Source organism: Hymenobacter ruricola, from assembly GCF_015694525.1.
Taxonomy (GTDB): domain Bacteria; phylum Bacteroidota; class Bacteroidia; order Cytophagales; family Hymenobacteraceae; genus Hymenobacter; species Hymenobacter ruricola.
In genome coordinates, this window is record NZ_JADQDM010000002.1 from 855,777 (window position 1) to 911,789 (window position 56,013).

Sequence of the window (56,013 nt, forward strand, 5' to 3'; positions counted from 1 at the left end):
TGTCGACCTGCGCTCCGACACCGTGACGCGGCCCACGCCGGCCATGCTGGAAGCCATGTTTGCCGCCCCGGTGGGCGATGATGTGTACGACGAGGACCCTTCCGTGCGCCGCCTGGAGGAAATGGCTGCCGCCCGCTTCGGCCTCGAAGCCGGCCTGTTTTGCCCTTCGGGCACTATGACCAACCAAATTGCCATCAAGGCCCACACCGAGCCGCTGAGCGAGGTGATTTGCGAGCAAACGTCGCACATCTACCTGTGGGAGGTGGGCGGCATCGCGTTTCACTCGGGCGCGAGCGTGGCGCTGCTGCCGGGGCAGCGCGGCCGCGTGACGGCCGCGCAGGTGGAAGCCGCCATTCGGCCCGAAAACCTGCACTACCCCACCACCCAGCTGATTTCGCTGGAAAACACCCACAACCGCGGCGGCGGCAGCTGCTACGCCCTGGAAGACCTGCAGGCCATCAGCGAGGTGGCGCAGCGGCACGGCATTGCGCGGCACCTGGATGGGGCGCGCATTTTTAACGCGCTGGTGGCCACGGGACAGCGCAGCGAGGACTACGGGCCGCTGTTCGACTCGATTTCGGTGTGCTTATCGAAGGGCTTGGGCACGGGCGTGGGCTCGGTGCTGCTGGGCTCGGCGGCGTTTATTAAGAAGTGCAAGCGCATCCGCAAGGTGATGGGCGGCGGGTGGCGGCAGGCCGGCTACCTGGCCGCGGCGGGCATTTACGCCTTGGAAAACCACGTGGCGCGGCTGGCCGACGACCACCGCCGCGCCGCCCGCCTGGCCGAGGTGCTACGCGCCCAAGCCTACGTGGCCGAGGTGCTGAGCCCGGAAACCAACCTCGTCATTTTCCGGCTGCACGACCACCAGCCGGCCGCCGATTTCCTGGCTACGCTGGAGCAGCGGGGCATCCGGGCCAGCAGCTTCGGGCCGCAGTGGATTCGCTTCGTGACGCACCTGGACGTAGACGATGCCATGCTGGGGCGCGTAGAGGAGGCGCTGGGCGCGATGTAGAGCGCCATTTCGAGCGCAGCCGAGACATCTCGCTTGCTTTGAGTAATAATCCAAATCGCAAGGAGAGCATTACTGCCCCGAGCGAGATGTCTCGGCTGCGCTCCACATGACGTTCAATTTCTCTTCCCCACTGACTGATGGATTTATACAATGCTTTGGCGCTGCTGCTGGTTACCGCCGCCGGCTTTGCCTACGTCAACCACCGCTTTCTGCGCATGCCGCCGGCCATTGGGCTGATGGTGCTGGGGCTGGCGGCGTCGCTGCTGCTGGTGCTGCTGGCGAAGTTCGACGTGCAACCGGTGCTGGACCTGGCCCGCATCGTTAGCAAGCTGGATTTCAGCCGCATTGTGATGCAGGTGATGCTGGGGTTTCTGCTGTTTGCCGGGGCCATTCACGTGGACGCGGGGCGGCTGGGCAAGCTGCGCTGGCCGGTGGGCGCGCTGGCGCTGGTGGGCACGCCGGTGAGCACCCTTCTGGTGGCCACGGCCATGTTTTTTCTGCTGCCGCTGTTCGACCTGCCCACGCCGTTTATCTACTGCCTGCTGTTTGGCGCGCTCATTTCGCCGACGGACCCCATTGCCGTGCTCAGCATCCTGACCAAGGCCAACATCTCAAAATCGCTGGAAACCAAGATTGTGGGCGAGTCTTTGTTTAATGACGGGGTGGGCGTGGTGCTGTTTGTGGTGACGCTGGAAGTGGCCACGCTGGGCCCGCAGGACTTCACGTTTTCGCACGCGCTGGCCGTGTTTGCCCGCGAAACGCTGGGCGGGCTGGCCCTGGGCACGGCCCTGGGCCTGGGCACGGCCTGGCTGCTGCGCACCATCGACAACTACCAAGTGGAAGTGCTGCTGACGCTGGCCGTGGTGGCCGGCGGCACGGCGCTGGCCACGCGCCTGCACACCTCGGGCCCGCTGGCCATGGTGATGGCGGGCTTGCTGGTGGGCCATTTCAGCCGCAGCGGCGGGGTGATGTCCGACGAGTCGCAGGACTACGTGGACAAGTTCTGGGAGCTGGTGGACGAGGTGCTGAACGCGCTGCTGTTTGTGCTGATGGGCCTGGAAGTGCTGGTGCTCGACATTCCCGGGCGCACGGTGCTGGTGGGGCTGGCGGCCATTGTGGTGGTGCTGCTGGCGCGCTGGGTGGCCGTGTCGGTGCCGCTGGTGTTTCTGCGGCTGCTGCCCACGTTTCAGCCCTCGGACCACGGCGTGGCGGTGCTCACCTGGGGCGGGCTGCGCGGCGGCCTCTCGGTGGCGCTGGCGCTGAGCTTGCCGCCCACCATGCCGCGCGAGCTACTCGTGGGCATCACCTATGTCATTGTGGTGTTTTCCATTGTGGGGCAAGGGCTTACCATTGGCCCGCTGGTGCGCTGGCTGGGCGTGGGGCGCCCGGCGGCTGAGTAGTGGCCTGCGGTGGCCGCACCGCGGCGAATTGCACGCGCGCAGCGGCACCCAAACCCGGCGTTCTCACGTTCTTCTTTTTATGAACCTGTTCATCATCGGCGACGTCCACGGGTGCTTGCACACCTTGCAGGAACTGCTCACGCGCTGGGACCCGGCCACGGAGCACCTCATCCAGGTGGGCGACCTGGTGGACCGCGGCACCTACATTCCCGAAACGGTGGAGTTGGCCCGCGGCCTCAACGAGCAATACCCGGCCTCGACCACCTTCCTCATGGGCAACCACGAGGATGCGCTGCTGCACCATTTTGGGCCAGAGGGGCCCTACACGGGCTGGCTGAAATGGGGTGGCCGCAGCACCGTGGACCAATACCAGGCCCGCCCCGAGCTGCTGGCCCGGCACCTGCCGTGGCTGGCAGAGCGCCCGCTTTTCTGGGAGAATGAGCACGTGCTGGTGAGCCACGCCGGCATCACCGAGTCGGCCTTCGCTTACGACCCCGACAGCTCCGACGGGCTACTGTGGGCCCGCACGCCGCTCAAGCGCCTGCCGCAGTTGCAAGTGGTGGGCCACACGCCCACGGAAAAAAACGAGCCCCGGTCCGACAAGCAAACCAACAGCTTATACCTCGACACGGGCGCCGTGTTTGGCGGCAACCTGACGGGCGTGCGCCTCTCCCCCACCGGCCAGCCCCTCGAAATCATCATGATTCCGGTGCACCTCGAAGACCTGCTGGAATAACCCCGACTTTCCTATATCACGCCTTAATTCATGCTCAATCAAGCTGCCATCGAGCACCTGACGGCCGCCGACCCTCTTCTCGGCGGCGTGATTGCGGCGGGCCGCGCCATTCCACCGCGCCCGCACGAAGACCTGTACCTGGCCCTGCTGCGCGCCATCGTCAGCCAGCAGATTTCGACCAAGGCGGCCGCCGCCATCTGGAAGCGGTTCCAATCCCTGTTTCCGCCCGAGGGCTACCCCGAGCCGCGCGAAGTGCTGGCCCTGACCGAAGACGAGCTGCGCGCCGTGGGCCTTTCGCGCCAGAAAGCCGGCTACCTCAAGGCCATTGCCGAGTACAACGAACGGGGCCTGCTCGACTACGAACACCTCACCAGCCTCTCGGAAGAGGCGTTTACCCAGCACCTCACCGCCATCCGGGGCGTGGGCCGCTGGACGGCGCAGATGCTGCAAATGTTTGCCCTCGACCAGCCCGATGTGTTTTCCGAAGGCGACCTGGGCGTGCAAAACGCCATGCGCCGCCTCTACGGCCTGGAAGAAACCGGCCGCGCCCTGCAAAAGCGCATGCTGGTGATTGCCGAAGCGTGGCGGCCTTACCGCACGCTGGCCTGCAAGTACCTGTGGCAGAGCCTGGATAACGGCACGCAGATTCCGCCGTCGGTGTAGGTAGGGTGTAGATAGTAGGACTAAACAAACCGGCTGTCATCCTGAGCGCAGCGAAGGACCTTCTCATGGTAGCAATAGTTGGATTATTGCTCGTCGTTCATCGGCGAGAAGGTCCTTCGCTGCGCTCAGGATGACAGCCGATTTGCTACCCCTTCCCTCTTCACACCAACACCTTCTCGCCCATTTTAAACACCTCCTCCCGCACAAACAGCTCGCCTTCCTGCCGCAGAATGGCGAGGTTGTCGATGATGATTTTGAGGTTGTAGGTTTCCTGGTTGAGGTAGGCCAGCACGGGGCCGAGCAGGTCGGGGGTGGTGTCGTGCAGGGCCAGCGAGATGTGCGGCAGCCAGCAGTCAGGGCCGCTGAACTTGTCGGTGCGCAGGCAGAGCGGCGCGGTGGCTTCGCGGATGCGGCGGTGCAGGGCATTCAGCGCGTCGGAACGCAGCACGGGGATGTAGATGACCGGCCGCTCGCCCGGAAACACGCCCAGGCCGGTGGTGAAGGCCGGAAACGGCGCGGTGGTGGTGGCCACTTCGGCCAGCACCTGCTTCAGGGCACTGAGCTTTTTGACGCCGGCCAACTGGTAGGTCAGGTGCGGGTCGAGGGTGGCCTGCACGTCGTCGAGGCCAAATTTTTCTTCCAGGCTTTTGATGATGGCGTTGATGCGCTGCACGTGCGGCGCGCTAAGCAGGGAGGTGATGGCAAGCATGACGGGGGGTACGGAAGAAACGGCCGGCGCGCCGAAAGCCGCGGCCGAAAGAAACGAAGCGGCGGGCATTACGGCTTCCGGGCGGCCATTTGCTGGTTGAACTGTTCGCTTTGCCCGCGCGGAATGCTGAGCGACGGAAATGCCTCGCCCCGGATATTTTTGGCCAGCTGCACCAGCTGGCCGGCGTGGTAGGCGTAGTGGGCCACCTGGCGCTGCACGGCGGCCAGCACCGTGTGCGCCTCGCCCCGAATGGTGACGGTGCGCAGCAAATCGGCGGGCCGCAGGTCATCGAGCAGCTCAAACAGCACCTGCCAGGCAGCTTCCCACTCAGCTTTCAGCGGGCCGATGGCTTCCGCGGAATCGGGCTCCTCAAACTCGCGGTCGCGCTGGCGGGTGGGCTTTTCGCCGTCGGAAGTGAAGAAATCGGTGAAGCGCGAGCGCAGGTTGCCGGCCATGTGCTGCACGATGACGGCGGCGCTGTTAGCACCGGGCGCCGGCCGGTGCAGCCAGTCGGCGTCGGCGAGCTGGGCCAGGGCGCGGTCTGCCAACCCTTTGTACGACTGAAACTGTGGCGGCACGTGGCCAGCACGGCCGGGCCCAGGGCATCGGAAGCAAGTGAATCAGGCATGGGCCAAATGTACTAATTCCGGGCCCGGCTGTCTGCCCAGCGCGGCGCCTTTGGGCCGTGCCGGTCGGTGAAAAAGCGGCCTCCATCGACTTCGCGGCGTCACCCCCATCCTCGCCCCGCCTTTTCGCGTTACGATACCCTTTGCCCTTCTTCCGTGCCCGAACCCGTTGCTTCCGCGCCTTCTTCCGCCCTGCCCACGCCGCCACCGGCCACACCCGCTTCGCGGCTACCCAAGTGGCTGTGGTGGCTGCTGGGTCTGGCGGCGTTGCTGCTGATAGGCGCGCTCGTGGTGCAGCATTTTCTGGACCCGTGGCTGCGCCAAAAGCTGGAAAAGCAGGTGGCTACCCAAACGCACGGGCAGTACCACCTGCAAGTGGGCGCGCTCGAAACCAGCATCTGGCAGCGCGCCATCCGGCTGCGGCGCGTGCGCCTGCGCCCCGCCGCCCAGGTGGCCGACACGCTGCCCCGGGTGCGCCTCGACGCGGCGCGCCTGCACGTGACGGGCGTGGGCCTGCTGGCGCTGCTGCGCAAAGGCGTGGTGCCCATCGACAGCGTCGTGCTCGACTCGGCCACGGTGGAGGTGCTGGCCCTGGCCCGCCGCCCCACCCAAAACGCCGGCAAGCCCTTGCACGAGCGCCTGCCGCTGAAGTTGAAGGGCCTGGAAATCGGCTACTTCGGCCTGCTGCACACGCAGGGCGCTTACCTGCCCGGCGCGCAGCCGACCGCCCGGTTCCGCCGTGCCGACCTGAGCGCGCACGACCTGCACCTCACGCCCGCCGGCGCGGCCGACACCCAGCGCCTGGCCTACGCCGCCGACTGGCAGCTGCAGCTGCGGCAGGCCCAGGGCTTGACGCGGGGCCACCGGCTGCAATTGACCAGCCTTTTGGCCTCGACTGCCAACCAGCAAATTCAGCTTGACTCCGTTCGCATGCAGCCGGAAGGCAACGCGCCGGCCGGCAGCCCGCGGGTAAATCTGGCGTTGCCGCGCCTGCGCCTCACCGGGCTGAATGCGGCCGCGCTGCTGCACCGCCACACCTTCCGGGCCGATTCGCTGGTGTTGCAGGCCCCGCGGCTGACGCTGGTGCCGCCAACTGGGAAAGCTTCGGGCAGCGCTGATTTTGGCCAGTATGCGCGCCGCTTCGACCTGGCGCACCTGGCCGTGCGCAACGGCTCTTTGCACGTGAAGGACGCGGCCCTGCGTTCCGTTATTCGCAGGATTGACGTGGCCGGCACCGCCATTCACATTGATGCGAAAGGCCAGCCCGATGCGCGCCAGGTGCTTTTTGCCAAAGCCTGGACCCTGGGCCTGGGCCGCAGCGAAGCCACCGTGGCGGCGCACGCCGTGAGTTTGGGCCGGCTGAACTTGTCGACCGCGGCCGGCACGCTCGACCTGCGCGCGGTGCGCGTGCGGCCGCCCGGGCCGGGCCAAGGCAAGCCCGGCGCGGTGCGGGTCGACCTGACCATGCCCTCCCTGGCCCTGCGCGGATTTGATGCGGCCGCGGTGCAGCAGCAACGGCGGCTGCGGGCCAGCTCGCTGGTAATTGACGGGGCCCGGCTGAATTTTACGCCGCCCAAAACCCCGCCCCCGCCGGTGTGGAAATTGCTATCGAAAGCCGTGCGCCGCACCGACCTGGCGGAACTGCGCATCCGGCGCAGCTTTTTGCAGATTGGCGGCCTGCGCCACTCGCCCGAAATCAACGACATCGACCTCACGGGGCGCGGCATTCGCATCGACTCGCTGGCCGCGCTGGAACCCGCCCGCATTGCCTACGCGCGGAGCTGGAAAGCCAGCTCGGGCCTGATTGCGGCCCCCTTCGACCCGCCTTACTACCGCGCCAGCAGCCAGCGCGCGCGCCTCGATACCGACGCGCACCTGTTCCGGTTTGAAGGCCTGAGCCTGGTGCCCAAATACTCGGCCGTGGGCATGAACCTGCACAAGGGCTACCAGGTGCCGGCCGTGACGGCCCGGATTCCCTCGCTGACGTTCAGCGGGCTGGAGTTTGCCGGGCTGGTGCGGCGGGCCGACGTGCGGGTGGCCCGCGTGACGGTGGAGCGGCCCGAAGTGCGCATTGTGTCCGACGGCCGCGGCCCCATCAACCCCAACCGCTCCAAGATTTCGCCCGAAGAAATGCGGCACCTGCCCATGACAGTGGACGTGCGACGGCTCGACATCGTGGGCGGCAACCTGTTCACGAAGTACCGCAGCCCGCTCACGCCGCTGCCCGGCACCATGAGCATCAACCGCTTCACGGGCAGCTTTTTCAACCTCAGCAACGACCCGCGGCGCCAAACCGCGGCCACGCCGCTCACGGGCCGGGCCACCACCTACCTGCAAAACCGCTGCCGCCTCGACGCCCAGGTGTCGATGTACACGCTCGACCCGAAGGGGCAGCACCGCGTGTGGGGCACGTTTGGCGCGGGGCAATTTAACATTCTGAACTCCATGACGGTGCCCACGCGGCTGGTGCAGTTCAAGCAGGGCGACGTGCGCCGCATCCGGTTCGACCTGCAGGCCAACCGCCAGGGCAGCACCGGCACCATGTGGGCCGAATACTCCGGCCTGCAGCTGCAATTGCTGGGCTACAAGGACGAGGAGGTGAAAAAGCCCCTGCTGAAACGGGTGCTTTCCAAGGCCGCCAACGTCATCGTCATCCGCGACCAGAACCCGCGCAAGCGCGGCGAGCTGGTAACCGGCCAGATGATTTCGACCCGTGAGCCGCGCTTTTCGGTGTTCACGCTCTGGCGGCAGGGCGTGGTGAGCGGCCTGTTCGACAACGTGGGCGTGCCCCAGAAGCTGGCCCAGAAGCTGAGCGAAAGCAAGGACGAAGCCCCGCTGCCCAAATAATGGCCGAACAAAATCAGCCCGTCCTGCAGGAGAGCGTATGGTCGTGCTGAGCTTGTCGAAGCATCTCGCATGCCGGAGTAATTCTTTTCTTACGATTGGATTACTCTGGCACGCGAGATGTCTCGACAAGCTCGACATGACTGGTATTTTTCAATTGCTACAAAGGCGGAAGTGGTTTTAATAATTGCTAACTGCCTCTGCTGCTTAAAACTTCACCCGCGTAATGATGAACTTCTCCACCGGCGGCGTTTGCCCTGCTTGCAGCGCGTTCAGACTGGAACACAGCACGTAGCTGGCCACATCGGCGCCCGGGATTTGCCGGCGCACAGCCAGCGTGGTGGGATACAGCGGAGGCGCGCTATACGTGCCGGCCACGGCAGCATTGGCCCAGCCGTCGGCGGTGGTGAGCCGAAATACCCTGGCCTGGGCATTGCACACTACCTGCAGCTCGTTGCCCAACAGCAACAGGCCATCGGCACCTTGCAGGTTCTGGCTGCCCAGGTTTACGGTCGAAACCGCGGCGGGGCTCACCACCGGAATCTTGTAGAGAGTGCCCGTATTTGATTTGGCCACCAGCAGGTAGCCATCGGGGTGCCACACGATGCCGTTGAGGCCAAACATGCCGGCCGGCGCGCTAAACAAGGGGTTTTCGGCAAAAACCGACACCACCAGGTTGGGCGAAACTTTGTAGATGACCGGGGCAAAGCTGTCGGTAACGTAGGCGTTGCCGTCGGCGTCCAGGGCCACGTCGTTGGCGAAGTGGTTGGGGTAGTTGGCCGCCACGCCCACGCCGCCCAAGTCCACGACGCTGGGCGTTCCCTGGGCGTTGAGGAGGGAAAAAACGGCCAGGCGCGCCAGCTTGCCGCGGGTGGCGGCTGTGGTGCGGGCCGCGTTGTAGCCGGGGTCGGATACGGCGGCCAGCAGGCGGCTGCGGTTTTCGTCGATGCGCAGGCCGACGGTGGACACCAGCGCCGGGTTGTCGGCAAACACAGAGTAGGTGCCGTCGTCTTTCACCTGCCCGATGGCGCCCGCTGTTTCGGAGCTCACCAGAAAGCCGGCGTTGCCCGCAGATTCCACTCCTTCCGGGTAGAGCCCGGCCTGGCTGAAGGCCACCGTTTCGGGCAAAGGCGGCCCGAGGGGCCAGGTTTCGGTGGGCTCTTTCACACAGCCCGACAGCAGCAGGCCAAGCAGCACGGCTCCGAAACCAGGAGCGGCGGGGAAACAACGGAAACGGAATGCAGCCATGAAAACGCGGGCAAGGTGAATGACGAAACAAGAACAAGCGAAGTACGCCGCTGGAGGGCCATGGTTGTGCAATTTCTCCGGCGCCGGCTTTGTTCAGGGCCGGGCCGGGGGCATTTTTGGGCCGCAAGCCCGGCCATGCGCCGTACCTTTGCCTCCGAATACCTAGACGCAATGATTTCCATCTCCGACCTCGACTTCCACTTCGGCTCCCGCACGCTGTACGACAACGCCAGCCTGCACATCAAGCCCAAAGACAAAATCGGCCTCATCGGCCTCAACGGCACCGGCAAATCGACGCTGCTGCGCCTGTTGGTGGGCGAGTACAAGGCCGACGGCGGCTCCATTTCGATGGCCAAAGACGTGAGCCTGGGCTTTCTGAACCAGGACTTGCTGAGCTACGACACCCACGAGAGCATCCTGCACGTGGCCATGCAGGCCTTTGAGGAAGCGCTGGAATTGCAGAAGAAGATTGACGAAATCCTGGTGCAGTTCGAAACCGATTATTCCGATGAGTTGGTGGACAAGCTGGCCACCATGCAGGAGCGGTTTGAGGCCCTGGGCGGCTACACCATGCAGGCCCGCGCCGAGGAAATACTGGAAGGCCTGGGCTTCAGCACCGAAGACCTGACCAAGCCGCTGAAAAGCTTCTCGGGCGGCTGGCGCATGCGCGTGATGCTGGCCAAAATCCTGCTGCAGCAGCCCTCCCTCCTGCTGCTCGACGAACCCACCAACCACCTGGACCTGCCGTCCATCAAGTGGATTGAGAACTACCTGGCCGACTACGAGGGCGCCGTCATCATCGTGAGCCACGACCGCGCCTTCCTCGACCGCACCACCAACACCACCGTGGAAGTGCTGGGCGGCAAGCTGGTGCCCTACGCCGGCAACTACAGCTACTACCTCGAAGAAAAAGAGGAGCGCAACCTCATCCAGAAAGGCGCCTTTGAGAACCAGCAGGCCCAGATTCGGCAGGCCGAGCGTTTCATCGAGCGCTTCAAAGCCAAGGCCAGCAAGGCCAAGCAGGCCCAGAGCCGCGTGAAGGCCTTGGATAAATTGGAGCGCATTGAGGACGTGGCCCAGGACGCGGCCAAAATCAACATGAAGTTTACCTTCAAAGTCGAGCCCGGCCGCCACATCCTCCGCATGGAGCACGTGACGAAGAAGTACGACCAGAAGCTGATTTTCCGCGACACGAATGTGCACATCGAGCGCGGCGACAAAATCGCCCTTATCGGCGCCAACGGCAAAGGCAAGTCCACGCTCATGCGCCTGGTGGCGGGCACCGAGGCGCCTACCGCCGGCAAGCACCAGCTGGGCCACAACGTGATAATGTCGTTCTACGCCCAGCATCAGCTCGAAAGCCTCACGCTCGACAACGAGATTCTGCAGGAAATGAGCGAGGCCGGCTCGAAGCGCAACGACATGGAACTGCGCTCGGTGCTGGGCTCGTTCCTGTTTACGGGCGAGGAGGTGTTCAAGAAAATCAAGGTGCTGAGCGGCGGCGAGAAAAGCCGCGTGGCCCTGGCCAAAACCCTGATTTCGGAAGCTAACTTCCTGCTGCTTGACGAACCGACCAACCACTTGGACATGGTGTCGGTGAACATCCTGATTCAGGCCCTGGAGCAGTACGAAGGCACGTTCATCGTCATCAGCCACGACCGGTACTTCGTGGAAAACGTGGCCACCAAAATCTGGTTTATCGAAGACTTCCAGCTGAAAGAATACCCCGGCACCTACGCCGAGTACGAACTCTGGCAGGAAGACCGCGAGAAGGCCGCCAAGAAAGCCGGCCTGCCCAGCCCCTCGGCCCACAAGCCCCAGCCCAAAGAAGACCCCAGGCCCGCGCCCGCCGCCAATGGCCCCGACGCCAAAAAAGCCGCCAAGGAACTGGCCGAAGTGGAAGCCCGCATCACGGGCCTCGAAAAAGAGCTGGCCGTGTACGAAGCCCAGCTCGCCGATGCGGCCATCTACGCCAACGCGTCGCAGCTAAAGGACACCACCCTGAAGTTCGAGACCGTGAAAAAGGAGCTGGCCGCCCAAACCAAGCGCTGGGAAGAGCTGATGTAGGCGTTCATTTCGCCCCATCGGCTTTTCCGCAAAAGCGGGCCGCAGCTTACTCCGGGAGTAAGCCGCGGCCCGCTTTCTTGCGTGCCAGGCGTTGAGGCACCGGCCCATGCACGGCCGTGCGCGGGCCGGCAGGTTACTTTAAGTTCTTGCCAACGTCGGCAATAATGGACTCCGTTACCTTTAGGCTCATCAAATCGGTCACGTTCAGGCTGGCCAGGGCGTCGTAGAAAACCTGGGTTACGGCATAGCGGCCGCTGTCCTTGTTGCCCCGCGCGGCGCCGGCCAGCTCCTTGGCTTTGTTGAGCTTACTGACGTCAGTATCGTACTGGGGCAGGGCCTCTTTGATGGCTTTCACCGCGGTGGGCGTCCACCCCCAGGAAGTCACCTTGCGCCACGATTTCTGGAGCACCTTGTCGAGGGTGCCGGCCAGGGCGCTTTGCTGCATTCGGAGGGCATCGGCCCGCGCTTTCCCGCCGTCCCGGAAATTCCTAAACTCCTCGCCTGCGCTGCTCAATGCCGCCTCGGCCCTTTCGGCCAGCCCGCCGTGCTTGCTTGCGTTGATGATGGTAATGGCGTCCTGGCACAGGTCCGGGTGCTTTTTCCGCGTTTCCTCGTTCAGGTCGCTGCCTCGGTACACCATGGCCGGCCCCACTATGGCGTTCATCAGCCCGAAGTTCAAGGCGGCTATTTCCGATTTGTGACGCGCTTCATCCTTGTTGGCCTCAATTGCGGCCTTCAGTAGTTCGTACCGCTTCCGGGCGGCAAGGAATTCGCTCTTCAGCGCGTCCATGCGCTTGTTGAAGTCGAACTCGTTTCGCAGCTTGCCCACTTCGCCCCCCAGAAGCTTGCCCGCTTCACTGGCGGCTTCGTTCACCTTGGCCACCGCCTCCTGGTATTTCTTTCTCACCTGCCTGAAGGTCGAATACGCCTCGTACAGCGCCTGCATCTCTTCCTGCGACAATTCACTGAACCAGCTCACCGATTTCTCGTCCTTGTTCTCTTCTGCCTCTTCCCGGGGCTTGGGGCGTTCCCTTTCCCCTTTCGGCGCTTTTTCTGGCGCGGGCAGCACGCTGGCCAGCGCCCGGCCGCCCCGCACGGCCGCTCCGATGGTGCGGCCCGCCAGCCTGGAGCCTTCCATCACCATTTCCGCTTTTTCCTCGCCCGTCATGTTGGCCCACAGCTGCTTGAGGATGGCCCGCCGAACTTCCGCCGGGTAGTCCGTTTTTTCGCCTCCGATGGCCTTGGCGCCTTTTTCCTTGCCCATCTCGCCGTACTTCTGTTCCCAGTCTTCGCCCAGCAACCGCATGTTCTTCAGAATGGCCACAGCTTCCGCTTTCACGGCATCCATTCGGGCATCAAGCACCGGAACCAGGGCGTCATCTACGGCCCGTTGAACCGGCCCGGCCGCCGTGCGCCGCACCTTTAATTGCGTGGCCGGGCCCGGCCCGCCCAGGGCTTTGGCGCCCATCACGTCGGCTTCGCGTTCCAGGCCGGCGTCGTCGTTCACCGGCACCTGGCCCTTGAGCTGGCGGGTGGGCCGCACGCGGCCTTGCTTTTGCTGGGCCACGTGCCAGGCCTCGTGGGGCAGGTGCTGCTCCTGGCCCGGCGCCACGTGTATCTCGCTGCCCTGCGCGTAAGCGTGGGCTTGCAGTTCCGCCGGCTTGGCCGAATTGTAGTGCACCTGCACGTCGTCGAGCGAGTGGCCCGAGAGGTTTTCCACGCCGGCTTTCAGCTCGTCGGGCAGGCCCGTGGTGTTCTCGCTGGTTGGCGCTTCCTCCCGCTGCACCGGCGCGGCCGGGCTAGCGGCGCGGGCGCGGCCATCGAGGGCGCGCTGCAGGGTGGCGGCCTGCTGCATGCGCGGGCTGCCGTTGATGGCCTGCTGGGCCCGGCGCTGCACGGCGGCGGCGGGGCGCTGGTCGAGCAGCGACGCGGGGGCGTAGGGGCTGGCGGTTTGCTTGGCGGCCGGGCTTTTGGGGGCGGGGGCTTTGTCGGCGGCGCTCATGGGGCTTGTTGTGGGTAGGGAAAGCAACAACCGGCACCATGAGGCAAGACCGGGAGGCTAAGCGGCCGTAAGGTACACGCCGGTAGCATAGTTGCCATCACATGCATTCGACTGGTTCGCCGAATTATTGCGCTTGCAGCAGGCCCATGCTTACTATTCCACTGACGAGGCGGCGTTCAGGAAAACAAGTTGCTGGGCGGCGGGAAAAGTCTCGGGGCACGGCCAACCACGCTTTCAACATCCGTTGCCCTTGTTGTTTTACTTTAAGTCCAGCAGCGACGAGTGAATCCAGCCAATTGTTTTCACACAACGCCCGTCTTTCATCAGCTTGCTTTTTTCATTTGCCAAATACACTTTATTCCAGGCGCCAACGGTTTCGATTAACCCCACGATATACCCTGCTGGCAGGCTCGCTATTTCCGCCGAAGTCCGGGAGTGGTCGGCTCTAAACTTCGTATCGTTGGTGTTCACCGCGAACATATTGCCCACATTATCGGCCCGGCCCAACACGGCGGTTTTAAACTCCTTCCAAGGAAAAGCCGGGCCGGGGTCCGGCTTTCTGAGCGGGGCAATGTCGTCGTGGCCCAACACGGCAATTAATTTATAATGCGCCACCAGCACCTTGCTCAGGGCATAAAGCGCGGCCAGTTGCGGGGCGGGAAATTTAAACCAGTACTTATTGTCCGCCGCGTTCCAGAATTTGAGCTTGTGGGTTTTTGCGACTATATCGGCCGCTCTTTCGGCCGGATAGGTCTTGAATTTATCGTCGCTTACTCTTCTTCTGAAAGAACCATCCGCAAGCTTTTCGCAGAACCCGGGATTTACCAGCTCAATTCCGATGGAATGGTAATTAAAATTTTCTACCCCGTCCCACGTACTGCTTCCGGCATGGTTTGCTCGGCAATTGAACGGAATGAGCTGGGTAATGGCCCCGTTCTGGTCAATGACGATGTGCGCGGCTATTTTATCCGGATTATTAGTGGTGTCCTTAAACCAGTTGATGGCCTCACTGGCTTTGTCACCCGCGGTGTAATGAATAATTAAATAATCCGGGTCGATTACATTCCTGACGTTCTGCGACGGGGATTTTGTGATTTTCTCGCTCGTACTATCGGCCTTGAGCCAATGGTTGTCAATAATCATAACCGGAGGGGTTGAAGTGTGTGAGTTGCGTCAAGCCGCAAGGCAAGTTACCTTTTATAAATTTATTATATATTTATTTTATAATACACAAGAAAAAGGGTTCGTGGCTGGCACATTACCTGACCTGGCTTCAGGCCGGCCTACCCGCGCGCTGGGGAAGCCCCGCTCCAGCAGCCGACCAAGGCAAGCCTGCCGGCAGCTACTCGCATCATTTAACGGTGGTAATCTGCGCCTTGCACGCCGCCAACGCGGTGGCCGCATACGGGGGAGACCCCGGCCTCAAGTCGGTGCCGGCGTATTTCCAACCATACTTGATGTGCGCCTTGTTGACTTGCTTGGTTCCCCCGCGGAAGTGGATGTGTACCTCAATTGGCCCTACTCCGGCCCCGGGAATGCCCTGAATGACCGGGGGGCCGCTGAATATGAATATGCCCAGGGTAGATGGACCACTCATCCACGGCTTCTCGGGTTCGTACCTGTTCACTGCCGGCGTTTGGGTGGTCATCAGCAGTTGAAAATAACGCTGCTTCTCCGCCTCCTTGAGGTTAGCGACGAGGGCGGCCAGTCGGTCCTCGGTATCATTCAGCGTATTTTTTAGTACGGAGAGCGGCCGCTCATTGGTGAGGCGCGTTTTTTCCAGGTGATTGCTGTCTCTTTTCGCGCGGTTGGCTTCCAGGTTGTCGTTGTCTGCCTTCCACCGCGCATGCTCGCCTCTTCCCGCGCCCCACGCACTGGCCGGCTTCGCTGGGGCAGGCGCTTCGCCCGCAGCAATTGAAGCAGCTAACGTCGGCTCGTCCCGGGTGATTTCCGCTACCTTATCGTCGAGGTCGGCCAAGGGCGTCACCTCGTTGCCGCCTTTATCCTTCACTTCTACGGCCAGCGGTGCAATGCGGGCCGGAAAAGCAGCCAACCGCGTCTGACGGTCGGTAATGGTCCCCACTGCACTGTTCACATCGATAGGGCCAATCGTGTTCAAGTCCGCCAGTACCACTTGCAAGGCCGCATCGACTTCGCCAATTTCCCTGCGCTGAACCACCGCCTTCCGCTGCACCGGTCCCGTCGTCGCCGTTGCCCGCACTTTTAATTGCGTGGCCGGGCCCGCCCCGCCCAGGGCTTTGGCGCCCATCACATCGGCTTCCTTTTCCAGGCCGGCGTCGTCGTTCACCGGCACCTGGCCCTTGAGTTGGCGGGTGGGCCGCACCCGGCCCTGCTTTTGCTGGGCCACGTGCCAGGCCTCGTGCGGCAGGTGCTGCTCCTGGCCCGGGGCCACGTGTATCTCGCGGCCCTGCGCATACGCGTGGGCCTGCAGCTCGGCCGGCTTGGCCGAGTTGTAGTGCACCTGCACGTCATCCAGCGAGTGGCCCGAGAGGTTTTCCACCCCGGCTTTGAGCTCGTCGGGCAAGCCCGTATTGTTTTCCTGCACCGGGGCGGGGGCTTCCTCCCGCTGCACCGGCGCGGGGGTGGCGGCGGCCCGCAGTTGGGCCGCTTGCAGCATGCGCGGGCTCTGGGCCATCATCGCCTGCAGGGTGGCGGCCTGCTGCACGCGGGGCGACTGGTTGAGTTGGGCCTGCTGCTGCCGCTGGGCCACCGCCACGGGGCGGCTGTCGGTGAATTCGGCGGGGGCGTAGGTGCTGCTTTGCGGGGCGGCGTGGCCGGCGGCCGGAGCTTTGGGTTGCGCGGTTTTGGCGGCGGACTCAGACATGGGCTGGTAGGAGTGGTGGCGCGGCAATGACCGGCGCGCACGCGGGCAGAGGCTTGGGCAGGTAAGGTACTAAGTTTCTGTTTTATAAAAAGTAGTAGAAATATGCAACGGGCGCAGCAGCGGCCAGGGAGGCCTTTCCGTCGTTACTTTCGTGCCATGCGCCTCCTTCCCGCTCTCTCCTGCCTGCTGCTGGCCGCCGCCTGCGTGCCGCTGGGCACCCCCATCACCAGCACCGCACCCGGCACCCAGCAGCCGCCGGAATACTACGCCGACAAAACCCTGCGCTACCAGGACTACACCTACTCGCCCGACGTGCGCAGCGTGCAGTGCTACGTGGGCACCGGCCAGCCCAACGAGGTGTTTCAGCCGCCGGTGGTGCCGCTGGGCCAGAGCCAGTCCATCATGCTGGAGTTTGACGTGCTGGGCGAGCAGAGCCAGCGCCTCACCGCCAAAATCATTCACTGCGACGCCGACTGGCAGCCCTCCGTGCTCACCGACATGCAGTTTTTGAGCGAGATAAACGAGTTCCTCATCACCGACTACCGGGTGGGCACGGGCACCAAAGTGCCGTATTTCCACTACCGCCTGCGGGCGCCGGGCGTGCGCCTCAGCGGCAACTACCTGCTGGTGGTGCAAAACCCCGGCGGCGCGCCGGTGGTGTCGCGCCGGCTGCTGGTGTACGAAAACCAGGTGCAGGTGGGCCTCAAGCCCGGCATTGTGGTGGGCGGCCAGGAGCGCTACACCCTGCAGCAGTTGGACTTTGCCATCGGCTACGCCGGCGTGGACCTGGTGAACCCGGCGGCGGAGGTGAAAGTGGTGCTGCGCCAGAATTTCCGCTGGGACAACGCCAAGTACAACCTGCGCCCCACCTTCGTGCGCGACGCCGAGCGCCGGCTCGAATACCAGTACTTCGGGTTTGAAAACGCCTTTCCCGGCCTGAGCGAGTACCGCTACTTCGACACCCGCTCGGTGCAGAGTGTGGGCCTGGGCGTGCTGCACCTAGACCCGCGCGCCAACCCCACCGCCGTGGAGCTGCAGCCCGAAACCTCGCGCCAGAAGCTCGCCTACAACCAGTACCAGGACGCCAACGGCCAGCGCGTGTTCGAGAGCCGCGAGTACGGCAACGGCGCCACCAACGCCGACTACTTCGACGTGACCTTTCAGCTGAAAGCCGACCAGCCCGCGCCCGGCCCCGTGTACGCCTTCGGGGCGATGACGGACTGGCAGCTCAAGGACGAATTCCGGCTGACCTACGACGAGGCCAAGCAGCTTTACAGCGGCCACGCCCTGCTCAAGCAAGGCTACTACAACTACGATTTTGCGGTGGCCGCCGCCCGCGGCACCGCGCCCAACGAAGTGTATTTTGAAGGCACGCACCAGGAAACCGAAAACCAGTACGACCTGCTGGTGTACTACCGCCCGCCCGGCACCCGCGCCGACCTGCTCATCGGCTACCAAACCGTGGCCATGAACAGCCGGCAATAGCGCCCGACGGGGCGTTACTTGCTGCTAAGCTGCGCACTGGTTTTCAGGGTAATGGGCGACGTTTGCGGGCCGCCGCTGTAGCCGCCCCGGCCGCCTCCGCCGCGCATGCCCCCGCGCATGCCGCCTCCCATTCCGCCGCCGCGCATCCCGCCGCCACCCATTCCGCCGCGCATGCCGCCCCCGCCGCCCGGTGATGGCATGGTGAACTTGCCGCCGGCCAGCGTGATGCCCACCACGGCCGGGCGACCGGTGAGGGTGGGCAGCTTGCGGTAGAGCAGCCGCATGGGCACGGCCAGCTCATACAGCAGGTTTTCCTGCGCATCCAGGCTCATGGCAGCCTTCACGCCTAGCTGCGACTGGGTATCGGTGAGGGTGGGCTCGGGGCTGCCTTTGTAGTTGAGCAATTCCATTTCGCGCATCCCGGCCAGGGCCTGCGCCATGCGTTCGCGCCGGCCCTCCGAGCGCAGGGGCGCCGGGGCACCGGCCAAAGCTCCGTCGGGCCGGGGCGCGCCGTCTTCGGCGCCGGGCCGCCCGGCCAACGGCCCACCCAGCGGGAAATGCACCCCGAACTGGTGCTGATTGCGGCCCGTGGTGTCGAGCCATACCGTGAGGCCCAGGCGCACGATTTTGGCCTGCGTGGCGGGGTTGGCGGATTTGAGGCGCAGGTACACCTGCCGGCCGTCGTTCAGCACCTGGTACTGCAGCTTGCTGCCGGGGTCGTAGCGCAACGAGTCGGTCCAGTCGGTGGCCAGGCCGTCGATGACCGGCGGGGCGGGCGCAAACCGGCTGGCGCTGCGGGCCACCGGCGGCCGGCTGCACGCCCCGGCCAACAACACGGCGGGCAAAGCAGCCAGCCAGAAACGAGAAGTATTCATCAGGCCTGGAATAAGGAAGGGCGGAAAACCGGCCGCAATACTCCGGCTAATTATGTGTGCTTCGCATGAAAAAACGCCTTTTGGCCAAGCTGGCAGGGAAATGGCTATGCCCCTGGCAGGCCCACGCCTAACCTCGGCCGTGGCTAAGCGCAACCTTAGCCCCCGGGCGTTCCGTTGCAAGCCCATTCGTTGCCCTTCACCGGCCTTGGCCGCTTTATTTATTTCCATGAATACTTCTGTTTTTCGTAGCCTGCGCGCCGGCGCGCTGTTGTCGCTCCTGCTGCCCCTGGCCGGTTCTTCCAGCCTCACCGACTGGGCCACCCGCGTGCCGGCCGCCCCGGCCGTGCCGGCGGCCCGCCCCCTGCAGGGCGCCAAGCCCGACCCCGCCGTTATCGCCCAGTTCGGCCTCTACAACAGCTCCTCGCTGCAAAGCCTCATCAACGCCAAAGGCAAGCAGATGACGGCCGTATCGGACCGCCCCGGCGACTACGGCTTCACGGTGGTCGACTCGCCCATCATCAACGCCTTTGCCACGCCCGACGGCCACGTGTACTTCACGCGCGGCATCATGGCGTATTTCAACGACGAAGCCCAGTTTGCCGGCGTGCTCGGCCACGAGCTCGGCCACATCACCGCGCAGCACGGCAAAAAGCAGCAAACCCGCAGCACCATCGCCGGCATCGGCATGATACTGGGTTCCGTGCTGGCGCCGAAGGTGATGCAGTCGGTGGGCGGCGTGGCCCAGCAGGTGGTGGGCCTGGGCATGCTGAAATACGGCCGCGACGACGAGAACGAAGCCGACGGCCTGGGCGTGAAATATTCGACCAAAATCGGCTACGACGCCAGCCACATGGCCGATTTCTTCCAGACCCTGCAGCGCACCGAGGAGCAGAGTGGCAGCAGCATCCCCACCTTCCTCAGCACCCACCCCAACTCGGCCGACCGCTACACCCGCGTGAAAGGGCTGGCTGCGCAAGCCAAGCAGTCGGCGGGCCGCAGCACGTTTGCCGTGAACCGCAACCAGTACCTGAAATCCATCGAAGGCCTCACCTACGGCGAAGACCCGCGCCAGGGCTTCGTGGAAAACAGCGTGTTCTACCACCCCGACCTGAAATTCCGCTTCCCCATCCCCTCGGGCTGGAAGTCGCAGAACTCGCCCGAGCAGTTCCAGATGGCCGAGCCCAACGGCAAAGCCCTGCTCGTGTTCCTCGGCGCTGGCAACGGCACGCTGGACGCCGCCGCGCAGTCGCTGGCCAAGTCCATCGGCCTGCAATCGGCACAGGCCCAGAAAACCACCATCAACGGCTTCCCCGCCATGGTGATTGAGGGCGACCAGGCCGCTTCGGACCAGCAGAGCACGCCGGCGCACGTGCTGGCCCAGCTCATTCAGGACGGCCAGAGCGTGTATGCGTTCGTGGGCCTGGCCGCGGCTTCCACCTTCAGCACCTACGCGCCGCAGTTCCAGCGCGCCGCCCAGGGCTACGCCCGCCTCACCGAAACCAGCAAGCTGAACCGCCAGCCCGAGCACATCCGCATCAAAGCGGCCGCCAGCAACACCACCCTGGCTTCGGCCCTGGCCGCCAACGGCATCCCCAGCAAGCGCTACGAGGAAATGGCCATTCTCAACGGCATGAAAACCACGGACCAACTGCCGAAGGGCACGTTGTTTAAAATAGCGGGGAAGTAGAGTTAAGCGGGGCGGATGCAGCGAAAACGTTCATCTGCCCCGGCGTTCATCGCTGCGCATTTCTATCGGTAATACGGGTTGCAGTATGGATTTTGAACTGGAGGTAGTGCGCTTTGATGCCAATGATTTCGCCCGTAACCCGGTACCTTCTGTCAAAGTCCCAAGGATACACGATGCCGTACTTATTCTTGAGCGTGTCGTCTCGGTGATGACCGGGCAAGAGAAACAGCGAGTCGAACGCTGCTTCGCTTACCAATGCTACTGAACCCACCTGATAGTCCCTCGCCTCAAGCATTTTCACGATTCGACGGCGCGGCCACTTTCGCGTCACGCCTGAGTTCATTTTAGCTTGTATGAACGCCGGACGCATAAAAACTGGCACCTGCACCTCGCCGCTATCAATTTCAAAGTCGCCACACTCCGTGCATTCGTCGTGATAGACGAGCAAGGTATGTTTCAGGGACTCAGCGCCGCTTTGATTTGTAGCTACCCGACAAGCATTTATCCAGAAAAAAACCGACCCGCTGAGTAAGAATCGTTTAAACATTCGAAATTCGGGTCTAATAAAAAAGGACCAATCATTACTGATTGGCCCTTTTTAACGAAAGTTAGCAAGACAACATTGCGCCCTACACGTTAAACCGGAAGTGCATGATGTCGCCATCCTGCACCACGTAGTCTTTGCCTTCCACGGCCATCTTGCCGGCTTCTTTGATTTTTACCTCGGTTTTGTATTCCTGGTAATCGGGCAGCTTGATGACTTCGGCGCGGATGAAGCCTTTCTCGAAATCGGAGTGGATGACGCCGGCCGCGGCGGGCGCCTTGTCGCCGCGGTGGATGGTCCAGGCGCGCACTTCCTGCACGCCGGCGGTGAAGTAGGTAATCAGGTTCAGCAGCTCGTAGCTGGCCCGGATGAGCTTGTTCAGGCCCGATTCGGTGAGGCCGTATTCGCCCAGGAACATGGCTTTTTCCTCGGGGTCCTCCATCTCGGCAATCTGCGCTTCGATGGCGGCCGACACCAGCACCACCTGAGCGCCTTCGGCTTTCACGTGCGCGCGCAGGGCGTCCACGTGCTTGTTGCCGTTGCTGGCGATGCTGGCTTCGTCCACATTGGCCACGTAAATCACGGGCTTGATGGTGAGCAGCTGCAAATCGGCCACGGCTTCGAGGTCATCGGGCGAAGCGTCCACGGCGCGGGCGTTCTGGCCGGCTTCCAGAGCGGCTTTGAATTTCTGCAGCGACACCACTTCCTTTTTGGCCACGGCGTCGCCGGCCTTGGCGCTGCGCTCCGACTTCTGCAGCTTCTTCTCCACGCTTTCCAGGTCTTTGAGCTGGAGCTCGGTGTCGATGACGTCTTTATCGAAAACCGGGTCGACGCCGCCGGCCACGTGCACGATATTGGGGTCGTCGAAGCAGCGCACCACGTGGATGATGGCGTCCACCTCACGGATGTTGGCCAGGAATTTATTGCCCAGGCCTTCGCCCTTGCTGGCACCTTTCACAAGGCCGGCGATGTCGACAAACTCGATGATGGTGGGCAGCACGCGCTTGGGATTCACCAAGGCTTCGAGGATTTGCAGGCGCTCATCCGGCACGGTGATGACGCCCACGTTGGGCTCGATGGTGCAGAACGGGTAGTTGGCCGATTCGGCCTTGGCGTTAGAGAGAGCGTTGAAAAGAGTCGATTTGCCGACGTTTGGCAAGCCGACGATACCGCAGCGGAGGCCCATTTTTTTGAATTATGAATTACGAATTAGGAATTATGAGTTGGCATAATTCCGCAGCAAAGGTACGGCAGGGAGTAGCGCGAACTTTGTAGTTCGCGCTACTCCCTGCCGTAAAGTCATTGCAACGGTGTCGTTTGGCTGTTCGCCGGGGACGCGAACTACAGAGTTTGCGCTGCAGCAAAACGGCGCGAACGGACTTTTATCCATTCGCGCCGTTGGAAGGAGAGCTAATAGCTGTCAGCTAACAGCTTTTTAATAAGCGTCGTCGCTGCGGTTGGGGTCGAAGGCGGGGCGGTCGAACTCGCGGCGGGGCTGGTCCCGGTCGTCGTACTCACGGGGGCGGTCGAGCTCGGCCACTTCTTCGGGGCTCAGGAGCTCTTCGCGCACGTAGTCCACGGCGTCCTGCAGGGCGTCCACGAACTTGAGGAAGTCTTCCTTGTAGAGGAAAATCTTGTGCTTCTCGTAGCTGACCGAGTCGTTGCCGTTCTGACGGCGCTTGCTTTCGGTGATGGTCAGGTAGTAATCCTGGCCGCGGGTGGCTTTCACGTCGAAGAAATACGTGCGCTTGCCGGCTTTAATGCGTTGGGAATAAATTTCTTCCTGGTCGTGACGGTCGTCCACAGGGATTGGGTGGGGGTAATGGTGGGAAATAGAATCGGGCTTTGATTGAAGGGACTAACTTACGAAAGTTGCGACAAAGGTAAACGGCGGAGGCAGCGCGGGTGTTAAAGGTATCTTTGGGCGTTTGTCATCCTGAGCGCAGCGAAGGACCTTCTCACGCTTGAACGCTTTGCAGCAACTCAAGCAATGCAGACGTGAGAAGGTCCTTCGCTGCGCTCAGGATGACAGCCGTTAATCATAGCATCTCTCATGCCCATCGACCTCGCCGCCATTCGCTCTTTTGAGAACCTTGAGTTTCTGGCCCGCCAGCTCGTGGACGGGTTCATTACCGGCCTGCACCAGTCGCCCTACCACGGCTTTTCGGTGGAATTCTCGGAGCACCGCCTCTACAACCCCGGCGAAAGCACGCGGCACATCGACTGGAAGGTGTTTGCCCGCACCGACAAGCTGTTTGTGAAGCGCTACGAGGAGGAAACTAACCTGCGCGCCCACCTGCTGCTCGACGTGAGCCCCAGCATGTACTACCCCGCGCCGGGCCACGACAAGCTCAAGTTCAGCATCCTGGCCGCGGCGGCCCTCACCACCCTGCTCACCCGGCAGCGCGACGCGGTAGGCCTCGTCACCTTTGCCGAAACCGTGGAGCTGCAAACGCCGGTGCGCTCCACCAGCACCCACCGCCACACCCTGCTGCTGGCCCTGCAACAGCTGCTGGAGCGCCCGCCGGCGCCCAAAACCGTGCGCGGCACCGACGTGGCTGGCACCGTGCACGCCATTGCCCAGCAAATTCCGAAACGCTCCCTGGTCATCGTGTTCAGCGACATGCTGGGGCGCGGCGCGGCCGAGCAGGAAGCCGCCCTGGCCGCCTTGCAGCACCTCAAGCACCAGCACCACGAGGTGCTGCTGTTCCACGTGCTGGACCGCGCCACGGAGGCCGATTTTGACTTTGCCGAGCGGCCCTACATTTTCGAGGACGTGGAAACCGGTCAGGAAATTAAGCTCCAGCCCTCCCAGATAAAGGAGCAGTACCGCGCCGCCATGACGGCCTTCGAGCAGGAGCTGGCCCAGCGCTGCGGCCAGCTGCGCATCGACTTCGTGCCCGTGGACGTGCGCGAGCCGTTCGAGAAAGTGCTGTATGCCTACCTGGTGAAGCGCGGCAAGGTGCGATAAGGCTGGACCCGACCGTTGAAGCAACAAAAACGTCATGCCGAGCTTGTCGAGGCATCTCGCCGCGGGAAACTAATTACTGCGGCACGCGAGATGTCTCGACAAGCTCGACATGACGGGCTATTCAATTCCCTTATTCTTTATATCCCCTCCCGATTTCCGTGTTCTTCCTCCGTTTTCTCCTCGTTTTCCTGGTTTCCCTGCTGGTGTTCGCGCCCATCACGGGGTACATCGCCTACAACTACGGCCGCTCGTTCTGGCGCTGGTTTGCGTTTGGGCTGGTGGTGCCGTTTTTCTCGGTGTTCGTGGCGCTGTTTGTGGCCATGCGGGAGCGGGCGGCCGAGGAAAAAGAGGAAGCCCGGCGGCCGGGGGCGTAGCGTGCGGGGGGTAGAATTTAGGGCATGAGGGCCCCGCGCGGCAGGCTGGGCGCAGCGCAGCCTGCCGCGTTCAAGTTACTTTCGCGGCGGCGCTGTTGCCGTTGTTGCTTTCCCCTCCCCTCCTTTATGTATCACACGCTGCTCGTTCTTCATTCCTGGTCTCGTTGGTTCGTGGTCATTTTTGGCCTCATTGCTGTGTTTCGGGCCTACGTGGGTTACTCCGGCCGCCGGCCCTTCGCGAGCGCCGACAACGGCATGAGCGCCGCCTTTTCGGGCTTTATGTGGCTGCAGGTGCTCATTGGCCTGGGCCTGTACTTCGGCCTGAGCCCCTGGGGCCTGAACGCCATGAAGCAGGCCGGCGCCATGAGAGACCCCACCGCCCGCTTTTTCGGCCTGGAGCACGTGGCCGTGATGCTGCTGGCCACCGTGGTGGCGCAGGTGGGCCGCATCGTGGTCAAGAAAACGGCCGACAGCACCCAGAAACACCGCAAAGCCCTGCTCTACTTCGGCGTGGCCTTGGTACTCGTGCTGCTCATGATTCCGTGGGGCATCTGGAATCCGGACCGGCCGCTGTTTCGTTTCTAACGCGGTACGTACTAAGTTTGAATTGCTGCGTACTAACCGCAGTCCTTTCCGCTATTTTGCCCGGTTACCCTTTTGCCCTGCCGCCCGTGTCCACCGCGCCGAAACGTTCCTACACCGTAGAGGACTTCTCCGATTTGATTGATTCCCGCCTGCTGAAGCTCGAAAGCAAGCGCGAAGCCCAGCAACGCTACGGCTCCCTGCTGGCCGTGCTGCGCCAGCAGGTGGACTCTTACCGGCAGCGCAAAGCCAGGGGCCAGTAGCTGAAGTTTAGCATAATAACCCCAAAAAGCCTTTCTGCGCCGTGCAGAAAGGCTTTTTTGGTGCGCCGGCCGGCCCAATGCAGCCGAATTTAAATGCCCTGCCCGCCCGATACTTCGATGCGCTGGGCATTGACCCAGCCGGCCTCCGGGGTGCAGAGGAAGGCCACCACCGGGCCAATGTCGGTGGGCAGGCCCACGCGGCCCAGGGCGGTGAGGCTGGCGATGTGGGCGTTGACGTCCTTGTTGTCGCGGGTGCGGCCGCCGCCGAAATCGGTTTCGACGGCGCCGGGGGCCACCACGTTGACGCGGATGCGGCGCGGGCCCAGGGCCTTGGCCAGGTAGCGGGTCAGAATTTCCACGGCGCCCTTCATGCTGGCGTAGGCCGACGACAAGTCGTTGGTCATTTTGGTGAGGCCCGACGAGATGTTGACGATGCCGCCGCCGTCGTTGAGCAGCGGCAGGGCCTGCTGCGTGAGGAAATAAGGCCCTTTGTAGTGAATGTTCAGCATGTCGTCGAACTGCTGCACCGAGGTGCTGGCAAACGGCTGGTAGAGGCCCGTGCCGGCGTTGTTGATAAGAAAGTCAAACTTCTCGGTGCCGAACGTGTCGCGCAGGGCCGCCTGCACCTGCTCGAAAAAGCCGGCGAAGCTGCCCACCTCCGACGCATTGAGCTGCAGGGCCACAGCTTGGCGGCCGTGGGCGGTGATTTCGGCCACCACGGCCTCGGCTTCGGCCTGCTGGGTGTGGTAGGTCAGAATGACGTCGAGGCCTTTTTGGGCTAGGTTCAGGGCCATGTCTTTGCCCAGGCCGCGGCTGCCGCCGGTGACGAGGGCGATTTTGGAATTGCTCATCGGTTGAAGTATTGGGGGTGAACGATGAGGCAAAGGTCCGGGGCCCGCGGATGGGGTTTATGGTGAGTAGTTAAGTTTAAATGGTGACAGCTTCCGATGCAGCCGCTTGGCGTCCCGGCCGCCATCGGCCAGTTCTTACCAGGGCAAGGGGCCGGTGACCGAGGAGGTGGTGCCCGTCGGACCATCGGCCGGCAGCAGGGCCAGCCGGATGGCTTCCGCCGCTCCCTGCGCGGGGGTATCGGTGCCGGCAAAGCCGTTGAGGGCGGTGGCGGTGTAGCCGGGGGCGGCCGAATTGACCTTAATGGCCGTGGCGCGCAGCTCGGAGGCCAGGTGCACGGTGAGCATGTTGAGGGCGGCTTTGGAGGCCGAGTAGCCCAGCAGGCCCCAGTCGTTCTGCCCGCTGAGGGTGAGCGAGCCCAGCGGGCTCGACACGTTGACGATGCGCCCGGCCGCGGATTGCCTCACCAGCGGCAGCAGCGTTTGGGTGACGGCCAGCGTGCCCAGGAAATTGGTGTGCAGCACTTGCTCCACGCTGCGCACGGCGGCGGTACTGGCCGCGCCGTCGCCGGGCACATCAATGCCCGCGTTGTTTACCAGAATGTCGAGGTGGCCTTCCTCGCGTTGCAGGCGGGCCGCTGCCGCGCTGAGCGTCGCCGGGTTTCTCAGGTCCAGTTCGAGGAAGTGAACGTCGCCTTCGGCGGCCAGTTCGGCCGCGGCTTGCTGGCCTTTGGTGGCCTCGCGGGCTCCCAGATACACCCGGCAGCCCGCTTGCAGCAGCCCCCGCACGATTTCGAAGCCGATGCCCTTGTTGCCGCCGGTGACCAGCGCAATTTTCTTGTTTGCCATGTTGCTTGTGGGTTTAAGTTGGTACCCCACAAAGGTCCGGCGGGTGAACAGCGGGCAAACTTCGCCAGTCAACCTATCTGTTTTAGATTTCAAACAGGTTCTAAAATTACGATTGAACGACGTAGGGGCGGGGCCTGCCCCCGCCCCGCCGTTTGCGCCACCTCAGCACTACGTTCAACGATGGGCGGGGGCAGGCCCCGCCCCTACGTCGTTCAACTGTGTAGTTGCCGCCGGAAGTCGCCCGGCGTTTGCCCGGCGTGGCGCTTGAAGAAGGTGCAGAAGTGGGCCACGTCGGCAAAGCCCAGGCTGTCGGCAATTTCGGAGATGCTCCAGGTGGTTTGCTTCAGCAACAGCCTGGCTTCCTGCGCCAGGCGGCGGCTGATGAGGGCGGTGGTGGTGTGGCCGGTCGTTTCCTTGAGCACGCGGTTGAGGTGGTTGACGTGCACGGCCAGCTGGTCGGCGTAGTCGGTGGCGGTGCGCAGGGGCGGCTGCGGGCTGTGGCGCGGAAACTGCCGCTCCAGCAGCTCCGCGAATTGGGTGGCCACGCGCTCGGCGGCGCTGTGCGTGGACAGCGGGGCCGGCACCGGCTGCAGCTTCTGCACCAGGTAAATCAGCTCCCAGAGGTAGGTGCGCAGCAGGTCGGGCTTGTAGGCGTAGGCCGACGGCAACTCGTGCGCCATCTTCTGGAAAATGGCTTCGAGCGCCGCGCCGTCGGCTTCGGTCACCTCCCACACCGGGTAGGCCCCGGGCTGAAAAATCGGCAGCTCGGAGAGGACCACCCCGGTGCGGGCGGGCAGCAGAAACGCGTCGTCGAAGAGGCAGCAGTAGCCGGTGGGCGCCTCGGCGAGCGGCAGCCAGCGGTAGGGCACGCGCGGCGTCACCAGAAACAGGGTGTTGGCGCCCCGGTGCGGGGCCTGGTCGGCGTATTCTACCTGGCTGTTTCCGCGGCAGAGGGTGATTTTATAATAGTCCTTTCGGCTGAAATTCATCGGGGGCGCCCCGCGCAGGTCGGCCAACGGAAACACGTTGAAATGCCCCACGCCCGGCCCCATGGCCGGCGGTGGCAGCACGCCCACCGCCGACTCCGGCGTGGGGGCGCAGGCCTCGTAGAAGGCGGCGAGCGACTTGGGCTTCAGTGGGGCAGCGGTGCGCATCAGGCGGGCAGGTAGGCGGCAGTGGCAACTTCAGATACCGCTTCGGCTATGCTTTCCGGGGCGTCGGCGCGCTCCGCCGCCCACGCCTGCTCGCGGTACTGCTTGGGGGTGCAGCCCTGGAAGCGCTTGAAGAACTTGGTGAAGTTGGAGGGGTCGTAGGTGAGGGTGGCGGCCACGTCGGCCACCGAGCGGCGGGGGTCGCGCAGCAGGCCGCGGGCCACGTCGAGGATGCGGGCCTCGAAGAAGTAGCACGGCGAATGCCCGGTGGCCAGCTTGATGGTGTTGCTCAGGTGCGTGGGGTGGAGGCAGAGGATGCTGGCCAGGTCGCGGATTTCGAACATCTCGGTGGCACGGCCGGCCACCACGTCGGCCAGGTGCCGGTCGACTTCGCGCAGAAAATCGGCGGTGATTTCGTGCTGGCGGGCCAGGAGCTTTTTGGGGAGGGGGGTGGGCATGCTACCTTGTGAGGACTTGATATAGTAACGCTATTCATAAACAACAGAACGGACAAAACATCTTCGTTCCCACCCGCACCCTACCATGAAGGTACTTCTGAACCTAAAACATTGGCAGCTTTTTGCCCTTCAACTTGGCCCCTCCCTCGTTGCACATTTTTTTTTATTTGGCACACTCCAGTCGGGTGCATCGATGCGGTTTGCCTTCGTGATGTTTGCCGTGGAAATGTTGTTTTTCGCCGGCACTCTTTTCGGCTGGCTGTATGCGGTGGCGACCGGTTTGCACGACGCCCTCCCCGCTGGGGTGTCCCTGCACTTGAAACGGTTTAAAACGGCGCTGTTTATCCCCGTTTTCTACATCGCGGCCATTCTGACGTACCTACTCAGCGGGGTTGGCGCAGGCGCCTTGGGCGGTCATGTCGGCCTTATAGCATTGCTGGTTGTGCCCCTCCACCTGTTCTCCATGGCCAGCATTTTATACTGCTTATATTTCACTGCAAAGTCGTTGAAAGCGGTGGAATTGCAGCGCCCGCTGGACCTTTCAGACTATTTGGGTGAGTTGTTTCTGATTTGGTTCTTCCCCATTGGCGTTTGGCTGATTCAGCCCCGGGTGAATGCCCTGTTCAAGGCAACGCCGCTTGCTTCTACCCGCTCCAACTCCGAGCAAACGGGGGTCTAGATGTAACAGACACCATTGCCAACGCTGGTAACGGCATCTTTCGCTTCAAACCTTGCTTTACCAGCGTTGGTAATGCCATCTTTCGACTGAAACCTTGCCTTACCAACGTTGGTAACGGCATCTTTAAGCCCAATTCCCCATTACCAACGTTGGTAACGGCATCTTTGGACCCAAACCTGGCCTTACCAACGCTGGTAATGGCCCCTTGAGGTAAAATCCCCGCAGTATCAGAAAGATACTGGCGCTACGGCGGTTGCTTATGGTGGAATCCTGACTACATTGGCAGCATCATTCACCTACCCCTATAAGCGCATGTTCCTGCCATTCCTCAAAAACCCCTTCTCCACCAAGAAAATGGCCCGCGAAGACTTCCGCGACCTCATGGCCGCCAACCTCGACCGCATGAGCGGCCAGAACCAGGAAGGCCAGTACTCGGCCATGATAAGCGCCCTGCAACCCCACCACGACGCCTACGCCGCCTTCCTCGGCGACCAGGACGAGCACGTGGGCGAGCGCCTGGGCAACACCGACGCGGTGGAAAAAATACTGGCCGGCTTCAAGCTCTTTGCCAAAAAGGAGCTGCTCGTGGACGTGGCCTACATTTTCGGCCGCAAAGCCCCCGACGACAAAGCCCTCGCGGCCTTCCTGCCCGCAGGCCGCGGCGAGTACAGCGGCGCCACCCTCAAAACCCTGCCCACCCTGCTGGAGCGCGCGGCCACCCTCACGGCCAAATACGAGGACCAGTTGGGCAAAGACCTGGCCCAGAAGGCCGAAAAATTCAAGCAGGACTACGACGACGACCGCCGCACCCAAGGCGCGAGCAAGGGCGCCGTGCAGGGCGACAGCAAAGAAGAAAAGAAGCTGCGCAAAGCCGCCGCCCGCCAGCTCAAGCTGAACCTGCTGGGCCAGCTCACCCTGCACGTCGACGAGCCCGACGCGGTGAAGGCCCTCTACGACCCGAAGATTTTCACGCAGCCCAAGCCCGGCACGGCCCCCGACGCGGCCGCCTAGCCCCGGCCACCCGCCCCCCGCCAAAGCCCGCCCCATCTTGTGAGGGCGGGCTTTTTGCGGTAATTTGGCCTTCCTCACCGCCTTTCGCTCTGCATCATGGAAATTGCCTCCTCCCCCGGCGCCGCCACCTGGGTGGCCGTGGCCGCCGCCGAAGCCGCGCCGCCCGCGCCGGCCGCGGGCCACGCTCTCCCCACCGCCTGCCTCAACTGCGACACGCCCCTCACCGACAAGTTTTGCGCGCACTGCGGGCAGCCGGCCGCCACCCACCGCTTCAGCATGGGGCACCTGCTGCACGAGATTCCGCACGCCATCTGGCACGTCGACAAGGGCATCCTCTTCACCCTGCGCGAACTGGTGCTGCGGCCCGGCCCCACCGTGCTGGGCTACCTGCGCGGGCAGCGGGCCCGCCACTTCGCCCCGCTCTCGCTGCTGCTGCTCGTGACGGGCGTGGCCAGCTTTCTGGCCATGAAGCTGCGGCTGGCCGCCCTCGGCAACAGCCTGAACCCCGACGCCTCGGCCGAGCTGCGCGAAGCGCAGGCGCACGGCGCCGAGTCGGCGATGCACTACATGGGCTGGATTTACGTGGCCATGGCGCCGGTCATCGGGCTGTTTGTGCGGCGGGCCCTGCGCCGCACGGGCCTCAACCTGGCCGAGGCCATGGTGGCGGTGCTCTACGTGACGGCGGCCGGCAACCTGCTCTCGCTGCTGTTCATGCCGGCGTACTACTGGGTCAGTTCCGGCGCGGCGTACTACGGGGTCACCACCGGCTCCTCGCTGGCCGTCATCAGCTACCAGGGCTGGGCCTACGGGCAGCTGCTGGGCGAAACCCGGCTGCGCGGCTGGGGCCGCTGGTGGCGCGGCCTGCTCACGGCCACGGCGGCCTACCTGCTGGTGATGTGCGGGGCCGTGGTCATCGTGATGGCCCTGAACTGGGGCAGCTTCAAGGCGGCCGTGCACAAAGAAGTGAAACACAAGCGGGCCCTGCGCGCGGCCCCGGCCGCCGCTCCGCCCACGCGGCCGTAGCCGCCGCGGGCATTGGGTTAAGACACTGAAAAAGCCCCGCCGCTCCCCAGCGGTGGGGCTTTTTTCGAGCCTCTGAAAACAAAATCCTACCTTCGCCCTACCAATCTTCCCTCCCACCCAACCCCCATTTCATGTCCACCTTACATGACCGCGCCCACCTCGGCGGCCAACAACTGCGCCCCGAAAGTTTGATGATGAGCTACGGCTACACCCCCGCCTGGAGCGAGGGCGCCATCAAACCCCCTATTTTCCAAACGTCTACCTTCGTCTTCGGCAGCGCCGAGGAAGGCAAGGCCCACTTCGAGCTGGCCTACGGCCTGCGCCAGGCCAACCCCGACGAGGAAATGGGCCTCATTTACTCGCGCCTCAACAACCCCAGCCTGGAAATTCTGGAGCACCGCCTCTGCCTCTGGGACGGCGCCGAGGACGCGGCCAGCTTCGCCAGCGGCATGGCCGCCATCAGCACCACCCTGCTCGCCCTGCTCAAGCCCGGCGACGTGGTGCTGCACTCCGAGCCCGTGTACGGCGGCTCCGATTTCTTCCTCAAGAACGTGCTGCCCAAGTTCGGCATCACCGCCGTGGGCTTCCGCCCCACCGCCACCCCGGAGGAACTCACCGCCCAGGTGGCCGGCATCGAGCAGGGCCGCCTGGCCCTGATTTTCGTGGAAACTCCCGCCAACCCCACCAACCACCTCGTGGACCTGGAAGCCTGCGCCGCCCTGGCTCGCCAGCACGGCACCGCCGAAAACCCCATCCGCCTGGTGGTCGACAACACCTTCCTCGGCCCGGTGTTTCAGCACCCGCTCAAGCACGGCGCCGACGTGGTGCTGTACTCGGCCACCAAGTTTCTGGGCGGGCACTCCGACCTCATTGCCGGCGCGGCCCTGGCCAGCAAGCCGCTGATGAAGGAAATCAAAGCCATGCGCACCTTCATGGGCACCATGTGCGACCCCAACACCGGCTGGATGCTCATGCGCTCCCTCGAAACCCTGAAGCTGCGCATGGAGCGCGCCGCCCAGTCGGCCCAAGTCATTGCCGACTGGCTGCGCCAGCACCCGCTGGTGGCGCGCACCTACTACCTCACCCACCTGGAGCACAACCCCGCCCAGCAGGACATCTACCGCCGCCACTGCCTCGCGCCCGGCTCCATGATTTCCTTCGACATCCGCGGCGGCGAGCCCGAAGCCTTCCGCTTCCTCAACGCCCTGCGCCTCATCAAGCTGGCCGTGAGCCTCGGCGGCACCGAAAGCCTGGCCGAACACCCCGCCACCATGACGCACTCCGACATCTCCGTGCCCGAGCAAGCCGAAATGGGCATCACCTCCCAGATGATACGCCTCAGCATCGGCGTGGAAGACCCGCAGGACCTGATGCTGGACCTGGAGCAGGCGTTTGCGGCCGTGGACGTGGCCAAGGAAAGGGCGCTGGAACTGGCGTAGAGAATTTTCTTTTCAGTTTATGGCAGCACTAGAGGAAATCAAACAAGCAATTTCAGAGTACGCTTGCGCTTATCAAAGGCTTAACGAACTACAGAGAAAGCACTCGGAATTAATTCCTGAAGGCGACCAAAAGACGGGTGCCGTAGGTGAGTTTTACGCCAAGTTGTATGTAGAAGCGCTCTACCCAGAAGCAACTATTTCTTTTGGCGGAAATAGTAACAAGGCATGGGATATTCAAATTGCACAGAATGGAAACTTACGCCACATCCAAGTAAAAACTTCCTCTGCTTTTTCTAAATATCGCAAGCTCTCGCCCATTCATCATGGCTGGCATGAGCTTTATATCCTTCATTTGAACACCGCACTTCAACCAGATGGATTTTGGGTTATTAGCGATAATGCTCTAATTGACAAAGGCCAGGTACTCAGAGAATCGTACGGACCTCGGCCAGACCAACACAGTAAAAAGTCCGGCAAATTATTATTTGGGCCGAATCGTATTGATGAATTTCGAAGTCTCATAAGCCAAAATAACCCCGGTCTTTTTTAGCTACGAAACAAAAAGAGCCTGCCGCTTCATCAGCGGCAGGCTCTTTTTGTAGCGCGAACTTTGTAGTTCGCGTGGCTGAACGACAATCGTTAAGGGGGCGCGGGGCACGCGAACCACACAGTTCGCGCTACTGCCTACTGCCCCAGCACGATGGCAAACACCAGCGGCGCCACGATAGTCGCGTCGCTTTCGATGATGAATTTCGGGGTTTTCTCGCCCAGCTTGCCCCAGGTGATTTTCTCGTTGGGCACGGCGCCGGAGTAGCTGCCGTAGCTGGTGGTGGAGTCCGAAATCTGGCAGAAATAGCCCCACAGCGGCACGTCGTGGCGTTGCAAGTCCTGGTGCAGCATGGGCACCACGCAGATGGGGAAGTCGCCGGCAATGCCGCCGCCAATCTGGAAGAAGCCGATTTTGCTTTCCTCGGTGGCGGTGTTGGTGTACCAGTCGGCCAGGTACATCATGTACTGGATGCCCGTCTTCATGGTGTGCACGTTCTTGATGTCGCCCGAAATCACGTGGCCGGCGTAGATGTTGCCGAGCGTGGAGTCTTCCCAGCCCGGGCAGATGATGGGCAGGTTTTTCTCGGCCGCGGCCAGCATCCAGGAGTGTTTGGGGTCAATCTGGTAGTACTGCTCCAGGTCGCCCGACTTCAGAATCTGGTAGAAGAATTCGTGCGGGAAGTAGGCTTCGCCGGCCTGGTCGGCCTTTTCCCAATGCTTGAGCACGGTGTGCTCGATGCGGCGCATGGCCTCTTCCTCGGGGATGCAGGTATCGGTCACGCGGTTCATGTGGCGCTTCAGCAGCTCGTGCTCGTCGGCGGCGGTGAGGTCGCGGTAGTGGGGCACCCGCTCGTAGAAATCGTGGGCCACGAGGTTGAAGATGTCTTCCTCAAGGTTGGCGCCGGTGCAACTGATGATTTGCACCTTGTCCTGGCGAATCAACTCGGCCAGTTGAATGCCCATTTCGGCGGTGCTCATGGCGCCGGCCAGAGTTATCATCATCTTGCCGCCATCGGCGAGGTGCTTGTTGTAGCCATCGGCCGCGTCGATGAGGGCCGCGGCGTTGAAATGGCGGAAATGATGGCGGAGAAAGTTGGTTACTTGCATGTGTGGGGAAAATGCGCCCGCGGGGGCGCCGTTTGGGTGAGAAATGCTAATATTCGCCCTCCTCGCCGCCGGCGGGGCGAGGGTGGGCAGCGGGGGGCGGCGGGGGCGCCGGGGCGGGCCACTGCGTCAGCAGTTGCCGGTTGATGTAGTCCACCACGGTTTGGGCTTTGGTGTTGGTGTTGCTCATGTACAGCACGAACGGCGACATGCCAAACGCGGAGTTATACGAAGCCAGCGCCTGCAGGTAGCCCGGCTGCTTTTTCCGGTACACGTCCGGGTTGCGCAGCTTGAGCTCCACGTTTTTGTACCACAACAGGGGCAGCACGTAGGCCTGCGTGATTTCGCTCCACGGAATGACGCCCATTTTCAGGTTGTAGTCGTTGATGCCCTCGTCGTTCAGCACCATGCGGGGCCGGCGCCGAAACAGCTGCACCGCCGCAAACACGACCATGCCGCCAAAGAACACCAAGCCGCCGAGGCCCATCAGCCGGGCCTCGGAGTCATCGAGCAGCAACAGCGCCGCGCTGCCCAGCGCCAGCGCCAGAAAGAAAAAACCCAACAAGCCAAACAACCAGCGCGAATTTCGGACAATGAGGGGTTCCATGAGGCAGGTAAAAGGAAGTCGCTGGCTATACCGGCTGCTCAATCATCAGGTTGTGGTTGGTGTAAATGCAGATGTCGGCGGCGATGTGCAGGGCGTCCTCCACCATCTGGCGCGCTGATAAATGCGGGGCGTGCTTTTTCAGGGCCAGAGCGGCGGCCTGCGCATACATGGCCCCGCTGCCGATGGCGGCCACGTCGGAGTCGGGCTCCAGCACGTCGCCGGTGCCGCTGAGGATGAGCAGCTCGTCTTTGTCGACCACAATCATCATGGCTTCCAGCTTGCGCAGGTACTGGTCTTTGCGCCATTCCTTGGCCAGCTCGATGGCCGCGCGCTTGAGGTTGCCGCCGTAGCCGTTCAGCTTTTCGTCGAACTTGTCGAGCAGCATGAAGGCATCGGCGGTGGAGCCGGCGAAACCGGTCACGATTTTGCCGTCCTGGAGCTTGCGGATTTTGCGGACGTTGCTTTTGGCCACGTGCTTGTCCATGGTGGCCTGGCCGTCGGCGCCGAGGGCGATTTCGCCGTTGTGGCGAATGCCGAGGACGGTAGTAGAACGAATTTTTGCTTGCATAAGGCCGCAAAAATACAACGCCCCGGCTTGGCGCGGTCCCGGCCCGCGGCTCATTTTCCGGCCGGCGCGCGTCGGGGCCGAATTACCCCCGCCAGCCGCTCAAACAGCCGAATCCAGCCCCGCCGCTGGCGCTCAAACGCGATTCCCAGCAAGCCGGCCGCCACGCAAATGCCCGCCACCACCTGCCCCAGCTGCAGCCAGTCGTTCGCCCGCCAGCCCAGGGCCACGCGCCACAGCACAAGGAGCGGGAAGTGAAACGCGTAAAGCGGAAAAGACAGCTCGGCCAACCGCCGAAACGCCGGCGCCCCCGTCGAGGCCACGCCCGGCCCCGCGCCGGGCAGGCCCCAGATGGCCAGCGCCACCAGCGCCCCCACCAGCCAGTCGGTCACAAATTGCCCCGACAGAAAGAGCGGCCGCACGCCCACCGCCACCGGCCAGGCGGGCACATATGCCACCGCCAAGCCGCTCAGCACCAGAAAAAGCGTAAACCATAGCCCTGCTTGCCTTCTTCCAATGGACCACTTTGGCCACCGCCACGCCGCCACCCCAAACAGCCAGACGGGCAGCATCAGCAGGATTTTGGGGCCGGCCAGCACCGCGGCCCCGGCCAGCCACCACCCGGCCCGTGGAATGGCCGCCCGGTAGCACCAGAGCCCAAACAGCGCGTAGTACCAAAACTCGTAGCTCAGCGACCACAGCGGCGAATTGAGCGGCGGCGCCGCGGACAAGGGGCCGCTTTCGCTGCCAAAAGCGGCCGTGAGCAGGTAGCGCAGCCCCGAATGCTCGTGCACGTAGCGGGCCGTGAGCGGCGCATCGACGTTGACCACAATTATTTCGACCAGGGCCGTGAGCAGCAGCGCCGGCCCCAGCATGGAGTAGAGCCGGCTCAGCCGGGCCACGGCGTATTGGCGCGGGCCGCGGTTGTTGGCGGCCGTGGTGAAGGCAATGACGTAGCCCGACAACACGAAAAACACCACCACGGCCGCGTGCGACGCCCGACCCAGCGCCTCGTGCAGCGCCGGGTAGTCCGTCAGCCACTGGCTGCTGGCGTGAAAAACCACCACCACCAGCGCCGCCAGCAGGCGCAGCGCATCGAGGGCCACGCTGGTGCTGGTGCTGATGGGCGACGGTTGGGAGGGCGGCTTCATGCGTTTTGCACGACGTTACTGTTTATTAAAATCACTCCGCATTGCTCGCAGGCGCTAAGGTATCGGGCAAAAAAAAACCAGCCGGCGAGGGCTGGTTTTCTTCTGTGGCATTCGCCTCAAATCATCAGGCGCATGGGGTCTTCCAGCAGGCTTTTCAGCGTCTGGAGGAAGGCGGCGCCGGTGGCACCGTCCACCACGCGGTGGTCGCAGCTCAGGGTCACCTTCATGATGTTGCCGATGGCCAGCGCGCCGTCCTTCACAATGGCGGTTTGCTTGATGCCGCCCACGGCCAGGATGCAGGCATCCGGCGGGTTGATGATGGCCGTGAACTCGTCGATGCCAAACATGCCCAGGTTCGAGATGGTGAAGGTGCTCCCCTCCCACTCGGCGGGCTGCAGCTTCTTGCTCTTGGCTTTGCCGGCCAGCTCTTTCACCTCATTGGCGATGGCGGCGAGGCCTTTCTGGTCGGCGTTGCGAATCACGGGCACCAGCAGGCCTTCGTCCACAGCCACGGCCACGCCGATGTTGATGACTTTGTTCTGGCGGATTTTATCGCCCAGCCACGAGGAATTCACGGCCGGGTGCGAGCGCAAGGCAATAGCCGCCGACTTCAGCACCAGGTCGTTGAAGGACAGCTTCACCGGCGACAGCTCGTTGAGCTTCACGCGGGCTTCCATGGCCTTGTCCATGTTGATTTCCATCGTGAGATAGAAATGCGGGGCCGTAAACAAACTCTCCGAGAGGCGCTTGGCAATGACTTTGCGCATCTGCGACACGGGCGTGTCGGTGTACGTATCGGTCGAAGCCGGGGCGCTGGCGGCCGGCGCGGCAGGCGCAGCCGCTTGCGGCGCGGCAGCCGGTGCCGGAGTTGCAGCAGGCGTGGCCGCCGCAGCTGCCTGCGGAGCCGGAGCAGCGGCAGCGCCGGGCTGGAAGTTTTCCACGTCGCGCTGCACAATGCGGCCGTTGTCGCCGCTGCCCACTACCTGGGCCAGGTTGATGCCTTTTTCTTTGGCGATGCTCTTGGCCAGCGGCGAAGCGAGGATGCGGCCACCGGCAGCGGGAGCAGCGGGCGCCGAAGTAGCGGCGGGCGCAGCGGCCGGGGCTGCCGTTTCTGCAGCGGCGGGTGCTGCCGGAGCCGGGGCTTCAGCCGGCGCGGCGGCCGGGGCCGCACCGCCACTCTGGCCGCCCAGCAGGGCCTGAATGTCGGCGCCCTCTTCGCCGATGATGGCCAGGATGCCGTCCACGGCCACGGCTTCGCCGGCTTTGGGGCCGGTGTAGAGCAAGGTGCCGTCTTCGTAGTTTTCCAGCTCCATGGTGGCTTTATCGGTTTCGACTTCGGCCAGTACGTCGCCCGACTTCACTTTATCGCCCACCTTTTTCAGCCAGGCAGCGATGGTGCCCTCGGTCATCGTGTCGCTCATTTTGGGCATGCGCACCACGGTGGCTTTCTTGCCATTGGCGGGGGCAGCCGGGGCGGCGGGGGCTGCGGCGGGCGCAGGAGCTACCGGGGCCGGCGCCGGGGCAGCGGGGGTTTCGGCTTTGGAGGCTTCGGGTGCGGGAGCAGCGGCCGGCGCGGGCGCAGCCGCACCGCCCTGGGCGCCGGAAAGCAGGGCGGAAAAGTCTTCGCCTTCTTTGCCCACGATGGCCAGAATGCCGTCCACAACCACCGATTCCTTCTCTTTCGGCCCGATGTAGAGCAGGGTGCCGTCTTCGTAATTTTCCAGCTCCATGGTGGCTTTGTCGGTTTCGACTTCGGCCAGGATGTCCCCGGATTTAACTTTATCACCCACTTTTTTGAGCCAGGCCGCGATGGTCCCTTCGGTCATCGTGTCGCTCATTTTGGGCATTTTTATGATTTCGGCCATCGGATTTGTCGCGCTTGGATTGAGGAGGCCAAAATTAGCCCGAAAAATTGGCCAGACAACCAGTAATCAGCCGGCGGCCTGCAAATGCGACACGTCCAGAAAATTCTTCACCGTGAAAAAACTGCCGGTGAACTCCAGCTTATACAAACACAAGTTGCTGTGCTCGAAGCCTTCCATGTAGCGGAGCGGGTAGTTGAGCAGCTGGCAGAGCATCACGCGCAGGGCGCGGCCGTGCATGCACACCAGCACGGTTTGCTCGTGCTCCCGCGCCTTCAAGAGTTCGATGAAGGGGCGCTGGCGGGCGGCCACTTCCTCGGGGCTTTCGCCGCCGGTGAGGCGGGCGTCGGTGCGGCCTTCGGCCCAGTCGTGGAGCACCTGGCGGTACTCGGCGTCCTCGTCCATGGTGATGCGGGTGCCTTCGCGCGTGCCCCAGCTGATTTCGTTGAGGCCGGGGTGGGCTTCGTGGGGCAGGCCCAGGTCGAGGAACTGCTGCACCGACTCGTGGGTGCGCCGCAGGGCCGAGGTGTACACTTTATCGAAGGGCACGTGCCCGTAGGCGGCAAAGAATTGGGCGGCCTGGCGCCGGCCGGTTTCGTTGAGGCTGGAATCAACGCCGCTGCCCTGCACGATGCCCCGCACGTTGAAATCGGTCTGGCCGTGGCGCAGCAGGAAGATGGTCCGGGGCCTCACGTGGGGTGTACTTTTGCGGAAGAAAGCGTCAGGAATCCTTACAAAGTACGAGACCGGCGTTTAGTTGTTAGTTGCACGTTGCTGGTTGTCAGCCAAGGTTGCTTGATTTTACGAAAGTTGTCAGGCAGCATTTCCCAACCTACCGCCGCTGGCTAACAACTGACAACGAGCAACTAATACCTGAATATGACCCTGGAAGAAGTACAGCGCTGGACGGATTCGCGCCCCAATCTGGCCCATGCCCTGGGCATCGAAATCACGGCCGTGGCCCCGGACGCCCTTGAGGGCCGCATGCCCGTGGACGGCCGCACCCACCAGCCCATGGGCCTGCTGCACGGCGGCGCCTCGGTGGCCCTGGCCGAGACGCTGGGCAGCATCGCCGCCACGCTGCGCGTCGACCGCGCCAAGCAAGCCTGCGTGGGCCTGGAAATCAACGCCAACCACCTCAAGGGCGTGCGCGAGGGCTGGGTGCGGGGCCGCGCCACGCCCGTTCACGTGGGCCGCAGCACGCAGGTGTGGGAAATCCGTATTACCCACGAAGAAACCGGCGCGCTGGTCTGCATCAGCCGCATCACCATGGCCGTGATTGACTTGCCGGGCGCCGCCGGAAAAGCAGCCTAATGTCCGCCACCGAACTTCGACAGCTCCGCTGGCCTGCCCCGGCGGCCGGCCTCGATGCCCGGGCCCGCCTGCGCCACCTCGCGGCCGGGGCCCTGCGCACGGGCCGCCCGCTGGCGCTGTGGCGCGAGCCCGGCGCCGAACACCCGCGCCTGCTGGTGGCCCGCGCGCTGGAAGCGGCCTTCACCGGCCTGCCGCCCGCCCTGGAGGCCCAGGCGCCGGCCGGTTTCGCCTTTTTCCCGTTTCGCGATTCCGACCACAACCCGGCCCTGTTTCTGCCCGCCGACGTGCGCTTCGACGCGGCCGAGCCCGACGCGGTGGCCGTGGCGGCGGTCGCCAACGACCTGGTGCCCGCGCTGGCCGCCTGGCTGGCCGCGCCCACGCCCGAAAGCCTGACCTGGCACCATGGCGCGCAGCCGGCCCCGCACGCCGCCAGTGAAGCCGAATACACCGAACTGGTGAGCAACGGTGTGGCGGCCATTGAGGCCAGGGAGGTGGTGAAAGTGGTGACTTCGCGCGCGGCGCGCCGGCCGCTGCCCGCCGGGTTCGATGCGTTTGGGGCGTTTCTGGCGCTGACGCAGAAGTACCCGCGGGCCTTTGTGTCGCTGGTGAGCGTGCCGGGCGTGGGCACCTGGCTGGGCGCCACGCCCGAAGTGCTGGCGGAGGTGACGGCCGACGGCACGTTTCACACCATGGCGCTGGCCGCCACGCAGCCCATCACGGCCGAGGTGACGCCGCGCACGGCCATCTGGCGGCAGAAGGAAATTGAGGAGCAGGCACTGGTGGCGCGCTACATCGTGAGCTGCTTCAAGCAGTTGCGGCTCCGCGAATACCACGAAACCGGGCCGCGCACGGTCATTGCCGGCCAGCTGCTGCACCTGCGCACCGATTTTGAGGTGAACCTCAAGCACGTGCCCTTCCCCAACCTGGGCACCGACATGCTGCGCCTGCTCCACCCCACTTCCGCCGTGGGCGGCATGCCCAAGCAGGCGGCCCTGGAATTTATTCAGCAGCACGAAGGCTACGACCGGGCGTACTACAGCGGTTTCCTGGGCCCGGTGAACGTGGCGGCCCCCGGCGTGGCCCGCCTCTACGTAAACCTGCGCTGCCTGCAGTTGCGCCAGGGCGAAGCCATCCTCTACGCCGGCACCGGCCTCACCGGCGACTCGGACCCGGCGCGGGAGTGGCAGGAAACCGAACTGAAACTGCAGACCGTGGCGGCGGTATTACATGAATAATCGAATGTCATGCTGAGCGCAGTCAAAGCATCTCGCGTGCAGTGGTAATCAAAACGAATGTAACGAAGCGAGCGAGATGCTTCGACAAGCTCAGCATGACGTTCTTTTCAAGCACCTACACTCTCAGACTTATTCATGCAAGCCGTTTATAACATTGCCGAAATCTGCGCCCAACACGGCATCACCGACGTGGTGCTGTCGCCGGGCTCGCGCTCGGCGCCGCTCGCGCTGGCCTTTGCGCGGCACCCGGCTTTTCGGGGCCGGCTGCGGGTGGTGCCCGACGAGCGCGCGGCGGCGTTCATCGGGATGGGCATTGCGCAGGCCACGCGCCGGCCGGTGGTGCTGGTGTGCACGTCCGGCTCGGCCGGGCTGAACTACGCGCCGGCCGTGGCGGAAGCTTTTTTCCAGCAAATTCCGCTGCTGGTGCTCACCGCCGACCGGCCGCCGGAATGGATTGACCAGCTTGATGGCCAGACCATTCGGCAGCAAAACCTGTACGGCCGCCACGCCAAAGGGGCGTTTGAGTTTCCGGTAGATACCAGCCACCCCGACGCGAAATGGCACGCCGAGCGCCTAGTCAACGAGGCCATCAACCTGGCCAGCGCCTACCCGCAAGGCCCCGTGCAGGTGAACGTGCCCCTGCGGGAGCCTTTCTACCCGAAAAAAGACGAGCCCGCGCACTACGAGGCGGACGTGAAAATCATTCGCGACACGGACTACTCCGCGCTGAACACGGGGCCCTTGCCCGGGCCGCTGCACGAGTTGCTGGCGGCGGGCCGCGTGCTGATTGTGGCCGGCCAGCACCCCGCCGAGGTGAAGCTGGAAGCCGCGCTGCGGCGGCTGTCGGCCACGCACGGCATTCCCGTGGTGGCCGATGTCATCGCCAACGTGAGCGGCGAAGCCGACTGGTCGGGCGATGCGCCGCTGGGCGCCCAGAACGATTTTGCCCTGCACCGCCAGGACGTTTTTCTGGCGGGCCTATCAGGAGCGGAGAAGGCGGCACTGCGGCCCGATTTGCTCATCACCTTCGGGCAGTCGTTGATATCCAAAGCGCTGAAGCTGTTTTTGCGCGATGCGGCCCCGCGCCAACATTGGCACGTGCAGGCCAGCGGGCCCGTCTCGGACACGTTTCGGCGCACCACCGAAATCATTCGCTTGTCGCCCGCCGCGTTTTTTCAGGGCCTGGCCAACGCAGAGTTGCCCCCGGCCGAAGCCCCGCACAACGAGGCTCTGCAACAGGCCTGGCAGCGGGCCGACGTTGCCGCTGGCCAGATGCTGACCAGCTTTTTCGGCCAGCCGGCACCCGTCTTTAATGAGTTTTCGGCCTTCCACCGGGCCCTGAAAACCCTGTTGCCGCACACCGCCCTGCACTTGGCCAACAGCATGGCCGTGCGCTACGCCAACATTCTGGGCATTCCGCAGGGCCGGCAAATTGAGGTTTTCGCCAACCGCGGCACCAGCGGCATCGACGGCTGCACTTCCACGGCGGTGGGCGCGGCGCTGGCCCAGCCCGGGCGGCCGGTGGTGCTGCTCACCGGCGACGTGGCGTTTTTTTACGACCGCAACGCCTTCTGGCACAATTACCCCCTGCCCAACCTGCGGGTGGTGCTATTCAACAACCACGGCGGCGGCATTTTCCGCATCATCGACGGACCGCGGCAGCAGCCGGAGCTGGACGAGTTTTTTGAGACGCGCCAGCTGCTCACGGCCGAGAACACAGCGCGCGATTTTCAGCTGCGTTATTTCCCGGTTTCGTCGTTTGAAGAACTTGATGCCGCGCTGCCGGTTTTCTTTGCAGCCGAAACCGGCGCGGCCATTCTGGAAATCTTTACCGACTCCAAAACCAACGCGGCGTTTTTTGAGGAATACCGCGCGGCGGTGAAAGCCGCTTTTGCGTAACTGTCATGCTGACGAAGGAAGCATCTTATCACGGCTACTTTCGTCGGCTTTTGTAACCCTTGCGGCGTGGACGTGATAAGATTCTTCGCTGCGCTCAGAATGACACCATTCTATGACCGAACCCATCCAGTGGACGCCCATTAAGGAGTTCAAAGAAATTCTGTTCTCCCAGTTTGGCGGCATCGCCAAAATCAGCATCAACCGGCCGCAGGTGCACAACGCCTTCACGCCGCTCACGGTGCAGGAGATGATTGAGGCCATGAACATCTGCCGCGACCGCACCGACATCGGCGTGGTGGTGCTCACCGGCGAGGGCGGCCGGGCCTTCTGCTCGGGCGGCGACCAGAGCGTGCGCGGCCACGGCGGCTACGTGGGCGACGACGCCGTGCCCCGCCTCAACGTGCTCGATTTGCAGAAGCAAATCCGCTCCATTCCCAAGCCCGTGGTGGCCATGGTGGCGGGCTGGGCCATTGGGGGCGGCCACGTGCTACACGTGGTGTGCGACCTGACCATTGCCGCCGAAAACGCCCGTTTCGGCCAGACCGGCCCCAACGTGGGGTCCTTCGACGGGGGCTTCGGCGCCTCCTATCTCGCCCGCGTGGTGGGCCAGAAGAAGGCCCGCGAAATCTGGTTCCTCTGCGACCAGTACGACGCCCGGGAAGCCCTCGACATGGGCCTCGTGAACAAAGTGGTGCCGCTGGAGCAGCTGGAAGAAACCACCGTGGCCTGGTGCCACAAGATTCTGCAAAAGAGCCCCTTGTCGCTGCGCATGCTGAAATCCAGCTTCAACGCGGAGCTGGATGGCCAGGCCGGCATTCAGGAGCTGGCCGGCAACGCCACGCTGCTCTACTACCTCTCGGACGAAGCCAAGGAAGGCCGGAATGCTTACATGGAGAAGCGCCAGCCGGATTTCTCGAAGTTTCCCAAGTTTCCGTAAGGCCGGCGCCGCCGCGCGCCTTTGCCCAACCCCGGTTTTGCGAACACGCGCAGGGCCGGGGTTTTGCGTTGGCGGAAGCTCGGGCCAGCTGTTAAAAGCCCTCACCGAAGGCCCGGCAGCCCTCGCACCAGCCGTAGAAAAAGCGCAGCCGCTCGTGCTTGCGCTCTTTTTTCAGGGCTTTGGCCTCGGCGCGGGCTTGTTGTTCGGCGGGGGTGGCCGGCAGGGGCTGCGGCGCGGCAGCGGGCACGGCGGAGGTGGGAGCTTGCGGGTGGGAGTTCATGGCGGAAGGCGGTGGATGTGGTACCGATATTACCGTTTTTTCCCCGAAAAGTCAAGCGTTTTCTTTCGGGGCGGCGGGCAAGCTCGGCCTTACTTTGCAGCCGGCGGAATCGGTTTGCTTTTGGTTTGCAACCCTTTTTTCGCTTCCGGCTCTATCAGCAAAGCTTCGCGACGGCCATGACCCTGACGCAGAAATTCCTCAGCTACTTTTTTCCCTTCACGCGCAAAATCACGTCCGAGTTCAGCGGTGAGCTGGAAATCACCGTCTCGAACGGCCGCAAGGTGCTCGATAGCCTGAACGCGAACTATTCCTACGGCTCGCTGCAGCGCATCCTGAAATTTGGGCTGGCGCAGGTGAGCTTACCCGGCCTCGGCCGCGTGCTGCTGCTGGGGCTGGGCGGCGGGTCGGCCGTGGCCACGCTGCGGCTGGATTTTGGCTTCAAAGGCCACATCACGGCCGTCGACATCGACCCGGTGGTGATAAGCATTGCCCGGGATGAGTTCGGCATCATCGAGGCCGAAAACCTGCAGATTGTGTGCGCCGACGCTTTCACATTTGTCAAAACCCACCCGGCCCGGTTTGATTTGATTATCGTTGATTTATTCATTGACAATCAGGTGCCGGCCAAATTTTTAGCGGCTGATTTCTGGCAAGACACTTGCCGGCTGTTGCGCCCCGCCGGGCACCTCATCTTCAACACCATTGGCCCGGCGGCGGGGGCCGGCGCCGTGCAAGCAGAGCTGGAAAGGTTGGGCCTGCACGTGCGCGAATTTGCGGCCGTGGAGCGCACCAATACTCTCTTGATTGCGAGCCGGCCTTGAGCGCCGCGCTGCCGGCCGCCCAACGCTGGGCTGGCGCGCCGCGTAGCTTTACTCCATGACGACGCCCTCCCTGCCCACCTCCCTCCTGCTCAACGGCCGCGAATTCACTTACGCCGCCATCCAGCAATACCCCGCCCACCTCGATGCGCCCGTGAACGGCTACGAAGCCAAGGCGCTGGACTTTGTGCGGCAGTGGCTGACGGGCACCCAGGAATTCGGGCTCACCACCTCCGGCAGCACGGGCACGCCCACCCCCATCACGCTGCGCCGCCGGCAGCTCGAAGCCTCAGCCCGACGCACGGCCGACTACTTCGACCTCGGTCCCGGCGACCGCGCCCTGGTTTGCCTCAATTGCGAGTACATCGGCGGCATGATGATGCTGGTGCGCGGCCTGGAACGCAACATGCACCTGACCATCGTGGAGCCGCACGCCAACCCGTTTGAATACGTGGATGCCGAGGCAGAATTTGATTTTGCCGCCTTCGTGCCCCTGCAGCTCAAGACCGTGCTGGCGGCCGGCCTGGCTTCGCGCCTCAACCGGATGAAGGCCCTGCTGGTGGGCGGCGCGCCCGCCGATGCCGCGCTGCAACAGGAGCTGCAGCCGCTGCGCGTGCCGGTGTACCTCACCTATGGCATGACCGAAACCTGCTCGCACGTGGCCCTGCGCCGCCTCAACGGGCCCGACGCCAGCCACACGTTTCGCGTGTTCACCGGCATTGCGGCGGGGCAGGACGAGCGCAGCTGCCTCACCCTGCGCGGCGACGTGACCGACGACCAACTCATCGTGACCAACGACCGGGTGAATTTGCTGGATGCCCACACGTTTGAGTGGCTGGGCCGGGCCGATTTTGTGATAAACTCCGGCGGCGTGAAAGTGCCGGCCGAGAAGGTAGAGTTGGTGCTCGACGTGGCCCTGGCCGAAATCGGGCAGCCGCGGCGCTGCTTCGTGGCCGGGCAGCCCGACGAGCGCCTGGGCCAGGCCGTGACGGCCTTCATCGAAGGCCCGGCCCTGGCGGCGGCGGCGGAAACGCAGCTGCACGCCCTGCTGGCCGAGCGCCTGGGCCGCTACGAGCAGCCCCGGCAGCTGCGCTACGTGACCGAATTTGCCGCCACGGCCTCGGGCAAGCTCGACCGGGCCGCCACCTTGCGCGGCCTGTAGCCATTGCTGCCGGGGCGGGCGCAACTGCCTTTAGCTGCTAGTTTTGAAGCGGCCCGGCCTCATTGCCGGCCGTATTTCAGATGATGCAGCGGCTGCGGTTGGAATTTTGGGGGTGCCTGCTGGTGCTGCTGGCGCTGGGGGGCACGGCGCGGGCCCAAACCGACTCTACGGCCACGGCCGCGCCCGATTCAACGGTTATCGACCGCGCGGGCGGGCTCACGCCCCCACCGGCCGGGCTGCCGTCCACCGAGTTTGAAACCTACAACGTGAACGGCGCGGGGGTGCGCTACACGGCGGCCCTGACGGGCCTGTTCACCACGGGCACGGTGGAGCGGGTCTACTTCAGCACCAGCCACACCGGCAACCTGGCGGCGGGGCGCTGGCTGTTTCCGGCCGCCGCGAGCTACAGCTACGGCCGGCAGGCCGGGGCCCTGCGCGAGCAGGAGCTGCTGCTGCTCATCACGCCCGCTTACCGCCTGGGCAAGTGGAAGGTTTACTCGCTGGCCGAATACGAAACCAGCAACCTGCGCGCCATTGACTACCGCCGGGTGCTGGGCGGCGGGGTGGGCCGCCAACTCTACGCCGACACCACGGCCAACGAAGTAGCCCTGAGCACCTTTTTGCTGGATGAAAGCACTTACTACGACGCCGCAGAGCCTTTTCGGCGGCACACTACCCGCAACTCGACGCGGCTGAAGCTGCGCCTGAGCCGGGGTATGGTTAGCGCGTCGGCGCTGCTGTTCTACCAGCCCGCGCTCGGCGACCCCGGCCGGGACTACCGCCTGAACAGCTCCACCGTGCTGGCCTTCAAGCTGTACCAGCACCTGGCCCTGAACCTGGCGTACGCCTTTTCCTACGAAAGCGTGGTAGTGCAAGACCGCAGCCGGGCCAACGGCACGCTTTCGGTGGGTTTTGCTTACAGCTCGGGCAAATGAGGCGGCGGCCCGGCCCGCGACCTGCTCCGCGGGCCCGCCCGGCAACCGGCCGAATTTCGCCAAAGCGCTAGCTTTGCCAGGCATTTTCCCACCTGAGTTCCCTTTTTTCTATGAAACGTATGCTTTTGCCGGCGGCGCTGCTGCTGGGCTCCCTTTCGGCCGCGCACGGCGCCACTCATCCGCCCGTGACGGCGAAAACGACCACCCCGCCCGGCGACGAATTCAAAGTCGTGAGCGAGCAGTTTGCCGACCTGCGCATTCTGCGCTACCGCGTGCCCGGCTTCGAGACGCTGTCGGCCAAGCAGAAAACGCTGCTCTATTACCTCTACGAGGCGGCCTTGAGCGGGCGCGACATCATCTACGACCAGAACTACAAGCACAACCTGCGCGTGCGCCGCACCCTGGAAGCCCTGTGGCCGGCCAACCAAAAGAAGCTGACCGGCGCCACGGCCGCCGACGCCCAGAAGCTGGCCGTGTACGCCAAGCGCGTGTGGTTTTCCAACGGCATTCACCACCACTACTCCACCCGCAAGTTCCTGCCTGAGTGCTCGCAGGCGTACTTCGCGGGCCTGGTGCGCGCCGCCGACCCCAAAACCCTGCCCCTGGAAAAAGGCGAAACCGTGGACAAGTTTCTGGCTTTCATTACGCCCGTGATGTTTGACCCCAACGTGGCGCCGAAGAAGGTGAACCAGGTGGCCGGGCAAGACCTGATACAAACCTCGGCCACCAACTTTTACGAGGGCGTGACGCAGGCCGAAGCCGAGGCGTACTACGACAAGAAAATCGACAAGAAAGACCCGAAGCCCATTTCCTACGGCCTGAATTCCAAGCTGGTGAAGAACAGCGCCGGCCAGATTGAGGAGCGGGTGTGGAGCAGCCAGGGCATGTACGGCCCGTCCATCGGCAAGATTGTGTACTGGCTGAACAAAGCCCTGACCGTGACCGAAACGCCCGAGCAGAAGGACGCCCTGACCAAGCTCGTGGCCTTCTACCAGACCGGCGACCTCAAGACCTGGGACGCCTACAACATTGCCTGGGTGCAGGACACGAAGTCGCTGGTGGACGTGGTGAACGGCTTTATTGAGGTGTACGCCGACCCGCTGGGCTACCGCGCCAGCTACGAGTCGGTGGTGTCGTTCAAGGATTTGGAAGCCACCAAGCGCATCAAGGCCATCGGCGACCAGGCGCAGTGGTTTGAGGACCATTCAACCATTCTGCCCCAGCACAAGAAGAAAAACGTGGTGGGCATCACGGCCAAGGTGATTACCGTGGTGGTGGAGTCGGGCGACGCGGCCCCGAACACGCCCATCGGCATCAACCTGCCCAACGCCACCTGGATTCGGGCCGCCCACGGCTCGAAGTCGGTGAACCTGGGCAACATCGTGGAAGCCTACGACGTGGCCAGCGCCACCTCGGGCTCGCTCGACGAGTTTGCCCGCACGGCCGAAGAAAAAGCCCGCGCCCGCCAATACGGCGCGCTGGCCGGCAAGCTGCACACCGACATGCACGAAGTCATCGGGCACGCCTCGGGCCAGATAAACCCCGGCGTGGGCACCACCAAGGAAACCCTGAAAAGCTACGCCTCGGCCCTGGAAGAAGGCCGCGCCGACCTGGTGGCGCTGTACTACCTGCCCGATGCCAAGCTGCAGGAAATCGGGGTGGTGAACTCGCCCGACGTGGCCAAGGCCGAGTACGACAGCTACTTGCGCAACGGCCTCATCACGCAGCTCACGCGCCTGCAGCCCGGCGAAACCGTGGAAGAAGCCCACATGCGCAACCGCCAGATGGTGTCCAAGTGGGTGCTGGAGCACGGCAAGGCCGACAAGGTGGTGGAAATGGTGCAGGAAAACGGCAAAACCTACGTGAAAATCAACGACTACGCTAAGCTGCGCACGCTGTTTGGCGAGCTGCTGCGCGAGTTGCAGCGCATCACGAGCGAAGGCGACTACGCGGCCGGCAAAAACCTCATCGAAACCTACGGCGTGCAGGTCGACCAGGCCTTACACAAAGAAGTGCTGGAACGCTACCGCAAGCTCAACATCGCGCCGTACCAGGGCTTCATTCAGCCCAAGCTGGTGCCGGTGATGAGCAAAAGCGGCGCGATTACCGACGTGAAGGTGGAGTATCCCACCAATTTTGCCCAGCAGATGCTGGAATACGGCCAAAAATACCGCACCCTGCCGAACTACAACTAGTGCGGTGGTGAGCTAACCTACAAACCAAAGCGGCGCTTCCCGTTGGGAGGCGCGGCTTTTGTTTGCCAATCGGCCTGTCACATTACTAAAAAACCGCTTGCCGCAGGAGTTTACGAAACTCATCTCCCCTGGGCATTTCATAAACTTTGATTTGTAAACGAGTTTGATGCACTTCCACTGGCCCGCGAAATAGCTGGCAGGGCTTGCCAGTGCTTGTTCAAGCAAAGGAGCCAATAAGTTCTACTAGTATACTTAACATAATAGCCCCTAAGGCCTTAGAGCCGACGCCGAAAGGCTGCAAGCATCAGGGCCCCGCCAAGCCCTGAAACAGCTACTGTACCCCAGAGCCACCAATCTTCCCGCATGTGAGGTCTAAACATCAAATGGCCATGGTTACCAACGGTCATCACTAAAAGTGTTGAGACGCCTATCAAGAGCAGTAGGACCGCATAGCTTATCATCAGTGACGTTTTCATCAGTAACGAAGAAAGAAGCTTTACTGCAAATAGGAAAAGCAGTTCAGCTAAACGGTAGTATTCCTAACTCAAGTTTGTAGAATATTACGGACATCGTGAACACCAAACCCGTGTGCCACTAACGCCTAATTAAGGGCGTCCTGTTTGTCATCTCGACTCGGCAGGTTGCTGAAGCGTTGCAACTGACTTCTATCGACTCATGAAATTCGGACTCAGTGGGCAGCGACAACGTTATTCGCGCCGCAGGCCCTCCTGCGAAAAAAGAGGGTCTTTCTGCTTCAGCACCTTCACCAATTCGCCCAAAAACACGTTGGCGCGCAGGTAGAACACGGGGCCGTTGAGCTCTTTTTGCACGGCGACGGGCACGAAGGTGGGCTGCCGCCACCCGATGCCCGTGCCAAAGCCGGCCCAGTGCAGCAGCCGGTACTGGGCCGCGAAAGCCGGCTCCACCACGCCCAGGAAGTCGCGCGGGGTTTTGTCAAGGTCGCCGTCGTCGGCTTCGTAAAGGACGTAGACCGAGCCGAGGCCGAGCTGCAGGTTGGCGCTGAGCTCCCAGCGGGGCTTTTCGAGCAGCACGTAGCCGGCGTAGGCCGCCAGGTAGCGGAAACGGAGCTGGGCGTCGGCGTCTTCGGCGGCGTTGTCGGGCTTGGCCTGGCGGGTGGGCACGCCGGTGCTGAGGAAGTAGATGGCCGCCCCGGTGCGGAAGCGGCTCTTGAACTCCAGGCCCAGCTTCAGCCCGTTAATGGTGGTGAGGTGGTGGTTGATGATGGAATAGCGCGAGTCGTACTGCACCACGAAGCGGTTGCGCGGCAGGCGGGGCACCAGTTTGCGGCCCACCACGGTGTCGCGCTCGGCGGGCGCCCGCGCCTGGGCCCAGCCCACCGCGGGCCACAGCAGCCCTCCCCACAACACAACGCGCAACAACCAAACCATAGCGAAACGAAGTACGGCCCGGCCCCGCCGAAGTTGTAGCAAGGTCGCAACCGGCCAAAACAGGCCGGCGGGCACTGCCCGGCAGACGTTTCATTCAACCAGATACTTTAGCAACAGGTTTATTTTGCCAAGGCGGCGTTGAGGGCGGCCACGGTGGCCTCGCCCGCACTCGGGCGCCCGGCGTGGCCGTCGAGGATGCGGCCGTCGCGCCCGATGAGGTAATAGCGTGGGATGGCATTGATGAGGTAGGCGGCCTGCACGGGGCCGTCGAAGTCGTGGCCTGGCACCCGGGCGTGCACGCTGTTGGGGCTGGCCAGGGGGTGCTTGGCCAGGGCTTTTTTCCAGGCGGCGACGTCAGCGTCGACGGACAGGTAGAGGAACACCACGTCTTTGCCCTCAAACTGCTTTTTGAGCACGGTGCTGGCCGGCATTTCGGCCAGGCACGGCCCGCACCAGCTGGCCCAGAAATCGACGTACACCACCTTGCCTCTGAAATCGGCCAGGGTCACCGGTTTGCCGGCGGCGTCCTGCGCCACGAAGGCCGGGGCCGGCGCGCCCGCCGAGACTTTCAGGTTTTTCTGGTAGGTGTCGCGAATCGCGCGCGCGTAGGCCGAGTCGCGGTTGAGCTGCCGGAAAGCGGCCAGCAAGGGCGTGGCCTGGGAGGCGTCGTGCTCGGCGAGCAGGTTGGTGAGGTACTTGGCCACGGCCAGGTCGCGCACCGGGCCTTCGCCAAACTGCCGCGTGGCCCGGGCATACAGCTCGTGGCCGGTGGGAATGCTGTCGTTGGGCTCGAACTTATTGGCCGCGTAGCTGTCGAGGAAGGCGATGAGCTTGCCGTTGCTCATGGCCAGGGCCGAATCCTGGGCCGGGCGCAGGGCGGCCAGCGGGGCGTAGTAGTTGGCCGGCAGCGCGGCGCTGAGGTTGGCGGGCACCGCTTCGCCCTTGGGCGTTTGCTGCTTCATGAACTCCCGAATGATGGGGTAGGTGAGCAGGTTATCGGCGGCCTCGAAGGCGGCGTGCTGGCGCGCATAGGCCCGAAACACGGCCGGGAGCGGGTGCGTGGCGGCGTAGGTTTTGAGAAACGCCAGCCGTTTTTTCTGAAAGGCGGCTATGCGGGCCTGCATCTGGGCGGGCATGGCCGTGGTCATCGTCACGGCCGAAAGCGGCGAGGCCAGGTACTTGTCGTCGTCATCGAAGCGCAGGTAGCTTTGGGCCAGGAAGTTGTTGGCATTGGCCCCGGTGCCGGTGAAGCGAATGGTTTCGTCGAACTTCGTGGGGTCAATTGTGAGGCGCAGGTGGTCGCCGGGTGTGAGAAACAGCCGGCTGGTTTCCTCGCCGTGCGCAAACTCGCCTTCGGTGGGCGCCGTCAGGCCGGGCAAGGTCACCGTGAAATCGCCTTTCGCATCGAGGCGCGCCACTACCCGGTGCAGCGGCCGCCAGGAAAGCGGTTCCAGGCCGTAGGAGATGGCCACTGTCTTGCCCTGGGGGTGCGTGACGTGGCCGCTCACAACGGTGGTGGCCCGGGCCGAAGAAAACCCACCAGCCAGCGGCACCACCAGCACCATCAAGCGAAGCAAACGGGCCAGGAATCGTAACGGAAACGCCATACTGTAAGTCAGATTAATAGGGTTTCGTAAATGTAATCCAGGCCCATTACCAAACCTACTTTGGCAACGAGGCCCCGCCTCGCAGGTTTCTTCGTCACCTTTTCCCCGCCCCTGCGCCGTCCGAAACACCGTGGCTATCTGATGACTTGTCGCGCGAGGCCGATGCCGTGAAACGATGACGCCCGGCGGCTTATTTTCCCAACGCGGCGTTGATGGCGGCCACGGCTTCGGCGCCGCTGCTGGGGCGCGGGGCGCTGCGGGTAATAATGCGGCCGTCGCGCCCGATGAGCCAGTAAGTGGGGTAGCCCGTCACCTGGTAGCGGCTGGCCACGTCGTCGCCCTCGGGGCTGCGCAGGTGGACGCTGGCGGGGCTGGTGAGGTGCTCGGCGGCCAGCACCTGCTGCCACTTGTCGGCTTTATCGCCCACCGAGATGTAGACAAAGGCCACGTCGCGGCCTTTAAATTTCTTCTTCAACTCGTTGCTGGCGGGCATTTCTTTCATGCACGGGCCGCACCACGTTCCCCAGAAATCGAGGTAGAGGACCTTGCCGCGCAGCTCGTCCAGCGTCACTTTTTTGCCCTCGTTATTCAGCAGTGCGAAAGCCGGCGCGGGCCGGCCCACCCGCACGGCCAGCTGCCGGCCGATGAGCGTGCGCAGGTCGCGGGCCATGGTGGAGTCGTGGTTTTCGACGCGGAAAGTGGGGTACGCGGCCAGCACGCCGTCGAGGTCGGAATCAAGCTTCCAGCTGTAGAGCTGGTACATCGCCCGGTCGCGGGCGGCCGTGCTGGGCCCGAAATCGGCCCGGGCCTGGGCGTAGTAGCGACGGGCCAGGCCCGGGTCGGTGCTGAGTTTGCCCAGGGTGAGGACGAGGCGGTTGCCGTAGTTGGTTAGAAAGTTCATCACGGCCATGTTGCCGTTGAGGCCCCGGTCGCCGAGGTACTGGTCAAAGTTTTTCAGGGGCAGCTGCTGCAGAAAATCGAAGTACGTGACCGGCAGTACGGAGTCCTGCGTGGTGCGGTAGCCGGCATACAGGAGCAGGCGGCTGGCCCAGGTCAGGTCGATGTCGAGGGTGCGCTCGCGCACAAAACCGGCGGGCAGCGGGTGGGCCTGGGCGAAGGTGGCCAGAAAGCTGCGGCGGGCCCGGTGGTCGTCATCGACCTCCTGGCGCAGCTGGGCGGGCGTGGGCTGGGCCGTGGACGCAGGGTTTGCTCCGGGACGGGACGGGTCAAACTCGAATTTCCACAGCGCCTGCGCCATGTAGTTGCTGGCATTGGCGCCGCGCCCGGTGTAGTGCAGGGTTTCGTCGAAGCGCGGGAAATCGAGGGTCATGTGCACATCGTTGCCGGGCGCGAGGTAGAGGCTGGTGCGCTGGCCGGCATAGGAAAACGTAATGCCCGTAATGCCTTTCAAATCCGGCACCGTCATTCTGAAATCGCCGGCGGGGCTGAGCACCGCCCGCACCCGTTGGTGGTAGAGGTGCTTGTGGTATTCGAGCCGAACCGAGTCGCCGGCCGGGGCGTGGTCGAGGTGGCCGCTGAGCACGGCGGCGGTGGGGGGCGTGGGCGCGGCGGCGGGCAGCAGGCGTAGCGCCGCGCTCAAAGCAAGCGCAGGTAGTGAAAGCAGCATAAGGCTAGGCATGGCGTGAAAACTCGGGTGTGGAAAGGTAAGAATCCGGCTCTTCGCAATTGGTTGCTTCGCCCGCCGCCCCCGCCGCTTCGCCCCGTCGAATTTGTCGCTTCGCCCCGGTAGGTCTGGCGGCCGGTCCCGCGAAAACGTAAGTTTGAACCAGTTATTCTAGTGCCGTCACGCAAGCGGCCGCGAAGTTTCCGCAGCAACGGCCAGCTCCTGATGTTCTGGTTGCTGGTTGGCAAAAGACCAAGAACGAGAAATCAGCAACGAGAAACCCGTAACCAGTACCAACCGCTATGCTCACTCCCGATTCCGCGTTTCAACTCGTCAATCCCGTGGCCCTCATCGGCTGGGCGCTGCTGGTGCTGGCCCCGCGCTGGCGCGGCACCCGCGCCCTGGTGCTGGGCGGCGTCCTGCCTCTGCTGCTGGCCGCTACGTATGCGGCGCTCATCACGGCGCACTACCTGGGGCCGCACGGCGGCGAGGGCGGCTTTGGCTCGCTGGCCGAGGTGGCGGCGCTGTTTCGCGACCCGTGGGCGCTGCTGGCGGGCTGGGTGCACTACCTCTGCTTCGACCTGTGGACCGGGGCCTGGGAGCTGCGCGACGCCCAGCCGCGCGGCGTGCCGCACTGGCTGCTGGTGCCGTGCCTGTTGCTCACCTTCCTGTTTGGGCCGGTGGGGCTGCTGCTGTACTTCGGCATTCGGCAGCGCTACCCGCTGCCGGCGCAGGCGGCTGTTTCATCATTGACCACCTGAGTCCTGCCGCACCCAATGGCTCTTATTTCAGAAATCCTGCTGTGGTTGTTTGTGCTGAACCTGGGCGTGGCCACCGGCGCCGGGCTGTTTGAAACGCGCATCGTGCTGCCCCAATGGTTCAGCCGCACGGCCACCGGCTACGCGGTGAACGGCGAGGCCATGCGCGCCACCGACACGGGCCGCCGCTTCTGGGGCATGGTCACGACGCTGCCCCTCACCCTCCTGACGCTGGCCAACCTGGCCGCCGCCGGGCTGGCCTCGCCCCCGCTGCACGACTGGTGGCTGGCCGCCGCGCTGCTCACGCTGCTGGAAAGAATTGGCACGTTCGGCTTTTTCATTCCCACCGCCCTGCGCCTGCAGCGCGCCGACGCCCGCCAACCCGCCGCCACCAGCCGGCTGATAGCCTGGTGGCGGCGCCTGAACTACTTGCGCCTGGCCCTCAACCTGCTGGCCTGGCTGGCCGCCTTGCGCGCCTTCTCCCTGCTGCCGCTCAGCAGCTGAGGCCGCTCCCGAAACCAGCCGAAGCGTGCCGGGCCACCGCCCGTGGCCGGCCCCGGCATGCGCAAAGGCCGGACTATTCGCCCGATTCATCGCCCAATCATTTCACCTTTCCGCTTTTCGTATCTCATGAAAACTGCCCTGCTTCCGGTTTCCATTTTCTCAACGGCTGCGGCCTCCTCGTCCGCCACTTCGTCGCTGCGCACGGCCCTGAGTGTGCTGCACCGCGTGAACCCCGTGCTGTCCTGGACGGGCTGGCTGAACGTGGGGCTGGCCGCGCTGGCCCTGGCGCTGCTGCCCTTCGACCACCGCCTCGTGACGGGCACGCTGGTGTGGGTGAAGCCGCTGAAGTTCTCGCTCTCCATCATCGCCTACGCCTGGACGCTGGGCTGGCTGCTGGCCGACTTGCCGGCTGGGGTGCAGCGCAGCGTGCGGCGCATCAGCCGGGGCGTGGCGGCCAGCATGCTGGTGGAGCAGGGCGTCATCTTTTTTCAGGCGGCGCGCGGCACCACCTCGCACTACAACGCCAGCACGGTTTTCAACGAGGTGCTGTTCACCCTGATGGGCCTTTTCATTGCCCTGAACACGGCCATGACCGTCTGGGCGATATACCTGACCTGGCGGCACCGGCCGCACGGGCCGGCCGGCTACGTGTGGGGCATGCGCCTGGGCTTGGTGGTTTTCCTGGTGGGCAGCGTGCTGGGCGGCATGATGATTCACAACCTGCAGCACACGGTGGGCGCGCCCGACGGCGGCCCCGGCCTGCCCGGGCTGGGCTGGAGCACCCGCGCCGGCGACCTGCGCACGGCCCACTTCCTGGGCATGCACGCCCTGCAAGCCCTGCCGCTGCTGGGCTGGGCCCTGAGCCGCTGGCAGCCGCGCCGCGCCGCGCTGCTCACCTGGGCCGGGGCCGCGCTGTATGCCGGGGCCGTGGCGGGCTTGTTTGCGCTGGCCATGGCGGGGCGGCCGCTGTGGGCCGCGTAACAAATCAGGGCTTCTTTTTCACGCTTTTTAGCTGGTTGTTTTATGTCTGCCAAAGGATTTTTGACCGTTTTGCGGGCGGCTTTGCTGCTGTTGCTTGGGGTAGTTTGCGGGCAGCCGGTGGCGGCC

Annotated in this window: 52 protein-coding genes (1 of these 52 cut by a window edge); 28 read left to right on the forward strand and 24 right to left on the reverse strand. The window is 63.7% G+C overall.

Features of this window, described 5'->3' with window-relative positions:
• The 4 genes from I2H31_RS07790 to I2H31_RS07805 all read left to right on the forward strand — a co-directional run.
• Positions 1–1,012, forward strand: the 3' portion of a protein-coding gene (locus I2H31_RS07790) for a threonine aldolase family protein (protein WP_196292419.1). The gene continues 29 nt to the left of window position 1, outside the view; 1,012 of the gene's 1,041 nt are visible here — the last part of the coding sequence; its start codon lies off the left edge, out of view; the stop codon is at positions 1,010–1,012.
• 137 nt (positions 1,013–1,149) lie between these two features.
• On the forward strand, positions 1,150–2,412 hold the full coding sequence (locus I2H31_RS07795; RefSeq protein WP_196292420.1) for a cation:proton antiporter: 1,263 nt from the start codon (positions 1,150–1,152) through the stop codon (positions 2,410–2,412).
• A 79-nt stretch (positions 2,413–2,491) separates the two neighbouring features.
• Positions 2,492–3,148, forward strand: a complete 657-nt coding sequence (locus tag I2H31_RS07800; RefSeq protein WP_196292421.1) for a metallophosphoesterase — start codon at positions 2,492–2,494, stop codon at positions 3,146–3,148.
• A gap of 30 nt (positions 3,149–3,178) precedes the next feature.
• Entirely contained in the window at positions 3,179–3,811 is a 633-nt protein-coding gene (locus I2H31_RS07805; protein ID WP_196292422.1) for a DNA-3-methyladenine glycosylase family protein, read from the forward strand.
• Between the two features lie 160 nt (positions 3,812–3,971).
• On the opposite strand, the gene I2H31_RS07810 is transcribed toward I2H31_RS07805, so the two are convergent.
• Both I2H31_RS07810 and I2H31_RS07815 read right to left on the reverse strand, forming a co-directional pair.
• The gene (locus I2H31_RS07810) at positions 3,972–4,520 is read right to left on the reverse strand and encodes a 2'-5' RNA ligase family protein (RefSeq protein WP_196292423.1); all 549 of its coding nucleotides are present in this window, start codon (positions 4,518–4,520) and stop codon (positions 3,972–3,974) included.
• 68 nt (positions 4,521–4,588) lie between these two features.
• Positions 4,589–5,098 (reverse strand): DUF1572 family protein, encoded by a 510-nt coding sequence (locus I2H31_RS07815; RefSeq protein ID WP_196292424.1) that lies wholly within the window; start codon positions 5,096–5,098, stop codon positions 4,589–4,591.
• 204 nt (positions 5,099–5,302) lie between these two features.
• Between I2H31_RS07815 and I2H31_RS07820 the strand changes: the two genes are divergently transcribed.
• Positions 5,303–7,993, forward strand: coding sequence for a hypothetical protein (locus I2H31_RS07820; RefSeq protein ID WP_196292425.1), 2,691 nt, complete (start codon positions 5,303–5,305; stop codon positions 7,991–7,993).
• Positions 7,994–8,197: 204 nt separating this feature from the next.
• Here the strand turns inward: I2H31_RS07820 and I2H31_RS07825 are convergent, their stop codons facing one another.
• Positions 8,198–9,238, reverse strand: coding sequence for a gluconolaconase (locus tag I2H31_RS07825; protein WP_196292426.1), 1,041 nt, complete (start codon positions 9,236–9,238; stop codon positions 8,198–8,200).
• 171 nt (positions 9,239–9,409) lie between these two features.
• Here I2H31_RS07825 and I2H31_RS07830 point away from each other — a divergent pair, with 171 nt between their 5' ends.
• The gene (locus I2H31_RS07830) at positions 9,410–11,305 is read left to right on the forward strand and encodes an ABC-F family ATP-binding cassette domain-containing protein (protein ID WP_196292427.1); all 1,896 of its coding nucleotides are present in this window, start codon (positions 9,410–9,412) and stop codon (positions 11,303–11,305) included.
• 133 nt (positions 11,306–11,438) lie between these two features.
• On the opposite strand, the gene I2H31_RS07835 is transcribed toward I2H31_RS07830, so the two are convergent.
• The 3 genes from I2H31_RS07835 to I2H31_RS07845 all read right to left on the reverse strand — a co-directional run bounded on the left by I2H31_RS07835 (position 11,439) and on the right by I2H31_RS07845 (position 16,152).
• A complete protein-coding gene (locus tag I2H31_RS07835) occupies positions 11,439–13,307 on the reverse strand; it encodes an eCIS core domain-containing protein (RefSeq protein ID WP_230687526.1) in 1,869 nt (622 codons plus the stop codon).
• Between the two features lie 258 nt (positions 13,308–13,565).
• Positions 13,566–14,450: an N-acetylmuramoyl-L-alanine amidase gene (locus I2H31_RS07840; RefSeq protein WP_196292428.1), complete on the reverse strand. Its 885-nt coding sequence runs from the start codon at positions 14,448–14,450 to the stop codon at positions 13,566–13,568.
• Positions 14,451–14,658: 208 nt separating this feature from the next.
• Positions 14,659–16,152, reverse strand: a complete 1,494-nt coding sequence (locus tag I2H31_RS07845) for an eCIS core domain-containing protein (RefSeq protein ID WP_230687527.1) — start codon at positions 16,150–16,152, stop codon at positions 14,659–14,661.
• A 156-nt stretch (positions 16,153–16,308) separates the two neighbouring features.
• Here I2H31_RS07845 and I2H31_RS07850 point away from each other — a divergent pair, with 156 nt between their 5' ends.
• Positions 16,309–17,637, forward strand: coding sequence for a type IX secretion system plug protein (locus I2H31_RS07850; RefSeq protein WP_196292429.1), 1,329 nt, complete (start codon positions 16,309–16,311; stop codon positions 17,635–17,637).
• A gap of 14 nt (positions 17,638–17,651) precedes the next feature.
• On the opposite strand, the gene I2H31_RS07855 is transcribed toward I2H31_RS07850, so the two are convergent.
• A complete protein-coding gene (locus I2H31_RS07855; protein ID WP_196292430.1) occupies positions 17,652–18,512 on the reverse strand; it encodes a hypothetical protein in 861 nt (286 codons plus the stop codon).
• Between the two features lie 226 nt (positions 18,513–18,738).
• Between I2H31_RS07855 and I2H31_RS07860 the strand changes: the two genes are divergently transcribed.
• Positions 18,739–20,199, forward strand: coding sequence for a M48 family metalloprotease (locus tag I2H31_RS07860; RefSeq protein ID WP_196292431.1), 1,461 nt, complete (start codon positions 18,739–18,741; stop codon positions 20,197–20,199).
• Between the two features lie 46 nt (positions 20,200–20,245).
• On the opposite strand, the gene I2H31_RS07865 is transcribed toward I2H31_RS07860, so the two are convergent.
• The 3 genes from I2H31_RS07865 to I2H31_RS07875 all read right to left on the reverse strand — a co-directional run bounded on the left by I2H31_RS07865 (position 20,246) and on the right by I2H31_RS07875 (position 22,547).
• Complete coding sequence (locus tag I2H31_RS07865; RefSeq protein WP_196292432.1) at positions 20,246–20,746, reverse strand: hypothetical protein; 501 nt, start codon at positions 20,744–20,746, stop codon at positions 20,246–20,248.
• A gap of 82 nt (positions 20,747–20,828) precedes the next feature.
• A complete protein-coding gene (gene ychF, locus I2H31_RS07870) occupies positions 20,829–21,929 on the reverse strand; it encodes a redox-regulated ATPase YchF (protein ID WP_196292433.1) in 1,101 nt (366 codons plus the stop codon).
• A 249-nt stretch (positions 21,930–22,178) separates the two neighbouring features.
• Complete coding sequence (locus I2H31_RS07875; protein ID WP_196292434.1) at positions 22,179–22,547, reverse strand: DUF3276 family protein; 369 nt, start codon at positions 22,545–22,547, stop codon at positions 22,179–22,181.
• Positions 22,548–22,796: 249 nt separating this feature from the next.
• Between I2H31_RS07875 and I2H31_RS07880 the strand changes: the two genes are divergently transcribed.
• From I2H31_RS07880 to I2H31_RS07895, 4 genes are all read left to right on the forward strand, one after another.
• Complete coding sequence (locus tag I2H31_RS07880; protein WP_196292435.1) at positions 22,797–23,714, forward strand: DUF58 domain-containing protein; 918 nt, start codon at positions 22,797–22,799, stop codon at positions 23,712–23,714.
• A 158-nt stretch (positions 23,715–23,872) separates the two neighbouring features.
• Positions 23,873–24,088 carry a hypothetical protein gene (locus I2H31_RS07885; RefSeq protein WP_196292436.1) on the forward strand — a complete coding sequence of 72 codons (216 nt, stop codon included), beginning with the start codon at positions 23,873–23,875 and terminating at the stop codon, positions 24,086–24,088.
• Positions 24,089–24,214: 126 nt separating this feature from the next.
• Complete coding sequence (locus tag I2H31_RS07890) at positions 24,215–24,673, forward strand: hypothetical protein (RefSeq protein ID WP_196292437.1); 459 nt, start codon at positions 24,215–24,217, stop codon at positions 24,671–24,673.
• A gap of 56 nt (positions 24,674–24,729) precedes the next feature.
• On the forward strand, positions 24,730–24,933 hold the full coding sequence (locus tag I2H31_RS07895) for a hypothetical protein (protein ID WP_196292438.1): 204 nt from the start codon (positions 24,730–24,732) through the stop codon (positions 24,931–24,933).
• 89 nt (positions 24,934–25,022) lie between these two features.
• On the opposite strand, the gene I2H31_RS07900 is transcribed toward I2H31_RS07895, so the two are convergent.
• The 4 genes from I2H31_RS07900 to I2H31_RS07915 form a co-directional block, all read right to left on the reverse strand.
• Positions 25,023–25,784, reverse strand: coding sequence for an SDR family oxidoreductase (locus I2H31_RS07900; protein ID WP_196292439.1), 762 nt, complete (start codon positions 25,782–25,784; stop codon positions 25,023–25,025).
• Between the two features lie 135 nt (positions 25,785–25,919).
• Positions 25,920–26,630, reverse strand: coding sequence for an SDR family NAD(P)-dependent oxidoreductase (locus I2H31_RS07905; RefSeq protein WP_196292440.1), 711 nt, complete (start codon positions 26,628–26,630; stop codon positions 25,920–25,922).
• Positions 26,631–26,842: 212 nt separating this feature from the next.
• The gene (locus I2H31_RS07910; protein ID WP_230687529.1) at positions 26,843–27,784 is read right to left on the reverse strand and encodes a helix-turn-helix domain-containing protein; all 942 of its coding nucleotides are present in this window, start codon (positions 27,782–27,784) and stop codon (positions 26,843–26,845) included.
• On the reverse strand, positions 27,784–28,239 hold the full coding sequence (locus I2H31_RS07915; protein WP_196292441.1) for a helix-turn-helix domain-containing protein: 456 nt from the start codon (positions 28,237–28,239) through the stop codon (positions 27,784–27,786). The genes I2H31_RS07910 and I2H31_RS07915 overlap by 1 nt, the downstream gene beginning before the upstream one ends.
• 85 nt (positions 28,240–28,324) lie before the next feature.
• On the opposite strand from I2H31_RS07915, the gene I2H31_RS07920 reads away from it, so the two are divergent.
• From I2H31_RS07920 to I2H31_RS07940, 5 genes are all read left to right on the forward strand, one after another.
• Positions 28,325–28,918 (forward strand): hypothetical protein, encoded by a 594-nt coding sequence (locus I2H31_RS07920; protein WP_196292442.1) that lies wholly within the window; start codon positions 28,325–28,327, stop codon positions 28,916–28,918.
• A gap of 312 nt (positions 28,919–29,230) precedes the next feature.
• Positions 29,231–29,929, forward strand: coding sequence for a hypothetical protein (locus tag I2H31_RS07925; protein ID WP_196292443.1), 699 nt, complete (start codon positions 29,231–29,233; stop codon positions 29,927–29,929).
• A 96-nt stretch (positions 29,930–30,025) separates the two neighbouring features.
• Positions 30,026–30,952 (forward strand): DUF3667 domain-containing protein, encoded by a 927-nt coding sequence (locus tag I2H31_RS07930; RefSeq protein WP_196292444.1) that lies wholly within the window; start codon positions 30,026–30,028, stop codon positions 30,950–30,952.
• Positions 30,953–31,083: 131 nt separating this feature from the next.
• Positions 31,084–32,391: a cystathionine gamma-synthase family protein gene (locus I2H31_RS07935; protein ID WP_196292445.1), complete on the forward strand. Its 1,308-nt coding sequence runs from the start codon at positions 31,084–31,086 to the stop codon at positions 32,389–32,391.
• Positions 32,392–32,410: 19 nt separating this feature from the next.
• Positions 32,411–32,941: a hypothetical protein gene (locus I2H31_RS07940; RefSeq protein ID WP_196292446.1), complete on the forward strand. Its 531-nt coding sequence runs from the start codon at positions 32,411–32,413 to the stop codon at positions 32,939–32,941.
• A gap of 134 nt (positions 32,942–33,075) precedes the next feature.
• On the opposite strand, the gene I2H31_RS07945 is transcribed toward I2H31_RS07940, so the two are convergent.
• From I2H31_RS07945 to I2H31_RS07970, 6 genes are all read right to left on the reverse strand, one after another.
• Entirely contained in the window at positions 33,076–34,047 is a 972-nt protein-coding gene (locus tag I2H31_RS07945) for a deoxyhypusine synthase family protein (protein ID WP_196292447.1), read from the reverse strand.
• Positions 34,048–34,093: 46 nt separating this feature from the next.
• The gene (locus I2H31_RS07950) at positions 34,094–34,651 is read right to left on the reverse strand and encodes an STM3941 family protein (protein WP_196292448.1); all 558 of its coding nucleotides are present in this window, start codon (positions 34,649–34,651) and stop codon (positions 34,094–34,096) included.
• A 25-nt stretch (positions 34,652–34,676) separates the two neighbouring features.
• A complete protein-coding gene (hslV, locus tag I2H31_RS07955; protein ID WP_196292449.1) occupies positions 34,677–35,219 on the reverse strand; it encodes an ATP-dependent protease subunit HslV in 543 nt (180 codons plus the stop codon).
• 50 nt (positions 35,220–35,269) lie between these two features.
• Positions 35,270–36,367, reverse strand: coding sequence for an acyltransferase family protein (locus I2H31_RS07960; protein WP_196292450.1), 1,098 nt, complete (start codon positions 36,365–36,367; stop codon positions 35,270–35,272).
• A gap of 116 nt (positions 36,368–36,483) precedes the next feature.
• Positions 36,484–38,232 carry a pyruvate dehydrogenase complex dihydrolipoamide acetyltransferase gene (locus I2H31_RS07965; RefSeq protein WP_196292451.1) on the reverse strand — a complete coding sequence of 583 codons (1,749 nt, stop codon included), beginning with the start codon at positions 38,230–38,232 and terminating at the stop codon, positions 36,484–36,486.
• Between the two features lie 66 nt (positions 38,233–38,298).
• Positions 38,299–38,922 carry a histidine phosphatase family protein gene (locus I2H31_RS07970; RefSeq protein ID WP_196292452.1) on the reverse strand — a complete coding sequence of 208 codons (624 nt, stop codon included), beginning with the start codon at positions 38,920–38,922 and terminating at the stop codon, positions 38,299–38,301.
• A 186-nt stretch (positions 38,923–39,108) separates the two neighbouring features.
• Here I2H31_RS07970 and I2H31_RS07975 point away from each other — a divergent pair, with 186 nt between their 5' ends.
• From I2H31_RS07975 to menB, 4 genes are all read left to right on the forward strand, one after another.
• Positions 39,109–39,543 (forward strand): hotdog fold thioesterase, encoded by a 435-nt coding sequence (locus I2H31_RS07975; protein WP_196292453.1) that lies wholly within the window; start codon positions 39,109–39,111, stop codon positions 39,541–39,543.
• Complete coding sequence (locus I2H31_RS07980; RefSeq protein WP_196292454.1) at positions 39,543–40,778, forward strand: chorismate-binding protein; 1,236 nt, start codon at positions 39,543–39,545, stop codon at positions 40,776–40,778. The genes I2H31_RS07975 and I2H31_RS07980 overlap by 1 nt, the downstream gene beginning before the upstream one ends.
• 135 nt (positions 40,779–40,913) lie before the next feature.
• Positions 40,914–42,677 (forward strand): 2-succinyl-5-enolpyruvyl-6-hydroxy-3-cyclohexene-1-carboxylic-acid synthase, encoded by a 1,764-nt coding sequence (gene menD, locus I2H31_RS07985; RefSeq protein WP_196292455.1) that lies wholly within the window; start codon positions 40,914–40,916, stop codon positions 42,675–42,677.
• Between the two features lie 112 nt (positions 42,678–42,789).
• The gene (gene menB / locus I2H31_RS07990; protein WP_196292456.1) at positions 42,790–43,614 is read left to right on the forward strand and encodes a 1,4-dihydroxy-2-naphthoyl-CoA synthase; all 825 of its coding nucleotides are present in this window, start codon (positions 42,790–42,792) and stop codon (positions 43,612–43,614) included.
• Positions 43,615–43,705: 91 nt separating this feature from the next.
• On the opposite strand, the gene I2H31_RS07995 is transcribed toward menB, so the two are convergent.
• Positions 43,706–43,894 (reverse strand): hypothetical protein, encoded by a 189-nt coding sequence (locus I2H31_RS07995; protein WP_196292457.1) that lies wholly within the window; start codon positions 43,892–43,894, stop codon positions 43,706–43,708.
• Positions 43,895–44,019: 125 nt separating this feature from the next.
• On the opposite strand from I2H31_RS07995, the gene I2H31_RS08000 reads away from it, so the two are divergent.
• The 4 genes from I2H31_RS08000 (at position 44,020) to I2H31_RS08015 (ending at position 49,004) form a co-directional block, all read left to right on the forward strand.
• Positions 44,020–44,715, forward strand: a complete 696-nt coding sequence (locus tag I2H31_RS08000) for a spermidine synthase (RefSeq protein WP_196292458.1) — start codon at positions 44,020–44,022, stop codon at positions 44,713–44,715.
• 55 nt (positions 44,716–44,770) lie between these two features.
• Positions 44,771–45,874, forward strand: coding sequence for an AMP-binding protein (locus tag I2H31_RS08005; protein ID WP_196292459.1), 1,104 nt, complete (start codon positions 44,771–44,773; stop codon positions 45,872–45,874).
• Between the two features lie 80 nt (positions 45,875–45,954).
• Positions 45,955–46,809, forward strand: a complete 855-nt coding sequence (locus tag I2H31_RS08010) for a DUF481 domain-containing protein (protein ID WP_196292460.1) — start codon at positions 45,955–45,957, stop codon at positions 46,807–46,809.
• 110 nt (positions 46,810–46,919) lie between these two features.
• Positions 46,920–49,004, forward strand: a complete 2,085-nt coding sequence (locus tag I2H31_RS08015; RefSeq protein WP_230687532.1) for a dipeptidyl peptidase 3 — start codon at positions 46,920–46,922, stop codon at positions 49,002–49,004.
• 707 nt (positions 49,005–49,711) lie between these two features.
• Here the strand turns inward: I2H31_RS08015 and I2H31_RS08020 are convergent.
• The 3 genes from I2H31_RS08020 to I2H31_RS08030 all read right to left on the reverse strand — a co-directional run bounded on the left by I2H31_RS08020 (position 49,712) and on the right by I2H31_RS08030 (position 53,620).
• Positions 49,712–50,413: a hypothetical protein gene (locus tag I2H31_RS08020; RefSeq protein ID WP_196292461.1), complete on the reverse strand. Its 702-nt coding sequence runs from the start codon at positions 50,411–50,413 to the stop codon at positions 49,712–49,714.
• A gap of 119 nt (positions 50,414–50,532) precedes the next feature.
• Positions 50,533–52,020, reverse strand: coding sequence for a TlpA family protein disulfide reductase (locus tag I2H31_RS08025; protein ID WP_196292462.1), 1,488 nt, complete (start codon positions 52,018–52,020; stop codon positions 50,533–50,535).
• Positions 52,021–52,210: 190 nt separating this feature from the next.
• Positions 52,211–53,620: a TlpA family protein disulfide reductase gene (locus tag I2H31_RS08030; protein WP_196292463.1), complete on the reverse strand. Its 1,410-nt coding sequence runs from the start codon at positions 53,618–53,620 to the stop codon at positions 52,211–52,213.
• A 326-nt stretch (positions 53,621–53,946) separates the two neighbouring features.
• Between I2H31_RS08030 and I2H31_RS08035 the strand changes: the two genes are divergently transcribed.
• From I2H31_RS08035 to I2H31_RS08045, 3 genes are all read left to right on the forward strand, one after another.
• Complete coding sequence (locus I2H31_RS08035) at positions 53,947–54,405, forward strand: ABA4-like family protein (RefSeq protein WP_196292464.1); 459 nt, start codon at positions 53,947–53,949, stop codon at positions 54,403–54,405.
• Between the two features lie 15 nt (positions 54,406–54,420).
• On the forward strand, positions 54,421–54,906 hold the full coding sequence (locus tag I2H31_RS08040) for a DUF1772 domain-containing protein (RefSeq protein WP_196292465.1): 486 nt from the start codon (positions 54,421–54,423) through the stop codon (positions 54,904–54,906).
• Between the two features lie 126 nt (positions 54,907–55,032).
• On the forward strand, positions 55,033–55,887 hold the full coding sequence (locus I2H31_RS08045) for a hypothetical protein (protein ID WP_196292466.1): 855 nt from the start codon (positions 55,033–55,035) through the stop codon (positions 55,885–55,887).
• The last annotated feature ends 126 nt before the right edge of the window (positions 55,888–56,013 follow it).

Bases quoted from the DNA above. Each gene is read 5' to 3' on its own strand.
- I2H31_RS07795 (WP_196292420.1), top strand. From the start codon at position 1,150: ATGGATTTATACAATGCTTTGGCGCTGCTGCTGGTTACCGCCGCCGGC.
- I2H31_RS07800 (WP_196292421.1), top strand. From the start codon at position 2,492: ATGAACCTGTTCATCATCGGCGACGTCCACGGGTGCTTGCACACCTTG.
- I2H31_RS07805 (WP_196292422.1), top strand. From the start codon at position 3,179: ATGCTCAATCAAGCTGCCATCGAGCACCTGACGGCCGCCGACCCTCTT.
- I2H31_RS07810 (WP_196292423.1), bottom strand. From the start codon at position 4,520: ATGCTTGCCATCACCTCCCTGCTTAGCGCGCCGCACGTGCAGCGCATC.
- I2H31_RS07825 (WP_196292426.1), bottom strand. From the start codon at position 9,238: ATGGCTGCATTCCGTTTCCGTTGTTTCCCCGCCGCTCCTGGTTTCGGA.
- I2H31_RS07830 (WP_196292427.1), top strand. From the start codon at position 9,410: ATGATTTCCATCTCCGACCTCGACTTCCACTTCGGCTCCCGCACGCTG.
- I2H31_RS07835 (WP_230687526.1), bottom strand. From the start codon at position 13,307: ATGAGCGCCGCCGACAAAGCCCCCGCCCCCAAAAGCCCGGCCGCCAAG.
- I2H31_RS07840 (WP_196292428.1), bottom strand. From the start codon at position 14,450: ATGATTATTGACAACCATTGGCTCAAGGCCGATAGTACGAGCGAGAAA.
- I2H31_RS07845 (WP_230687527.1), bottom strand. From the start codon at position 16,152: ATGTCTGAGTCCGCCGCCAAAACCGCGCAACCCAAAGCTCCGGCCGCC.
- I2H31_RS07850 (WP_196292429.1), top strand. From the start codon at position 16,309: ATGCGCCTCCTTCCCGCTCTCTCCTGCCTGCTGCTGGCCGCCGCCTGC.
- I2H31_RS07855 (WP_196292430.1), bottom strand. From the start codon at position 18,512: ATGAATACTTCTCGTTTCTGGCTGGCTGCTTTGCCCGCCGTGTTGTTG.
- I2H31_RS07860 (WP_196292431.1), top strand. From the start codon at position 18,739: ATGAATACTTCTGTTTTTCGTAGCCTGCGCGCCGGCGCGCTGTTGTCG.
- I2H31_RS07865 (WP_196292432.1), bottom strand. From the start codon at position 20,746: ATGTTTAAACGATTCTTACTCAGCGGGTCGGTTTTTTTCTGGATAAAT.
- ychF (WP_196292433.1), bottom strand. From the start codon at position 21,929: ATGGGCCTCCGCTGCGGTATCGTCGGCTTGCCAAACGTCGGCAAATCG.
- I2H31_RS07880 (WP_196292435.1), top strand. From the start codon at position 22,797: ATGCCCATCGACCTCGCCGCCATTCGCTCTTTTGAGAACCTTGAGTTT.
- I2H31_RS07890 (WP_196292437.1), top strand. From the start codon at position 24,215: ATGTATCACACGCTGCTCGTTCTTCATTCCTGGTCTCGTTGGTTCGTG.
- I2H31_RS07900 (WP_196292439.1), bottom strand. From the start codon at position 25,784: ATGAGCAATTCCAAAATCGCCCTCGTCACCGGCGGCAGCCGCGGCCTG.
- I2H31_RS07905 (WP_196292440.1), bottom strand. From the start codon at position 26,630: ATGGCAAACAAGAAAATTGCGCTGGTCACCGGCGGCAACAAGGGCATC.
- I2H31_RS07910 (WP_230687529.1), bottom strand. From the start codon at position 27,784: ATGCGCACCGCTGCCCCACTGAAGCCCAAGTCGCTCGCCGCCTTCTAC.
- I2H31_RS07915 (WP_196292441.1), bottom strand. From the start codon at position 28,239: ATGCCCACCCCCCTCCCCAAAAAGCTCCTGGCCCGCCAGCACGAAATC.
- I2H31_RS07920 (WP_196292442.1), top strand. From the start codon at position 28,325: ATGAAGGTACTTCTGAACCTAAAACATTGGCAGCTTTTTGCCCTTCAA.
- I2H31_RS07925 (WP_196292443.1), top strand. From the start codon at position 29,231: ATGTTCCTGCCATTCCTCAAAAACCCCTTCTCCACCAAGAAAATGGCC.
- I2H31_RS07930 (WP_196292444.1), top strand. From the start codon at position 30,026: ATGGAAATTGCCTCCTCCCCCGGCGCCGCCACCTGGGTGGCCGTGGCC.
- I2H31_RS07935 (WP_196292445.1), top strand. From the start codon at position 31,084: ATGTCCACCTTACATGACCGCGCCCACCTCGGCGGCCAACAACTGCGC.
- I2H31_RS07940 (WP_196292446.1), top strand. From the start codon at position 32,411: ATGGCAGCACTAGAGGAAATCAAACAAGCAATTTCAGAGTACGCTTGC.
- I2H31_RS07945 (WP_196292447.1), bottom strand. From the start codon at position 34,047: ATGCAAGTAACCAACTTTCTCCGCCATCATTTCCGCCATTTCAACGCC.
- I2H31_RS07950 (WP_196292448.1), bottom strand. From the start codon at position 34,651: ATGGAACCCCTCATTGTCCGAAATTCGCGCTGGTTGTTTGGCTTGTTG.
- hslV (WP_196292449.1), bottom strand. From the start codon at position 35,219: ATGCAAGCAAAAATTCGTTCTACTACCGTCCTCGGCATTCGCCACAAC.
- I2H31_RS07960 (WP_196292450.1), bottom strand. From the start codon at position 36,367: ATGAAGCCGCCCTCCCAACCGTCGCCCATCAGCACCAGCACCAGCGTG.
- I2H31_RS07965 (WP_196292451.1), bottom strand. From the start codon at position 38,232: ATGGCCGAAATCATAAAAATGCCCAAAATGAGCGACACGATGACCGAA.
- I2H31_RS07975 (WP_196292453.1), top strand. From the start codon at position 39,109: ATGACCCTGGAAGAAGTACAGCGCTGGACGGATTCGCGCCCCAATCTG.
- I2H31_RS07980 (WP_196292454.1), top strand. From the start codon at position 39,543: ATGTCCGCCACCGAACTTCGACAGCTCCGCTGGCCTGCCCCGGCGGCC.
- menD (WP_196292455.1), top strand. From the start codon at position 40,914: ATGCAAGCCGTTTATAACATTGCCGAAATCTGCGCCCAACACGGCATC.
- menB (WP_196292456.1), top strand. From the start codon at position 42,790: ATGACCGAACCCATCCAGTGGACGCCCATTAAGGAGTTCAAAGAAATT.
- I2H31_RS07995 (WP_196292457.1), bottom strand. From the start codon at position 43,894: ATGAACTCCCACCCGCAAGCTCCCACCTCCGCCGTGCCCGCTGCCGCG.
- I2H31_RS08005 (WP_196292459.1), top strand. From the start codon at position 44,771: ATGACGACGCCCTCCCTGCCCACCTCCCTCCTGCTCAACGGCCGCGAA.
- I2H31_RS08010 (WP_196292460.1), top strand. From the start codon at position 45,955: ATGATGCAGCGGCTGCGGTTGGAATTTTGGGGGTGCCTGCTGGTGCTG.
- I2H31_RS08015 (WP_230687532.1), top strand. From the start codon at position 46,920: ATGAAACGTATGCTTTTGCCGGCGGCGCTGCTGCTGGGCTCCCTTTCG.
- I2H31_RS08020 (WP_196292461.1), bottom strand. From the start codon at position 50,413: ATGGTTTGGTTGTTGCGCGTTGTGTTGTGGGGAGGGCTGCTGTGGCCC.
- I2H31_RS08025 (WP_196292462.1), bottom strand. From the start codon at position 52,020: ATGGCGTTTCCGTTACGATTCCTGGCCCGTTTGCTTCGCTTGATGGTG.
- I2H31_RS08035 (WP_196292464.1), top strand. From the start codon at position 53,947: ATGCTCACTCCCGATTCCGCGTTTCAACTCGTCAATCCCGTGGCCCTC.
- I2H31_RS08040 (WP_196292465.1), top strand. From the start codon at position 54,421: ATGGCTCTTATTTCAGAAATCCTGCTGTGGTTGTTTGTGCTGAACCTG.
- I2H31_RS08045 (WP_196292466.1), top strand. From the start codon at position 55,033: ATGAAAACTGCCCTGCTTCCGGTTTCCATTTTCTCAACGGCTGCGGCC.